The 57,671-nt window shown below is 47.2% G+C and carries 45 protein-coding genes (2 of these 45 running past the window's edge); 34 read left to right on the top strand and 11 right to left on the bottom strand.

Annotated elements, in window-relative coordinates:
- The 4 genes from MHB71_RS24165 to MHB71_RS24150 form a co-directional block, all read left to right on the top strand.
- Positions 1 to 1,169: the 3' portion of a mechanosensitive ion channel domain-containing protein gene (locus MHB71_RS24165; RefSeq protein ID WP_340027913.1), read on the top strand. 85 nt of this gene lie to the left of the window's left edge; only the last 1,169 of its 1,254 coding nucleotides appear in the window; its start codon lies off the left edge, out of view; its stop codon occupies positions 1,167 to 1,169.
- Positions 1,170 to 1,552: 383 nt separating this feature from the next.
- Entirely contained in the window at positions 1,553 to 2,002 is a 450-nt protein-coding gene (locus tag MHB71_RS24160; protein WP_340027912.1) for a hypothetical protein, read from the top strand.
- A 182-nt stretch (positions 2,003 to 2,184) separates the two neighbouring features.
- Positions 2,185 to 3,429 carry a macrolide family glycosyltransferase gene (locus MHB71_RS24155; protein WP_340027911.1) on the top strand — a complete coding sequence of 415 codons (1,245 nt, stop codon included), beginning with the start codon at positions 2,185 to 2,187 and terminating at the stop codon, positions 3,427 to 3,429.
- 165 nt (positions 3,430 to 3,594) lie between these two features.
- The gene (locus MHB71_RS24150; protein ID WP_340027910.1) at positions 3,595 to 4,449 is read left to right on the top strand and encodes an aldo/keto reductase; all 855 of its coding nucleotides are present in this window, start codon (positions 3,595 to 3,597) and stop codon (positions 4,447 to 4,449) included.
- Between the two features lie 117 nt (positions 4,450 to 4,566).
- On the opposite strand, the gene MHB71_RS24145 is transcribed toward MHB71_RS24150, so the two are convergent.
- Positions 4,567 to 7,740: an alpha-mannosidase gene (locus MHB71_RS24145; protein WP_340027909.1), complete on the bottom strand. Its 3,174-nt coding sequence runs from the start codon at positions 7,738 to 7,740 to the stop codon at positions 4,567 to 4,569.
- A 199-nt stretch (positions 7,741 to 7,939) separates the two neighbouring features.
- Between MHB71_RS24145 and MHB71_RS24140 the strand changes: the two genes are divergently transcribed.
- Positions 7,940 to 8,881, top strand: coding sequence for an AraC family transcriptional regulator (locus tag MHB71_RS24140; protein ID WP_076320061.1), 942 nt, complete (start codon positions 7,940 to 7,942; stop codon positions 8,879 to 8,881).
- Positions 8,882 to 9,004: 123 nt separating this feature from the next.
- Here the strand turns inward: MHB71_RS24140 and MHB71_RS24135 are convergent, their stop codons facing one another.
- From MHB71_RS24135 to MHB71_RS24105, 7 genes are all read right to left on the bottom strand, one after another.
- Entirely contained in the window at positions 9,005 to 9,688 is a 684-nt protein-coding gene (locus tag MHB71_RS24135; protein ID WP_076320062.1) for an ABC transporter ATP-binding protein, read from the bottom strand.
- Entirely contained in the window at positions 9,688 to 10,809 is a 1,122-nt protein-coding gene (locus tag MHB71_RS24130; RefSeq protein ID WP_340027908.1) for an ABC transporter permease, read from the bottom strand. Before MHB71_RS24130 ends, MHB71_RS24135 begins: the two co-directional genes overlap by 1 nt.
- A 123-nt stretch (positions 10,810 to 10,932) precedes the next feature.
- Positions 10,933 to 11,499: a TetR/AcrR family transcriptional regulator gene (locus MHB71_RS24125; RefSeq protein WP_100526455.1), complete on the bottom strand. Its 567-nt coding sequence runs from the start codon at positions 11,497 to 11,499 to the stop codon at positions 10,933 to 10,935.
- 306 nt (positions 11,500 to 11,805) lie between these two features.
- Positions 11,806 to 12,807 carry a 4-hydroxythreonine-4-phosphate dehydrogenase PdxA gene (pdxA, locus tag MHB71_RS24120; protein WP_340027907.1) on the bottom strand — a complete coding sequence of 334 codons (1,002 nt, stop codon included), beginning with the start codon at positions 12,805 to 12,807 and terminating at the stop codon, positions 11,806 to 11,808.
- Positions 12,804 to 14,099, bottom strand: a complete 1,296-nt coding sequence (locus tag MHB71_RS24115; RefSeq protein WP_340027906.1) for a four-carbon acid sugar kinase family protein — start codon at positions 14,097 to 14,099, stop codon at positions 12,804 to 12,806. The genes pdxA and MHB71_RS24115 overlap by 4 nt, the downstream gene beginning before the upstream one ends.
- A gap of 95 nt (positions 14,100 to 14,194) precedes the next feature.
- On the bottom strand, positions 14,195 to 15,181 hold the full coding sequence (locus MHB71_RS24110; RefSeq protein WP_036616292.1) for a 2-keto-3-deoxygluconate permease: 987 nt from the start codon (positions 15,179 to 15,181) through the stop codon (positions 14,195 to 14,197).
- Between the two features lie 166 nt (positions 15,182 to 15,347).
- Entirely contained in the window at positions 15,348 to 17,030 is a 1,683-nt protein-coding gene (locus MHB71_RS24105; RefSeq protein ID WP_340027905.1) for a PrpR N-terminal domain-containing protein, read from the bottom strand.
- Positions 17,031 to 17,259: 229 nt separating this feature from the next.
- On the opposite strand from MHB71_RS24105, the gene MHB71_RS24100 reads away from it, so the two are divergent.
- From MHB71_RS24100 to MHB71_RS23985, 24 genes are all read left to right on the top strand, one after another.
- On the top strand, positions 17,260 to 17,478 hold the full coding sequence (locus MHB71_RS24100) for a hypothetical protein (protein WP_100526457.1): 219 nt from the start codon (positions 17,260 to 17,262) through the stop codon (positions 17,476 to 17,478).
- A gap of 305 nt (positions 17,479 to 17,783) precedes the next feature.
- Complete coding sequence (locus MHB71_RS24095; protein ID WP_340027904.1) at positions 17,784 to 18,488, top strand: PspA/IM30 family protein; 705 nt, start codon at positions 17,784 to 17,786, stop codon at positions 18,486 to 18,488.
- A gap of 36 nt (positions 18,489 to 18,524) precedes the next feature.
- Complete coding sequence (locus MHB71_RS24090; protein WP_340027903.1) at positions 18,525 to 19,556, top strand: TFIIB-type zinc ribbon-containing protein; 1,032 nt, start codon at positions 18,525 to 18,527, stop codon at positions 19,554 to 19,556.
- Positions 19,553 to 20,353: a TPM domain-containing protein gene (locus MHB71_RS24085; protein WP_340027902.1), complete on the top strand. Its 801-nt coding sequence runs from the start codon at positions 19,553 to 19,555 to the stop codon at positions 20,351 to 20,353. Before MHB71_RS24090 ends, MHB71_RS24085 begins: the two co-directional genes overlap by 4 nt.
- 46 nt (positions 20,354 to 20,399) lie before the next feature.
- Positions 20,400 to 21,443 (top strand): SPFH domain-containing protein, encoded by a 1,044-nt coding sequence (locus MHB71_RS24080; RefSeq protein WP_340027901.1) that lies wholly within the window; start codon positions 20,400 to 20,402, stop codon positions 21,441 to 21,443.
- A gap of 246 nt (positions 21,444 to 21,689) precedes the next feature.
- Positions 21,690 to 21,920: a DUF896 domain-containing protein gene (locus MHB71_RS24075; protein ID WP_036674708.1), complete on the top strand. Its 231-nt coding sequence runs from the start codon at positions 21,690 to 21,692 to the stop codon at positions 21,918 to 21,920.
- A 132-nt stretch (positions 21,921 to 22,052) separates the two neighbouring features.
- A complete protein-coding gene (locus tag MHB71_RS24070) occupies positions 22,053 to 23,009 on the top strand; it encodes a ring-cleaving dioxygenase (protein WP_340027900.1) in 957 nt (318 codons plus the stop codon).
- A 199-nt stretch (positions 23,010 to 23,208) separates the two neighbouring features.
- Positions 23,209 to 24,297, top strand: coding sequence for a low temperature requirement protein A (locus MHB71_RS24065; RefSeq protein ID WP_340027899.1), 1,089 nt, complete (start codon positions 23,209 to 23,211; stop codon positions 24,295 to 24,297).
- A gap of 456 nt (positions 24,298 to 24,753) precedes the next feature.
- Complete coding sequence (locus MHB71_RS24060; RefSeq protein WP_340027898.1) at positions 24,754 to 27,537, top strand: glycoside hydrolase family 3 C-terminal domain-containing protein; 2,784 nt, start codon at positions 24,754 to 24,756, stop codon at positions 27,535 to 27,537.
- Positions 27,538 to 27,726: 189 nt separating this feature from the next.
- Positions 27,727 to 27,918, top strand: a complete 192-nt coding sequence (locus tag MHB71_RS24055; RefSeq protein ID WP_017691199.1) for a hypothetical protein — start codon at positions 27,727 to 27,729, stop codon at positions 27,916 to 27,918.
- A 444-nt stretch (positions 27,919 to 28,362) separates the two neighbouring features.
- Complete coding sequence (locus MHB71_RS24050) at positions 28,363 to 29,127, top strand: copper homeostasis protein CutC (RefSeq protein ID WP_340027897.1); 765 nt, start codon at positions 28,363 to 28,365, stop codon at positions 29,125 to 29,127.
- A gap of 30 nt (positions 29,128 to 29,157) precedes the next feature.
- Entirely contained in the window at positions 29,158 to 30,618 is a 1,461-nt protein-coding gene (locus MHB71_RS24045) for an alpha-L-fucosidase (protein ID WP_340027896.1), read from the top strand.
- A gap of 1 nt (position 30,619) precedes the next feature.
- Positions 30,620 to 32,401, top strand: a complete 1,782-nt coding sequence (locus tag MHB71_RS24040) for a glycoside hydrolase family 35 protein (protein WP_340027895.1) — start codon at positions 30,620 to 30,622, stop codon at positions 32,399 to 32,401.
- A 267-nt stretch (positions 32,402 to 32,668) separates the two neighbouring features.
- Positions 32,669 to 33,535 (top strand): sugar phosphate isomerase/epimerase family protein, encoded by an 867-nt coding sequence (locus tag MHB71_RS24035; RefSeq protein ID WP_036616325.1) that lies wholly within the window; start codon positions 32,669 to 32,671, stop codon positions 33,533 to 33,535.
- Positions 33,536 to 33,657: 122 nt separating this feature from the next.
- Positions 33,658 to 34,716 carry a Gfo/Idh/MocA family oxidoreductase gene (locus MHB71_RS24030; protein ID WP_340027894.1) on the top strand — a complete coding sequence of 353 codons (1,059 nt, stop codon included), beginning with the start codon at positions 33,658 to 33,660 and terminating at the stop codon, positions 34,714 to 34,716.
- Positions 34,717 to 35,731: 1,015 nt separating this feature from the next.
- Positions 35,732 to 37,144, top strand: coding sequence for an alpha-L-fucosidase (locus MHB71_RS24025; RefSeq protein ID WP_340027893.1), 1,413 nt, complete (start codon positions 35,732 to 35,734; stop codon positions 37,142 to 37,144).
- A gap of 531 nt (positions 37,145 to 37,675) precedes the next feature.
- Complete coding sequence (locus MHB71_RS24020) at positions 37,676 to 38,620, top strand: ABC transporter permease subunit (protein ID WP_143781513.1); 945 nt, start codon at positions 37,676 to 37,678, stop codon at positions 38,618 to 38,620.
- Positions 38,621 to 38,635: 15 nt separating this feature from the next.
- Complete coding sequence (locus MHB71_RS24015; RefSeq protein WP_017691189.1) at positions 38,636 to 39,544, top strand: carbohydrate ABC transporter permease; 909 nt, start codon at positions 38,636 to 38,638, stop codon at positions 39,542 to 39,544.
- Positions 39,545 to 39,673: 129 nt separating this feature from the next.
- The gene (locus MHB71_RS24010) at positions 39,674 to 41,311 is read left to right on the top strand and encodes an ABC transporter substrate-binding protein (protein ID WP_340027892.1); all 1,638 of its coding nucleotides are present in this window, start codon (positions 39,674 to 39,676) and stop codon (positions 41,309 to 41,311) included.
- Between the two features lie 175 nt (positions 41,312 to 41,486).
- Positions 41,487 to 43,706 carry a helix-turn-helix domain-containing protein gene (locus MHB71_RS24005; protein ID WP_340027891.1) on the top strand — a complete coding sequence of 740 codons (2,220 nt, stop codon included), beginning with the start codon at positions 41,487 to 41,489 and terminating at the stop codon, positions 43,704 to 43,706.
- A 45-nt stretch (positions 43,707 to 43,751) separates the two neighbouring features.
- A complete protein-coding gene (locus tag MHB71_RS24000; protein WP_340027890.1) occupies positions 43,752 to 46,064 on the top strand; it encodes a glycoside hydrolase family 3 N-terminal domain-containing protein in 2,313 nt (770 codons plus the stop codon).
- The gene (locus tag MHB71_RS23995; protein ID WP_340027889.1) at positions 46,061 to 49,207 is read left to right on the top strand and encodes an alpha-mannosidase; all 3,147 of its coding nucleotides are present in this window, start codon (positions 46,061 to 46,063) and stop codon (positions 49,205 to 49,207) included. The genes MHB71_RS24000 and MHB71_RS23995 overlap by 4 nt, the downstream gene beginning before the upstream one ends.
- Positions 49,208 to 49,245: 38 nt before the next feature.
- Positions 49,246 to 50,121, top strand: a complete 876-nt coding sequence (locus MHB71_RS23990) for a sugar phosphate isomerase/epimerase family protein (RefSeq protein ID WP_340027888.1) — start codon at positions 49,246 to 49,248, stop codon at positions 50,119 to 50,121.
- A 12-nt stretch (positions 50,122 to 50,133) separates the two neighbouring features.
- Complete coding sequence (locus MHB71_RS23985; protein WP_340027887.1) at positions 50,134 to 51,006, top strand: sugar phosphate isomerase/epimerase; 873 nt, start codon at positions 50,134 to 50,136, stop codon at positions 51,004 to 51,006.
- A 58-nt stretch (positions 51,007 to 51,064) separates the two neighbouring features.
- Here the strand turns inward: MHB71_RS23985 and MHB71_RS23980 are convergent, their stop codons facing one another.
- Positions 51,065 to 51,826 (bottom strand): MerR family transcriptional regulator, encoded by a 762-nt coding sequence (locus MHB71_RS23980; RefSeq protein WP_340027886.1) that lies wholly within the window; start codon positions 51,824 to 51,826, stop codon positions 51,065 to 51,067.
- 15 nt (positions 51,827 to 51,841) lie between these two features.
- Complete coding sequence (locus MHB71_RS23975; protein WP_340027885.1) at positions 51,842 to 52,717, bottom strand: CPBP family glutamic-type intramembrane protease; 876 nt, start codon at positions 52,715 to 52,717, stop codon at positions 51,842 to 51,844.
- Between the two features lie 177 nt (positions 52,718 to 52,894).
- Here MHB71_RS23975 and MHB71_RS23970 point away from each other — a divergent pair, with 177 nt between their 5' ends.
- The 3 genes from MHB71_RS23970 to MHB71_RS23960 all read left to right on the top strand — a co-directional run bounded on the left by MHB71_RS23970 (position 52,895) and on the right by MHB71_RS23960 (position 54,223).
- Positions 52,895 to 53,122 (top strand): hypothetical protein, encoded by a 228-nt coding sequence (locus MHB71_RS23970; RefSeq protein WP_017691180.1) that lies wholly within the window; start codon positions 52,895 to 52,897, stop codon positions 53,120 to 53,122.
- 256 nt (positions 53,123 to 53,378) lie between these two features.
- Positions 53,379 to 53,627, top strand: coding sequence for a hypothetical protein (locus tag MHB71_RS23965; protein WP_340027884.1), 249 nt, complete (start codon positions 53,379 to 53,381; stop codon positions 53,625 to 53,627).
- 167 nt (positions 53,628 to 53,794) lie between these two features.
- Entirely contained in the window at positions 53,795 to 54,223 is a 429-nt protein-coding gene (locus tag MHB71_RS23960; protein ID WP_036616351.1) for a VOC family protein, read from the top strand.
- 116 nt (positions 54,224 to 54,339) lie between these two features.
- Here MHB71_RS23960 and MHB71_RS23955 read toward each other — a convergent pair whose 3' ends face one another.
- On the bottom strand, positions 54,340 to 55,197 hold the full coding sequence (locus MHB71_RS23955) for a hypothetical protein (RefSeq protein ID WP_340027883.1): 858 nt from the start codon (positions 55,195 to 55,197) through the stop codon (positions 54,340 to 54,342).
- Positions 55,198 to 55,417: 220 nt separating this feature from the next.
- Here MHB71_RS23955 and ytxJ point away from each other — a divergent pair, with 220 nt between their 5' ends.
- Positions 55,418 to 55,957, top strand: coding sequence for a bacillithiol system redox-active protein YtxJ (ytxJ, locus tag MHB71_RS23950; RefSeq protein WP_340027882.1), 540 nt, complete (start codon positions 55,418 to 55,420; stop codon positions 55,955 to 55,957).
- A gap of 424 nt (positions 55,958 to 56,381) precedes the next feature.
- Positions 56,382 to 57,671 carry the 5' portion of a potassium-transporting ATPase subunit KdpA gene (kdpA, locus tag MHB71_RS23945; RefSeq protein ID WP_340030223.1) on the top strand. The gene runs 384 nt beyond the window's last position, so 1,290 of the gene's 1,674 nt are visible here — the first part of the coding sequence; the start codon lies at positions 56,382 to 56,384; its stop codon lies off the right edge, out of view.

Genomic DNA, 57,671 nt, shown 5'->3' with positions numbered 1-57,671 from the left:
TTATCGCGCTAATCTCGGTACTGGCGAATGTTATTGCCAAACGAGTGGTACTGAAGACGGTGCATCGTATCGTGAGTAACAATCGTTTCAAGTGGGGCCATATTGTGGTTCAAAAAAATTTATTTCAGAAGCTGTCACATCTCGTACCGGCCATTATCATCTATTATTCTGCTTATATTTTCCCGCCCTATCAGGCCATAATTGAAAAATCAGCAATGACCTATATGATTGTAATCATGATTACGGTTCTGAATGCTTTGCTGAATGTATTCGATGATATCTATCGTACCTATGAGGTGTCGAAGATTCGCCCAATCAAGAGTTACATTCAGGTAGCCAAGATTGTCCTGTTCATTATCGGGGGCATCATCGTCATCTCCAGCCTGATTGGACAGAACCCGCTCATTATCCTTAGTGGACTTGGGGCGTTATCGGCGGTATTAATGCTCGTATTCAAAGACTCAATCCTGGGCCTCGTGGCCGGTGTACAGCTATCGTCGAACGATATGGTGCGTGTTGGTGACTGGATCGAGATGCCAAAGTATAATGCGGACGGTGATGTCATCGACATTACATTGAATACGGTAAAGGTTATGAATTTTGATAAAACCATTACGATGATTCCAAGCTATGCCCTCATTTCGGACTCGTTCCGTAACTGGAGAGGCATGCAGGTGTCCGGCGGCAGAAGAATTAAGCGGAGTATCTACATTGATATCAGCAGTATCCGTTTTTGTACGGAAGAGATGGTGGCTGAATTTGAAAAAATTCACTACCTGACTGATTATGTCACGGCAAAATTGAAGGAAATTCAAGCGTACAATATGGAGCACCAGGTGAATACTGAAAGCAACGTGAACGGCAGACAACTGACAAATGTCGGTGTATTTCGGGAATATATTCATCAATATTTGAGGAACCATCCAAAAATTAATAAAGATATGACGATGATTGTACGACAATTAGCACCGGAAGATCGCGGGCTGCCTCTGGAAATCTATGCATTCAGCAATGATATCAACTGGGGTGTATATGAGAACGTTCAGGCGGATATCTTTGACCATATCTTCGCGGTGGCGTCAACATTTGGACTACGGGCCTTCCAGAATCCAACCGGACATGATATCGTGCAACTGAAAGAGGATAAACAATACTCGCGAGAGTATTAAGAGGATTCATCAAAATAGATGTGACGGCCACCATATTGGTGGTCGTTTTTACGTTTGGATGCCCCTCTAATACGGTCATGGGTGAGAACGCGTCGAGTGTTGGTAAGTTGGCTAATTTTTAAAATCACAGGAACACATTCAAATGTTTTATTTACGAGACTGACGGCACAGTTCTGGAATCGGGTTCAGTGCAAGATAACAAAAAAGAATGTCTGCAAAAACAAGTAGACAATATGTATTTCTTTACATTATAATCTAATTAATTCCATATTTTGAAAGGAGTGATTTGGATCTTTTTCTGATCAGGCGTGTCTATGAACGAGGGAAAAGCATGAAGTCTCTTTGGCGTGCTAACTTTTCAAAAGAAATGGAGGGAGAATGAAATGAAGAAAACATTGTATTCTGCAATTATGATAACGCTTTTATCAGGATCGATTGTGGGTACGGCCTTGGCGGATAATTACGAGTCGAATGACACTTTGAGCAGCGCGTATAAAATCCCAACGCAAACGGTGGCCACTCCCTACGGTCCGGCTTACTGGGGTGGAAGTGCTTGGTCTTATCTATCATCCCCGACAGATGTAGACTACTTTACATTCAGAGGGCATGGCAAATCTGTCGTGCTGGGTTCTCCTTCCGGCTATGATTACGATCTGTACGCCTATGACAGCGCTGGAAATTTGGTTGCTTCTTCTACGAATACGTCAGGAGCGGATACAGTTCTTGTCGAATACAATAATGTATATTTTAAAGTGATAAGCAAAGATGGACGATACAGCGATACCGATGCTTACAGCGTAACCTTTTATAAAAGGGATGTCTGGGTGCCGTGACCAGCTCGTGAGAGTAAAATAACGTTAGGTATCGTAGACTTTAATGCTTCCGTCTCATGAATAGGAACTCTACCGCCTCAATGAGGTAGTAGAGTTTTATTTATTCAAGCCAATGCTCTGGAAGAATGGGTTACCATAGCCCCCACTTGAGTGCATTGGAAAATTTAATGGAGGTGAGTGCCGTGGCACGTGTATTAGTTGTGATGATCCCTGCAGAAGGCCATATCAATCCGTCGCTTGGATTAATCAAGGAACTGGTAGAGAACGGTGATGAAGTGGTCTACTGTTGTACCGAAAAATACCGGACGAAGATTGAAGCGATAGGCGCACAATTTAAAGCCTACTCCTTCAACGAGGCAACCCTGCTCAACAACCCTGGTATGAAGCCATTTGAACTCAAGCATCCTTACCAATTTTTATATATGATATTGGAAAAAGTTATTCAAAGGTTTATTCCAGATGTTCTGAATCTGATCGAACATGAAACCTATGACTATATCATTTTTGACTCCATAATAGGCTGGGGAGGACAAATTCTAGGTGAGAAGTTAGGTATACCAACGGTATGCTCAACCAGCACCTTTGTTTTTGTGGAGCCTCTTGGATCAGACAATCAACTGAATGATGATACGGAGGAGGTCAAGGAGCTATATAACAGCATCGTGGAAGTGTCCCAGCAAATAGCTTCCCAGTTCGATGTGGCTGTACCTTCCCTGGCGGAACTTTTAGGGCATTCAGGACAACTGAAGATTGTCTATACAAGTCGTTATTTTCAACCCATGGGGGACAAGCTGGACGACAGCTTTGTGTTCACTGGCCCATCTATTATCCCCCGCAAGGATGCGCCAGGCTTTGCAAAGGAGTCACTGTATGCTCTTTACAAACAGGCAGTTTATATTTCGATGGGCACCATTTTAAATAAGGATCTTGATTTTTATAAGCTTTGCTTCACGGCCTTTCGTGATTTGCCTGTGCAGTTTATCTTGTCTTCTGGGAAGGATACCGATATAGAGCCTATTGCTGATCTCATTCCTGATAATTTCATCATAAGACCCTATGTCCCTCAACTGGAAGTGTTGCAGTGTGTAGATGCTTTTCTAACACATGCAGGAATGAACAGTACCAGCGAAGCTTTGTATTACAATGTACCATTAATCATGCTTCCGTTAACATCGGATCAGCCGCGTGTAGCAGGCCGGGTACAGGAGTTGGGAGCAGGGGTCATCGTGGACAAAAATAACCTTACACCCGATGTTCTTAGAAACGCAGTCTTAGAAGTGCTCCGTAATGCCTCCTACAAGGAGCATGCTGAGGTTATTGGGAAAACGTTACGCGATGCTGGCGGGTATAAGCAGGCCGCTATGGCTATTAAGAACTTTATAGGCAATCAGTCGTTATCGGCCACGCCCATCTCTTCGTTTGAATGAAAAGGAGACCGTTCTTCATGAGAGCTAGAAGAGGAAGCCGTCACCCGACTAAAATGGAGTGGTGGCTTCCAATTGATTCAAGTGCGTATGGAGGGGTAGATAAACGGAGAGGGGCATTATTTTTACCATATTGTTCGTATACCTTTTGCAAAGGAGAGTCTTCAGATGAATCATCGAATTCCGGAATATACATTGAACGATGGCTTGAAAGTGCCTGCAATTGGATTTGGTACCTATAGTTTAAAAGGTGAAGAAGGCGTTAAATCGATCGCGTCCGCAATGGATGCGGGTTATCGATTAATTGATACGGCGTATAACTATGAGAATGAGGCAACGGTGGGCAGAGCAATCAAACAAAGCTCCATCGCCAGAGAAGAACTACTCATTTCCTCGAAGCTGCCGGGGCGTTATCACGCTCATGATAAAGCACTTGTGGCGATCCAGGAATCCCTGTACAGAGCGGATCTGGATTATTACGACCTGTATCTAATTCACTGGCCCAATCCGAAGAAGGACATGTATGTCGAGGCATGGCAAGCACTGATCGAAGCCAAAAAACGTGGATATATCCGATCCATTGGAGTCAGCAACTTCCTGCCTGAGCACAATGATCGGCTGATTAAGGAAACGGGGATAGCGCCGAGTCTGAATCAGATTGAGCTGCATCCGTTCTTTGACCAAGCCGATCAGCGGGAACAGGATAAAAAGCATGGCATCGTGAACGAATCCTGGAGTCCGATTGGACGTGGCAATGATGCCGTACAGGATATTCTGAAGGATGAGAACATTCTTCGGATTGCGGAAACGCATGGCAAAACGCCAACCCAGATCATTCTGCGCTGGCATGTTCAGCTGGGTTCCATTCCCATTCCGAAAGCCGGCTCCTTGCAGCATCAACAGGAAAATATCGATATATTCGATTTTGAGTTGAGCACAGAAGAGATACAGGTCATCTCTGCATTTAATCGTCCGGATGGACGGTTGTGGGATCAGGACCCAAGCGAGTACGAAGAATTTTAAAGAACGACAAATGAAGGGCTGCTCCCATGTCAGATATGACAGGAGGCAGCCCTTTATTGCTTTATTGTTGAAGCATATTAAGCAATGTTGCAGTTTTTCATGTTGCGTAATTTCTGTTTACTGTTCAGCAGGGATACGGAAGGTCAGAATCTCATACGGTTTGATATCAAAAGAAATTCGACCATTTTCCACGGCGCATTCCGCTTCGTTATTCTCGAGCAAATCACACGCGTACGCCGTAACACCTGCTCCCTCAGGCAATTGCAGGGAAGCACGGCTGCGGCGGCCATGTGCTTCGTAGACTCGGATGATCATATCATCGTTGTTCTCGGCTTTTTTGATAACCTCCAGCACGACATTATCCTGATCGACCGATGCAATTGACCATGTTCCCGGCAACGTACCGGTTTGCGGACTTACTTCACGGGCAACCAGCGGACGGTTGAGATCATAAGCAGCTTGGATGACACGTCCTTCACGGAAGTCGCCCTGATGCGGATAGAGCGCGTAGGTGAATACGTGCTGCTCTTTGTCGGCATTTTCATTCGGGTACGTTGCGCTCTTGATCAGCGACAGTCGCATCACCGAGTTATGAATATCATATCCGTATTTGCAGTCGTTCAGCAGAGCAGCACCGTACCCGTTCTCCGCCAGATCGGCCCACTTCTGCCCGCATACTTCAAACCGGGCTTGATCCCAGCTCGTATTACGGTGGGTAGCACGCTCAACGTTGCCGTACTGGATTTCGTAGACGGCCTTTTCACTCCAGATATCCAGCGGGAAAGCGGCTTTCAGCAGCAAATGCTCCTGCTTCCAATCCACAAACGTACGGAAATCAATCCGGCGCGTGTGCGCATAGAAGATGATCGTCTGCTCAATGACCGAGTCCAGGAACTGTCGCTTCACTTGAAGCACGGAACGCACGGGCCCGCTTTCAACCCACTCCAGCGACTGCAGGTCATTAATCTCCCACATATGCTGTTCATAATAATCGTCAATGTTCCATGCCTCGTATTCCGCAGGTCGATCCTCGAACACTTGCAGCACGTTACCACGCTTGCCAGACTGAAGCAGCTCGCGGCCCTCCAGCTTGTCCCATACGGATGTGAACTCGGCACTTTCATTCAGGTGAATATCGTACCAAGGTGTATGGATATGGCGCCGATCTGCTTCCCACTGTGCAACCGAAACTCCCGCAACAAGCTCGCCTGTCAGATCTGGTGTGATTCGGAAGGATTTATACCCGGATGCAGGCACGTTTTCTGCAAGGAATACAAGTCCACCTTCGGGAGTCCGCTGGCTTGGTACAGGGCGATCTCCATCATAGACGGTTACTTTTCTCGCAAAAGCAGGCAGTTCAACCACATCCGTCCGTACAAATCCGGTCGTGTTGAATACTACAATGGCTTCGCCATCAGATGTAATTTGGCTTGCAATGCCGTTCAGCGCACTGTCTTTCAGCTCATCCGTGACACGCAGCACTTCTTCATATTGCTCCTTGGAATCCACATATACCTGCTCAATGGAGCTGCCCGGGAGAATATCATGGAACTGGTTCAGCATCGTCAGCTTCCATGCATGCTCCAGTGCATCGGTTGGATAGGCCGCCTGTGCATTCGCCTGACGATGAATCATGGCATACAGCTCGGCATCGGCCAGCGCAAATTCACTATGACGGTTGTACCGTTTGTTACGCGCCATGGAAGTATAGGTACCCCGGTGATACTCCAGATACAGCTCACCCGACCAGCGAGGAACGGAAGGAACATCAGCCAGATTTTGCTCCAGCTTCTCGAAAAACTCGCGTACAAAGGTACGTTTCACCGTGGGTACACCCGGCAATCCAATATCAAGTCGTCTGCCATGCTCCAGCATCTCTTCGGTTGGTCCACCGCCGCCATCTCCGAATCCGAAACATTGCAGGACATCTGCATTGATGTTTTTGTTCTGGTATCGTTGCCACGTGCCTTTCACTTGCGAAGCATTAAACCGACCATTATAGGTCGTTTCGAAGCGACGCTGCCTGAAATCAGGGTGTTTGTCATAGTCTGTTGCTGTGATAAAGTGGGTCAGGACCTCTGATCCGTCGATTCCTTTCCAGTACATCGTATCGTTTGGAATCTGGTTTGTATCATTCCAGGCAATTTTGGTTGTCATAAAATAATCAATGCCGCTCTTGCGCATAATCTGCGGCATCGCTGCACTATAACCAAATACATCCGGCAGCCAGAGCACACGGTTCTCCACGCCGAACTCTTCCTTGAAGAAACGTTTGCCGTAGATAATCTGACGGATCATGGATTCACCCGAGATCAAATTACAATCAGCCTCCAGCCACATTGAACCTTCCGCTTCCCAGCGGCCTTCGGCCACCTTTTCCTTAATTTTCTCATATAGGGATGGGTAGTCTGCTTTCAAGTACGCATACAGCTGGGGCTGAGAGGACATGAAGGTATACTCCGGGAACTTGTCCATCAAGTAGAGTACACTCGCAAAGCTACGAATGACCTTCTCCCGAGTCTGATCCAGCGTCCACAGCCATGCCACATCGATATGCGTGTGTCCGATACAGTGCACGGTAGGGATGTGATCACCGGCAGGGCGGATATCACCATAGACATGATCTTGCAGATATCGGCGCGCTTCCAGTACCGACGCATGGAATTCTGCGCTGTTTTCCTGGCGCAAATCCAGCAAATTCACGGCTTTATTCAGATGTTCGACCAACTTCAGGCGCTCCAGATCATCCTCACGCAGCAGATCCGCAGCATCCAGCGCAGCCTTGAGATCGTAATACAAATCGGAGACTTGCTGATGATGCTCGGCGATATATACATTTAGAAAAACATCTGCGGCAGACGTACTGCAATATGCATATAATGCCAACTCAAACTCTTCGCCCTTCACCGCGGATGGAGTCAAGTCAATCTCCGTATGGTTAACATCCAGACCGCAGATTAATTCCCCATTGAGGAATGCCAGAAATTGCGGATTATCGTAATTCCAGATATCATCAGCACCAGTAACGATGGCACAAACGACCTTTTTTCCTTCCATTTGATCCGGGATTTGAATGCGGGTTTTGAAGCAGCTGTGTACGTCTTTGCCACCCCAGCCATCACCCTTACGGAATACGTTCCAGGAGGAAGGGTCCTCATGCACCAGTTCCCAGGAGTGGTAACCACTTTCTTTATGATAAAGCTCAGGGATATATGTCTTTGAGGTAAGTCGAGCACGTTCCAAGTGTTTAACAATGGTATGGATTCGAGTATATAAGGAATTCATTTTCATGTTGGTTTCCCACCTTGGTTTGTAGTAAGTACAGGCTGTAGTCGTTGTTGGGGCGAAAATACTGCAAGCGCTAACATATCAACTCTATCATAACAAAAGAGAAATGGGCGAAACTACGTATTGTATGCTGAAAATAACGTCTTTTTATTGCATTTCATGCTAAAATAAAATCATTAGAATCAGGATAGGGGGCATGTCCATGACACCATCGGTTTTGGCATACGAGCAAGGATATGCGATCCATGTGAACCAGCCTGGAGATTCACTTTTTTATCATCTGGATTATGACGAGCGCTCCCATGAACTGAATATGGAATTTCAGCATTTCCATGATTTCTATGAAATCTGTATTCTTCTGGATCGAACAGCTGCGCACATCATTGAAGGCAGTTTATATGAGATCCAGCCTCTGGATATCGTTCTGCTGCGGCCTTCATTGCTGCATAAAACGCAATATCCGAAGGGTGCCCCGCCGAAACGATTGATGATCACCTTTGCCATGCCACGTAATACACCTGGTCTTGAGAGCGGTTACACAGAGCTGTTTTCGATTTTTAATAAACCGGTCCCGATATTCCGATTTACAGAAGAAAGACGCAAGGAAGTCCTCGCGCCGATCAATGATATTTTTGCTATATCGCAGCAGTCTTCTGTCCTTCAATCGGTTATGATTCATAGCAAGTTCGTGGAGTTTCTCTGTGCTCTTCATCGTTACTCACCAGAGAACGGGTATGTGCGTGAAGAGACTGGATCAACGATGTCCAGGCGCATGTATGCCATTGCCTCTTATATTCACAGCCATTATCAGCAGGATTTATCTTTGGACGAGGTATCCAAGCGTTTTTATGTAAGTGCCCATCACTTGTCTCGCCAATTCAATAAGGTTACCGGCTTCACCTTCACGGAGTATGTGCAGATGACCCGTATTCGGAATGCCCAGCAAATGCTGCTGAATTCGAGTGAGAAAATCACAGATATTGCTGCACAGTGTGGGTTCACAAGCTTTTCCCAGTTCAATCGCATCTTCAACAAACAGAACGGAATGTCACCAAGTGCATATCGCCGAAGCAGACATTCGCAGAGCGAGCGTGAAGTTATGCTTGTGGGTGAGAGACCCGAACCACTTGGGAGCCTAGAGTGAGAGGGACGAGGAGAGTGATGGACAGACCTATAATCTACTTAACATGTTACTCTTTTCTGAATAGAAGCTTTTTATAAAAGAAGGAATAGAGAAGAGAAATGGTATATTGTTTGGTCCATATATTTACGATTCAGCTAGGGACAAACCGCCATCATACATCCGATATACTTTGTCACAATATTCAAGCATACGCTCATCATGGGTAACCATAATGGCCGCCTTTTGGCGTGATTTCACTTCTTGCGCGATTAGACTAACCACTTCATGGGCTCGTTTGGTATCCAAACTGGCGGTTGGTTCATCGGCTAAGATGATGTTGGGATTATTCATTAAAGAACGAGCAATGGCTGTCCGTTGTTTCTCACCACCGGATAACTCTTCGGGGAAACTTTTTAACTTCAAACCCAGCCCCAGTTCTTCCAGCAGCTTGGTGGCAAATGCCTTATCCTCTTTTTTAATCGTCCCCGCCATCCTTTTTACAACTAGCAGTTGATCCAGAACATTTAGATAGGGAACTAGATTTGAAGATTGCATAATAAATCCAACTTCTTGCAGCCTTATATTAGATAACTCTTTCTCCGTAAGCTTCGAAATATGATTTCCGTTTAGTTGAATATCTCCTTCGGAGGCTTTCAGCATGGCCCCAGCAATAGATAAGAATGTACTTTTACCAGAACCAGAAGGTCCAACTACAGCAACAAACTCCCCCGGTTCCACGGATATGGATACATGATCAAGCGCGGTGATCCGATTGTTTCCTTCGGCATAATACATGGTGACTTCCCGCATGTGCAGTCCCTTACTCATTATTCAACCCTCCCGAGCGCCTTAAGCGGATCAATCTTAGTAATTTTGCGAACAGATACCAGTGAACTTAACATAGCAATAACCAGCAAGATAATAGAATAATTGAAGACAAGACTGGTTTCCAGCTTAAATGGCATTCCTTTTGGCATAATTGCTGCTGTCCCATAAGTTAGCAAGATTCCAACAACAATACTAGTCAGCGAAAGTACAAACACTTGCGAGATAATGGCTTTTCCCAAGAAACGGTTACTAGCGCCTATCGCTTTCATAATGCCAAACTGGTTGGTTTTTTGCATCGTAATGACATAGAAGAATACCCCGAGTACAAATGCAGAGATCGCGAGTAGAAATGCAAGCATCATTAGAATCGTACCGTTCTCTTCTTTGTATCCTGGCATTCCTTGTACAGCTGCTGCTCGGGTAACTGTATCTGTGCTGGATAACTCTTTATTTATAGCTTCTGGATCAATATTCTCGCCTTGTAACATGATCGCATTAACCGGTCCGGCAATTCCTTTATCTGAACTTGGAGCCGCGAAGGCAATCTTCCGCCATTCAGCCATTGGGGTAAATACGGATGCAACGTGGTTATACGTCTGATTCTCCACATATCCGATAATTGTCAATGATTCCGTCGTGCCATCCAGTTGAAACGTGTCCCCAAGTTGATAGCCCTCATCTTTCATGGTTGAATTCACCACGACACCCGTAGGGTTCTCGGAAGACAGGCTTTCACCTTCTACAATAGCTGGTTCCAGGAAGCTTCCTGGGTCAATTCCTATAATCGCTATATCTACCTTATCTTCATTCTTGGTGCTATTCTCTTTCAGTGCCGTTGCCATCGTACTTCCCATGGGTGATGCAGCATCCACATTAGGAAGTTGTTCCGCCTTCGCCACCAGTTGATCTGACAGCAGTGACTTGCTCATGGAAGACTGAGCTCCTTCTTCAAAGATGACATAATCAGCCTTCATGGTCTTGAATGTTGATGCGGCTAGCGTAGATAATCCGTTTCCCAGACCGGATAAAATAAATACCAACCAAGCCATTAGTACGAAGATAATGATAATCATCAAAAACTTCATTTTATTATGCATTAACTCCTTCATCGCTAAAAACATGATCTGTTCAACTCCTTCTTTCATTTTTATTGACACATGTGTCAAATTAGAGGTACAGCCACGTGGTTTATATAATTAAACGATATAAATGACACTTGTGTCAAATTAAAGCCAAGAATAAAGTTAGCTCTTGGCTCCTCCGATCCACATTTGGAACAGCAACTTTCCCCAATCAGGCGTAGGGATATTTAGCATATTAGGCGTATTAATTAAGTTAAAAAAAACACCAATAAGTACAGGTAGAGGAATATCTTGTCGCAGGGCTTGATCCTGCTGAGCGCGTTCAAACAAGCGTGATAATTGAATTTTTAGGGTCCTATGTGCTTCCTCAATAAATTCAAGATCTCTCGCTGCCGCAGCAGAATTAGTTGTATTAATTTTACTGGCATCTCCCAGAAGTTGATGGAGCGTAGATTCTTCTGCGTAGATCAGAAGCAGTTGCTCAAGAGCATCCATTGGATCAGTCTCATCAATGGCTAATGAATTCTCTAATACGGTTGCAATTGATCGCTTCATACAAGCAGCGACGATCTCTTCTTTATTCGCGTAATATTGATATATCGTGCTCCGGGCTCCGGACAGATGCTGTGAGAGCAGCTTGAGATGAAAACCGTCATAGCCATGCTCAAGTACTAATTTTTTAGTTGTGTCCAGTAGCTCTGTTTCAGTAAAAGATTGTTTTCGTCCCATTAAATCTCTTCCTTTTTATCATTTTAAGTCGGTGTGAACTTCACGTAATCGATGTGTACTGCAGGTCTACAGGAGTTCTTCACTTTACTTGCTTATTATGATCAGTTTAGCATATGTTTGATGGCCATAATACCAACCAAGACTATTGGTCTGAATAAATGGGTGGACGATATACAAAAAGGCAAACCCTTGAACTTACAGAGGGTTTGCCTTTTTCCTTCTATTTATTGAATACCGAATATATACCGATACGAATACAATTGATCTTACGATCAGACTCACGCATGTACCGAATGAATCTTGATGTTATCCCTGATCCTTCGGCGCCAGCTCAATAGCAGAGCGGATGGCAGCCAGCATACTTTTATCATCGGCAATATTTTTGCCGGCGATATCGAAGGCTGTACCATGGTCAACGGATGTACGGATGATGCCACCTTTCAGGCCAACGGTGATGTTCACACCTTCCTCAATGCCCATCACCTTGATCGGTGCATGACCTTGGTCGTGGTAGCAGGCTACAACGATATCGAAGTCACCGCGACCAGCGCGGAAGAAGAGTGTGTCCGCCGGGAGTGGACCAACGACGTTAATGCCTTCCTGCTGCGCACGATCAATGCCTGGCTGAAGTTTCTCTTCTTCTTCTCCATTACCGAACAAGCCGTTCTCTCCGGCATGAGGATTGATTCCGCATACGGCAACGCGCGGATTCTCAAAGCCTGCTTTTTTCAACGTATCATGAGCAAGCTTCACCACGGTGTAGGTTCTTTCCGGGTTAATACTCGCAATGGCATCGATCAGACCCATGTGTGTTGTCAGGTGAATAACGCGCAGATTAGGCGTGGTCAGCATCATCGAGAAGTCCTGCGTATCCGTCAGGTCAGCCAGAATCTCGGTGTGCCCCGGATACAGGTGCCCCCCTTGATGGAGAGCTTCTTTGTTCAAAGGTGCAGTGCAGATGGAGTGAATCTGCTGTTTTTTGGCAAGATCAATGGCTTTGGCGAGAAACTGGAATGCTGCATCTCCAGCCACGGCAGATACTTTACCGTATTCCAGATCCGCAGGAACGAGGTTCAGATCAATCACATCCACAGTACCGAATTCATACTTGGCTTCAGAAGGCTCTTGAATCGCGTTAACGTTCAGACTTGAACCGATGACAGGCAACACACGCTCCAGAATCTTTGCATCACCGATAACGAGTGGATTGCACTGATCGTACATTTCTTGATGACCCAGTGCTTTCATAATAATCTCCGGTCCAATACCTGCTGCGTCGCCCATCGTAATTCCAATTGTAGGTTTCATACAAGAATACCCCCTTTTAATTTTTGAATCGCATGGATAAAGACATCCGGTTTACCGAATCCGCCTGCTTTGGTAATCACATGCAGATCATCAATCCCTATAAACTTGGAGATCGGCACGCCGATTTCAAGCTCATCCAGCAACTCGAAGCCGCTAATATTCCATTTCAGACAGATTTGTTTAGCTGTATCACCGCCGGTCATGGATACCCCTTTGAACAATCCCTCTTCCAGCAGTCTGGCACAGATCTCACCCATCGCAAGTACAATCTCGTTGCTGACTTCCGTGTGATTGAGACCACGAATTTCGCCCGTTGCTCGTGCCAGTTCGATATCCACCTGTTCAGCGGTGGAGTAGAGGACAACATCTTGTCCTTCCAGCGCTTTGTCTCGAACCTCGTTATAGACACGTTCCATCTCTTCCGCGCGGTCTGCGGTTGCGGATACCGCTTTGAAGGAATGGAAGGAGACTGAAGCTACGCGGGACTTGCGCATCAATCGATGCAGCTGCTCGCGGGAGTTTTTGTTCACGCTGCCAACCACCGTTAGGATTGGACCGGGATTCTCCGGGATATCAAGTGACGCAGCCCTGGATTCCAACTCGTAATGTGCGGGGAGGTAATTGGCAATGCCCGCCGAACCTGCCCAAGTAAAGGTATACTCCAACTCGCGAGTCATCTGCAGAATCAGTTCCAGATGTCTTTCTTCGGTGGAGTCCACCATTACATACGGGATATTCTTTGTTTTCAACTGCTCTAGCTTGGTGCGAATATGATTCTGCCCGGCTTCCAGATCGGCGACGGTGATCTCACCAACTTCGTACTTGGTCTGTTGTTTCAACAAGTCCGGAAGGTAGGATATCGTTACAGGTGTCTTCGGATCATGGGCAATTTCAGTATCTGCCAGCGGAACGCCGTTCAGGTAATGAATTCCTTTCAATATCGTCCGGTTATTTTTTGGATAACCCGGGGCAATCATCATAAAGTCCGGCTTTACGACATCATATACAGCATCAATCTCGATGCCGATATTACCACGCATGGTGGAGTCCATTTTTTTGAAAATCGTCTCAAATCCGTTGTTCGTCAGCAATTCAGCAGCCTGATATACACGGTCATACGCTTCCTGCGAGGATATGGAACGACTATCTGTATCAAAGACGACGGCATCGTAACGTGTAAGAGGGCCTTCATCTATATTAAAAAGAACACTGGTCTTCAAGCCGTGACGGGCAAGCTGCACCCCGCTGTCATTGGCACCGGTCAAATCATCTGCAATAATGGCTAATTTCATGCAGTCATCCCTCCTTGTAAGCACAATTTAATAAAAAGTCCGTTCAGATCATCCATTAAGCACAGATTAAGCAAATTAAATCAGGTGATACCCATTTATGTGGTTGGTCGTTGATTGTATTTCTCGACTCCACCTGATTTCTCTAATCGTTTGGAGAGGAACCCGATGAAGATCGGCAACAGGATGGCTGTTGTTACAACGCTCGCTGCAATTTGCACCGTAGCAATCTCGGCAATTGGGCCAAATGAAGCATTAGCAGCCACGATGGCAGCAGGTGTACCTACGGCATTCCCGGCTGTTGAACCTTCGGAAGCACCAACGATAGGGTTCCAGCCGATGGCTTTAAAGAGCAGGAAACCGATTCCACCCGTTAATAACACGGTTAACACACCCAGTAAAATTCCGCTAAGACCACCTTGAATGATGGAGGAGAAGCTAATGTTCATACCCAGAGCAAATGCAAAGAACGGAACAAGTTTGTCACTGCCTTTATGCAGCCATTCCGCCAGATTGCGGTCCAGATTACCAATAATGACACCAACGATGAGCGGAAGCAATACCGCAACAAAGGCCATAGGGGAAAACATACCGTTTGCAAAACCCATCGCACCAAAGATGGAGAGCGCTACCATGGTTAGGAAAGGACCATCACTGAGAGCCAGGAAAGGGTAGGCTGCTTTGTCATCTTCTTTCCCGTATTGGCCGGCCAGAGCAATGTACAAACCGCCATTAGAGTTAGTCATCGCAGCAATAATGGCAAGCGGGGCCAGACCGAGAAATAACCCATTTGAATCCGCGAACAAAATAGCGATAAAACCAAGGGCTGCACCAATCACCCATTTGAACGTAAGCAAGGTCAAACCTTTGCCGACAGAGGAACCTGCTGTTTTAAACGTAATCTGTGTACCCGCAATGAACAGGAACAGGGCAATCAAAGTACTGGCACTGTTAACAAAAAGTGCTTCCGTGAATCCGCCAATGCGCAGGGCATTTGGGAAGAATGTATTAATGGTTGCACCAAGTAACAGGGGAACGACCATCATACCGCCAGGGATGCGATCTAAAGTTGCTTTAATGTTCATAGTAGTAGCTCCTTATGAAGTAATCGTTTTTATGAAGCGCTTGCAGGGATTATATTATCCCATATCGTTTAATATAGCAACAATAAATTATTGTAAATTTTAAATACGCTGTTAACTGTTTAAAAATGCAACACATAAAAGCGATAAAAAAGACGCAAACTTAAAGTTAATCTTTAAGTTTACGCCATAATGTGGCCCGGTTAATCCCCAGACGCTCTGCGGCCTTTGATTGATTGTTATTTTCCTCCTGAAGCACGAACTGAATAACTTCTTTCTCAATCTCCTTCAGCGTACCGTTCAACTTCATTGGGCTTGAAGAAGGTTGCTGATCCAGCAAGCGGGACAAGGTAGCCGTGTTGATTACATAATCTTGTTCGTTGAGTGCAGCCTGCTTGATCAGATGTTTCAGCTGGTTGACATTCATATGTGTGATCTGATCTTGGATCAGCTGTAGAGCATCTTCTTTGATTCTCACCGCAGTAGTTCCGTATTTGTGGTAGTAATCCGTCAGGAAATGCTGCATCAGTGGAGCCAGATCCTCTGGTCTATCCGCAAGATTTGGCATCATGATTGTATTAAGCTCCAGATCGAGTGACCACTGCGGGTTCAATATCTGTTCCCCGAGTATAAACACCCCAATCTGGTTTTGAAGGCAGCTCTGGATAAAGGCGAGCAACTCCGGATCTTCCATACGTGTTTCCATGTGGTTAATCTCTACATTTCTAACCTTGGCGAGTGGTATCTTGTGCAAATGACCGGGCGGAACTTGCGAGAGATCCATCTGTAATAAGAGTCCGCCACCTGAGTACATCTGATGAATATGTTTGACCAGAAAAGATTTACCGGAATCTGCTTCACCCCGCAGATAGATCGGTTCATGATTCTCGTAGAGTGCCCGAATGTTCTGTAATACCGCCTGCATGGCAGGGGATTCGGCAACGATAGGCTCCATCGATGCGTCCGTAAACGTTGTTATGCCGAATTGTGCAAAGGCATAGGGTTGTCCTTTTTCCAGCATATATACCTTGTAGTTCTTGTTGTCCAGGGTCGTTTCATAGGCGTTAACCGTGAGCTGGTAATCGTCCACCATGAACACATTTTGGATCTGGGATTGATGGAATTCCAGACTGGTATTGGTCAGATATATGTGATTATCGGTCAGCGGATTTTTCCCAAAATCGGTCAGGTTCTCGAATACAACTTCATTCCGTTCATTTAAAATAAGTAAATTGGGATGTTCCCGTGTAACCAGGTCATTCAGGATGATCGATATCGCATGATTTTTGCTCAAATAACGGTAGACCAGCTGTGCATCCTCCATCGCTCTAAGGATGGATTCCTGGCCAGATTGGATTAATAATCCCTCCAGACCATAGGTCTTCGCGGTGTTGACGGTGATCACATCTCCAACAATCTGTCGGTACCCGGAAGCCTTCAACTCCAGGAGCAATCGTGCCACATCTTCCGAGCTATGTATGGTATAGACCTTGAGGGGCAGATCCATCAAATCAATAATCGATTGTGCACCAGAGGTGATGTTGGAGAAGCCAACAATGGCTGTTTGGCCGTTAAACTGGCTTGCCAGTGTAAGTGAACGAATCATATCATAGCCCGATAACTGCACATCAATGACGGGAATGGTCACTGCTTTTTTAATGAGTTGGGCGGTTCCGCCGCGGCTGATGATAATCTCTGCACCATTTTTCTCAGCTTGAGTTGCTAATTCCACACCGTTTGCCAAGTCGCCCACGTCCGTCTGAATGGTTAACTGGGGAAAGCGAGGAATGCACTCTTGTATAATAGGAATCATCGATTCGTAGGGAGCAATAAAGTGAACACGTGTACGCATATTTTTCCTGCCTTTATAGAAAACTTTGATCCCCTTATTATAGCCAACTTGCGAAGGAATGGCACCTATGGGGGAACCAGCCCTGTTGTGTCTGCAAAATGCTTGTGTGATATGCCTTCATAGCTCTCCCGAATGGAATGTGATGAAGTACACTGAATCGAATCGTTATCTATCTCAAAATTAATGCATAATTGCACACGATAAGTATAGAGAAATGAGGAGATTTCATATGGGAGACATTCATAAAGTAGCTGAGCCGGATCACATCATTAAGGATGTTGTCGGGAAGTTCCCGTGCAGGGTGCTGTGGAGTGAGGGCCGCCCATGCTTGGAGTATCAGGGGGAAGAGGATGTGGCGTTAATAACCGAATACGTCCATAAAACGTATAACGTTGAGCTATTGGATGTGTTTTTCACAGCGGTGGAGAGCCTTCCGGTCGAGCCGTAGATCAGGTAGGGATTTGTGGATTGCGGGCAAAGGACTAAAACCCATAATACCGATCCAAATCGGATCGCAGAGGAAAGTGTGCTGTTCATTACGAACTGTGATTGAGGAAGAATGATACTGATAATTATGAGTGATTTTTTTGATTATAAGGCGACACTATAAAGTGCTCGTCTTTTCTTATATTACGTTTTATAGTACGTATTTGGATCGTAGTAACTCCACTTGCCATCGTGAAATGTGAAACGTATGTCGCCGTATTCATGTATTATAGTATACATATGAACTTTTCGGAGGAGGAACAAGTAATGGGAATCTTATCGAGGTTTAGAGACGTGATGAAGGCCAATGTGAACCACATGTTGTCTCGGGCGGAAGACCCGGAGAAGAGTGTGAATGAATATATGCGAAGCCTGAGCAGTGATCTGGGTCAGGTGAAGGCTGAAACGGCAGCGGTGCTGTCGGATGAGAGCCGGGCGAAGCGAGCATTGGATGAGTGCAGCGCCGAGGTCAAGAAATTACAGCGGTATGCGGAAAAATCAGCGGAGTCGGGAGACGAAGACAAGGCACGTGGTTTTCTGGAGAAGAAAGTGAAGCTGGCTGACAAATTGAATGAATTACAAGCCGCCTATGAACGTGCTTCTGCCAAAGCCAAGATGATGAAGCATATGAACGATAAACTGGTTGCAGATCTAGGGCAATTGGAGGGTCGGCATTCAGAACTGAAAGGTCGCATCGCAGATGCAAAGGCGCAGCAACAGGCCAACGAACAGAATGCATCTGCGGGCAGAGCTGATGCTGCATTGAAGGCCATGGAAGATAAGGCGAATCAGGCGCTGAACGAAGCAGAGGCTTTGGCAGAACTTCGTGCTGGGGCACAGGAAGATGATTTGGACGAATTAATTGCCCAGTTGGAGAGGGACATGAACGCAGATGCGGGTAATAATGAGAGTGCGTCGCCAAGTGCGGAGGAAGAACTCGCAGCGATTCAGGAAAAGCTGAAGAATAAGTAATAAGTTAAACCATTTCGTTAACATTGAGGTGAGCAGATGCCGGTTATTGAATATAAATGTCCAAACTGCGGCAGTGGCATGATCTTTGACAGTGTGTCAGGTGCATTATCCTGTCCCAGCTGCGGCCGCCAGGACAACATAGAGCAGATCCCCGATCCTTTGAAAAGACAAGTATTCACCGAAAACGAGGTCAAGGAATACCACTGTAACAGCTGCGGAGCTGACATTGTGACAGAACCGGAGACCAGTGCGACGACATGTAGTTTCTGCGGTGCGGCGGTTGTACTCAGTGATCGGCTGACGGGCAATCTGGCCCCTGCGATGGTGATTCCCTTTTCGATCAACAAGGATCAAGCCAAGCAGGCTTTCAAAAAGTGGTGCAAAAACGGCCTTTTAACGCCAAGTGGCTTCATGTCCGCCGATCGGATTCAGAGCATTACCGGCATGTACGTGCCGTTCTGGTTGTACGAGTTACATAACAAAATCGAAGTGCATGGTCGTGGCACCAAGGTCAGATCCTACACCCAGGGTGACTACCATTACACGGAAACACAGCATTTCGATATATACCGCCGGATTCGGCTGAATTACGTGAATCTGCCCATTGATGCATCGGAGAAAATGAAGGATGAACTGATGGATAAGCTGGAGCCTTTCCCATATAATCAGCTGAAATTGTTCAAGACCCCGTATCTGGCGGGGTACATTGCGGAAAAATACAGTTATACGGACGAGGAACTTTTTCCACGGGTCAAGGATAAAACGAGATCGTACATTGATTCTTATATTGCCTCAACTGTATCCGGATATACCAGCGTGAGCTACACGGACAAACAGATTGATACTACGCTCAAAAACGCGGACTATGTGCTGCTCCCAGTGTGGATGGTCAACTATGACTACAATCGGGCACAGTATACCTTTGCCATGAATGGTCAGACAGGTAAAGTGGTCGGCAAACCACCGATCAGCAAAGCCAAAGTGGCCGGATGGTTCGCAGGGGTATCAGCGGTCTCGTTGTTATCACTGAAGCTGGTTTCCTGGATGATGGGAGGTGGATTCTTATGAGGAAAAGAACCCCTCTGGCCGTGATGGCTACGCTCATTTTACTTATGATAACGCTTATCGCTCCGATGATTCCCATGTCATCGGCATCCGCAGCGGAGAGCAAAAATCTCATCTACGATGAGGCCAACCTGCTGAGTGAGCAGGAGAAAAGTGAATTGAATCTACTTGCTAATCAGTATGGCGCGGAACGGCAGACGGACTTTGTTATTTTGACAACAAATAATGTTGAGAATCAGGATGTTATACTCTTAACTGAAGATTTTTATGATGAGCAGAGGCTAGGATACGATAAAGAACATGGTAATGCTGTCATATTGACGATGGACATGAATAATCGTGAAGTGTATCTGGCTGGATTTTATAAGGCAAAAGAATATCTGAGCGATCAGCGACTAGATTCTATCCGTAACCGGATTACCTCTGAATTGTCCAGTGGGGATTATAAACTCGCATTTGAGAAATATATTGAGCTCTCTTACAAATATATGGGGTATGAACCCGGTGTGAATCCAAACAACATTTTGTTCAACGGCTGGTTTCAATTGGGAGTATCTGTAGTTCTTGGCGGTATTGTTGTTGGTATTATGACCTATCGTTCCGGAGGACGTGTCACGGTCAATCGTGCGACTTATGAGGATTCAAGCAATTCCAGTGTAATTGATCGTCAGGATCGTTATATCCGTACAACCGTAACCAAGCGCAAAATCGAGAAGAACAATAACAACGGTGGCGGAGGCGGCGGTGGAGGTACCTCCCGAGGTGGTCACTCACACAGTGGAAGTAGAGGGTCGTTTTAGTAACTGAGTAATCGGATTACGTTAAATAGAAGGGATGGAAACGAATATGGGATTTTTCAGAAATCAATTTTCGAATGTGGTGGAATGGGAAGAGTTCAGAGATGACATGATATTTTGGAAGTGGAGCAACCGGGAGATTAAGAAGGGGAGTAAACTGATCATCCGTTCCGGTCAGGACGCCATTTTCCTGAATAACGGTAAAGTGGAAGGAATTTTCGAGGACGAAGGATCATTTAATATCGATTCCGAGATCATTCCATTCCTTTCTACATTAAAAGGATTCAAATTTGGATTCAACAGTGGCATGCGGGTCGAAGTCTTGTTTGTAAATACAAAAGAGTTCACCGTGCGCTGGGGCACGCAAAGTCCGGTGTTGATTCCAACACCACAACTCCCGGGCGGGATGCCGATTCGGGCCAACGGTACATTTAATTTTAAAGTAAGTGACTATGTCACCCTGATTGATAAGATTGCAGGCATCAAGCAGAGTTATCTGGTGGAGGATGTCAAAATCCGAATCACTTCCGTGCTGGATCAGCTTCTAATGAAGTGGATTAGCCGCGAAGGTAAGGATATGTTTAACCTGCAGGCCAACGCATCGGATATTGCCAAAGGTATTCAGGAAGATCTGGATATGCAGATGATGGATATCGGCATTGGGATTACCGGTTTCCAGGTGATGAGCTTCAATTATCCAAAAGAGATTCAGGATATGATTACAAAGACCGCTTCGCATGAGATGATTGGTAATCTGCAAAAGTATCAACAGGTCAGCATGACAGACGGCATCTCATCCGGTAAAGTACAGGGCGGCGGCGCAGCTTCGGATATGGCGGGCATGATGATGGGTATGAACATGGCCAATGAAATGATGAAAAACATGAACCAGAACCAAGGCCAGAATCAGAACAACAATGCCAACTCGTCTCAGAATCAAAATAACGACCAGAAACCAGCGGGAAATAACAACGGTGATTCAGGTAACTCTTCATCTACAGAAGGCAACAAGAAGCCAAACTTCTGCCCGAACTGTGGAGCCAAAAATGATGGAGCCAACTTCTGTCCGAATTGTGGTCAAAAGCTGGGCTAATCAAATAAATACATGTAGGGCTAGGTTCGTAGTAAGTGAAATTACTGCGGAGCTAGCCCTTTTTTGTTTGGATTCATACTTAAAGCAACATGGCGTAGAGCAGAGGAACGGGTGCAGTATTTTAATTTTTATAAAAGAGTTGACAACCGATCACAAATCATTTATCTTTAAATTAAGATATTTAATTTAAATATAAATAACAACCCAAACAAATATCTTAAATCCATTACACAAGGAGAGATCAAGATGATTATCCCAACATTGACCAGAATAAATGAACTTTCAAGAAAAGCCAAAGAGGGCGGATTGACGGAGATGGAGAAAGAGGAACAGGTTCGTCTTCGCCAGGAATATCTGCAAACTTTTCGCGGTTCGGTCAACGACATTCTGCTGAATGCAACCATCTATGATCCAAACGGCGATGACGTGACTCCTGATAAATTGAAACAAGAACAGGCCAATCAAAATAACGACTAGAATACAATTCGCTAGATCATATATCTTAATTTAAAGATAATAAAAACTTACTATAAATCAATCAGCTAACTCGAATAACTATAATACCTACTCAAATTAAAACATGCTTACCAAACCAAGGAGGAAATAATCATGACTATTCAAACAGCAGGTATTCACCATATTACAGCTTTCGCAGGAGATCCACAGGCCAACGTTGATTTTTATGCCGGAGTTCTGGGACTTCGTCTGGTGAAAAAAACAATCAACTTCGATGCACCTGATGTATATCATCTGTATTTTGGCGATGAGCACGGAAGCCCAGGTACCATCATTACCTTCTTCCCATCCGCTGGATCACCACGGGGCAAAATTGGCGGAGGTCAGGTCGGCATCACTTCCTATGTCATTCCTCCTGGGTCGATTGGCTTCTGGCAGAATCGGCTGGAACAGTATAACATTGAGGTAACCAAAACAAGTCGCTTCAATGAAGACCTGCTTCAATTCGAAGATGGCGAAGGCCTGCGGCTTGAGCTTGTTGAACGGAAAGAGGGAGCAATCAGCACTTGGGCGCATGAAGGGATTCCGACCGATAAAGCGATTAAAGGCTTCGGTGGTGCTGTCCTGTTCAGTGTTAACCCGCAAAGAACGATGGATGCTCTTGAGAAAATTTTGGGATTTGTCAGAGTGAGTGAAAATGAAGAGTATGCTCGTTTCCGGTCCAGCGGGGATATCGGTAATGTCGTAGATGTTCCAGTGACCCGTATGGCTCTGGGTATGGGCGGCGCAGGAACCGTGCACCATATTGCATGGCGCGCCAAAGACGATGAAGAGCATGCACAGTGGAGTGAAGCTGTACGTGATTACGGGTACCAACCGACTCCAGTGCGGGATCGTCAGTACTTTAACGCAATCTACTTCAGAGAAGCTGGCGGCATTCTGTTTGAAATTGCTACAGATCCTCCGGGCTTTGCCAAAGATGAACCTGCTGATTCGCTTGGACAAAAATTGATGCTGCCAGAGTGGTTTGAGAAATACCGCCCTCAAATTGAGGACAATCTGCAACCGATTGAAGTAAGAACACTCGTACCTGCTACAGCTGCGAATTAATAAGAGTTCTAGAAAAAACCTGAAAAAGCGAAGTGATCGCCTAAAAGCTCTCTGAAAGAAAGCTACATCGGAAGCGCACGCTATCCCCGGATTTTCCCTTAGGAAAAGGGAATCAAAAAAATCTGGGATAACAGCGATTGAAGGGTTACTCGTCATCGAAGTGTATGTGTAAATGAAAAACCTAAAGGAGCAACGAAGGATGATGGAGAAAAAGGTTACCTGGCTGGAGCTGTTTTACGATCTGCTCTTTGTAGCAGCGGTCGCCAAAGCGGGTCATGTCTTGTTGCATGCCGAACATGGAGTAATTACGTTTGAATATTTAATGAAGTTTGTGCTTATTTTTATCCCTGTTTGGTGGGCATGGGTCGGTCAGACCTTATTTATTAACCGCTATGGTCAAGATATCCTGATCCATCGAATATTCCTCATCCTTCAGCTTCTGTCCGTTATGGTCATGACGGCAAGCCTCTCTACCCATTTTGACCAATACTACCTGTCCTTCTTCATTGGATATATCGGCTCACGGGCATTTACGGCGATTCAGTATCTGACGGCTCACAAGTCAAAAGGCGAGCATCAGCAGCAAGCGGCTCGTTACTTGGGTATCTGTTTCCTTATTGGCATATTGATCTCATCAGGTTCATTGTTCTTCGATTCCTGGTTACGCTACGTGATTTTGTATGCGGGGATTGCTGTGGACATCGTACTTCCGTTGATCGGACGCAAAAATCTGGTGAAGGTACCGGTTCAGACCCATCACTTGTTGGAACGTTTCGCGCTCTTTACACTCATCCTGTTGGGTGAATCGGTGGTAAGCATTATTGCAGTGCTGCAAGCCGATCATTGGGATATGAAATCCATTCTGTTTGCCGCCTTTACATCCATCTTTGTCATTGCGATATGGTGGCAATACTTCGACAACGTGGAGAAAAAGGTCAGCAAAGAGATTCAGACTGCCGGGCAAGCGATCATATACGGCCATCTGTTCATCTACATCTCTATGAGTATGATCGCTGCCTCAATTCAGCTGTTATATCAGAATCAGTTAAACTATGTGTTCATGCTGGGGTTTGTATTTGGATCAGCGTTACTGTATTTCTTGTCGACATCACTTGTGTTCCATCGTTACAGACACGCACATCTACGACTCCGGCCACGTCATCTGGCAGTCATGGTGGGGTTACTGGTGGCATTTGTCTTTGTGGATCTGGTCTACCGGGTTCCTGCTTATGTGATCATGGGCGAAGACATGTTATTCTTCTTGGTGTATGCGAAACTTACGACTTAATATGAGTAATATAAAATCAAGAAAAGTCACGGACAACAGGTGTCCGTGGCTTTTTATTATGCCGCTAATCCTGGACATTTTTTAATAATATAAATAAAGCACAAATCTAATTTAATTTCTTCGGTAGAATCTGTTAATATGAGACTATGTACAAGTGAATCTACCAGATCATAGAATATCTTTTTATAAAATGAGTGTACGTTTTGTTATATAAATTGAACTAAACATTTACACGAAACGGAGAGGACAGAAAAAACCTGAAGAAGCGAAAGCGTTCGCCTTTATCCCCGGATTTTCCCCATATAAGGGGGATTCCTAAAATCTGTGGATAACAGCGATCGGAAGGTTATTCTGTCATCGGAGTGTCCAGTGTAAATATTCTTTAGTTCAATTTATATAGTTCATTTTATATATAGCGATTCGTAGGTATGGGGATGACAATCAGGAGGGAAATCATTGAGCACACATCAAATCGGAGTTCCATTGGAAGGGTTTGCAGAGTTTAGTCGTACGGTTGCCGCTGAAGGAGCCGTTTTACTCAGAAATGAAGGCCAAGTGCTTCCACTTCGTGAAAACGAAAACGTTTCAGTTTTTGGACGGATTCAAGTCAATTATTATCGGAGCGGCACGGGTTCAGGCGGTAGTGTTCATGTGGCCTACACAACGAATCTATTGGATGGTCTGCGCAGCAAGAAGAATATAACGGTCAATGAAGAGCTGGCAGCTGTCTATGAGAAGTGGATTGAGGAAAATCCATTTGATGATGGCGGAAAAGTATGGGCGGCCGAGCCATGGAATCAGAAAGAAATGCCTTTGACGGATGAACTTGTTGCACAGGCTAGAAGCAAATCCAGCAAAGCCATTATCGTGATTGGACGTACAGCAGGAGAAGACCAGGATAATGCGGATGCGCCAGGAAGTTACCAACTGACAGAAGATGAGAAAGCGATGTTGGAGCAAGTTACTTCGCAGTTTGAACACACAATCGTTGTGCTGAATGTCTCAAATATCATCGACATGAGTTGGTTAAACGAAACGTATCTACATCCGATCCAAGGCGTAATTTACTCATGGCATGGCGGTATGGAGGGTGGTAATGCGATTGCCGATGTGCTGGCGGGGGACGTTACACCAAGCGGTAAACTGACAGATACGATTGCATATTCCATCGAAGATTACCCTTCGACCAGCAACTACGGCAATGAGTTCAAGAACCTGTATCAGGAAGATATCTATGTAGGTTATCGTTATTTCGAAACGTTTCGACCTGAGCGCGTTCAGTTTGAATTCGGTTACGGCCTGTCTTATACGACGTTTTTGGCCCAACACGAAGAAGCAAAATCAGTGTCCAAAGACGGCGAAACCTACATTGAAGTTCGTGTAAATGTGACCAACTCAGGTACAACATATGCGGGCAAAGAGGTTGTGCAAGTCTATTATGAAGCACCACAAGGCAAATTGGGACAACCGGTGAAGGCTTTGGTGGCTTTTGGTAAAACAGGATTGTTGCAGCCGGGCGAGTCAGAACTTCTGACGATCAGCTTCCCGATCCATGCGATGGCATCTTACGATGATGCAGGTGTTACAGGTTTTGCTTCCGCATATGTTCTGGAAGAAGGCACATACCGACTGCATGTAGGAACCAGTGTGAAACAAGTGCAGCATATCAGCATTGATGGCCAGGATGGATATGTGATTGAATCTCTTCAATTGGTGGAGCAACTGCAAGAAGCGATGGCCCCAACTGAAGATTTCACACGGATGAAACCAGGTTCGCGCAAGGAAGATGGATCTTATGAACTGACTTATGCAGAAGTACCGAAACGTAAGATATCCATGGCAAACCGGATCGAGCAGAATCTCCCGCAAACGCTGGAGCAGACAGGTAACCAGGGCCACAAGCTGAGTGACGTTAAGGCTGGCAAAGTGAGTCTGGAAACCTTCATCGCTCAACTGAGTGATCAGGATCTGGCGGCGATTGTCCGTGGCGAAGGCATGAGCAGTCCGCTCGTTACTTCGGGGACGGCATCTGCATTTGGTGGTGTCAGCGACAGCCTGTTTAACTACGGTATTCCGGTAGCATGTACGGCAGATGGCCCGTCCGGTATTCGTATGGATAGTGGCGAAAAGGCAACACAGGTATCCATTGGTACGTTGCTTGCGGCGACATGGAACAAGGATCTTGTTGAAGAGTTGTATGTGATGGAAGGACAGGAATTGCTAAGAAATCAGGTGGATACCCTGCTCGGACCTGGACTCAATATCCGCCGGAGCCCGCTTAATGGCCGGAACTTTGAGTACTTCTCCGAAGATCCACTGATCTCGGGTGTATTTGCGGCAGCATGTACGAAAGGTATCATGAAGGGTGGTTCCAATGCCACACTGAAACACTTTGCCTGCAACAACCAGGAGAAACACCGCAGTAAAGTAGATGCTGTTGTCTCCGAACGTGCACTGCGTGAAATTTACCTGAAAGGGTTCGAAATCGCTGTAAAAGAAGGCGGAGCAAACTCCATCATGACCTCCTACAACCCGGTTAACGGACACTGGGCGGCATCCAACTACGACCTGAACACCACGATTTTGCGTGGCGAATGGAATTTCGACGGAATTGTAATGACCGACTGGTGGGCGATTATGAATGATGTGACCGAAGGTGGAGAGGCTGATCGCAAATACACCAACTGGATGATTCGTGCGCAGAATGATCTCTACATGGTTGTACCGAACTACGGCGCAGAGATCAATGGCTGGGACGACAACACGATTGAATCCTTGGAAAATGGAACATTGACTCGCGGAGAGCTGCAACGCTCGGCGATCAACATCTGCAAGTTCATCATGAATGCACCGGTGTCCGGCAGAAAACACGAGATCGTGGAGAACGTCGCTTCATTCCAAGCGAATGCCTCCCTATCTGCTGCACAAGCTCAGGATCTGGTTGAGAACGCACAGGTGAAACCTGCAGTAGCTGAACCCGTCTACATGAAAGTGAGCGAGGCCGGCCATTATCGGATTATCGTACAGATCATGTCCCCTGAGCCGGAACTCGCTCAAAGTGCATGTAACCTGCTCCTGAATGACCAGTTGGTGACCACCATTCAAACAAATGGTACGGAAGGCAAATGGATCAGACAGAAACTTGTCAAAGTAGATCTTGAAGCAGGACTGTATGAATTGAAACTGGACTTCACCAAACCAGGTCTCCAGATTGACTGGATCGAATTCAAACAGGTGTAGAAGATAATCGGAAATATCAGGTGATAAGAGCAATCGAAAGGTTGTTCTGTCATCCAAAGCAGAATACGTTGGTATATGACAAAGGACACTGTACGCGGGTGTCCTTTGTTGTAACACAGAATAGCTACTGTTATGATAGTGTTATGAGATTCGTAGTTCTGAACAATGGGGTCAGGGGTGTTGCGAAGAATGAGAAATTATAATTTTTTGAGTCCAATCCTGCTGGTTGTGGTGGCGCTGATTGTAAGAGGCCTGGTGACTAACCTGGGAGTTCTTTTCGGACTATCACAAGAAGTAGCGAGTAATATTGCCATGATAGCCATGATTATTGCTGCACTGATCATGTTTAATCGAATGACGAAGGCTCGGCGTAGAAAATAGAAAAAGCTCGGATAACCAGAAGGTTATCCAAGACACGAAGACATCCTCCGGGTGTCTTTTTTTGTATTGACGTTCTGATCCTAACGTTTTAGACTATTGCTAATAAATAATAACATTAATAATAACGAAAATAACAAAATGATCAGACGAAGTACATGAAATCCGATGCGCTCTCTATTTGCTAGCCCATTCCGGTCCCCAAAGGAGAATCCAATCATGAAGATCATTGCCGACAAACCATATATCGTTCAGGAAGGTCAGCCTTTGCAGATTAAGAAGCTGACCGTCGTCAAATAATGATGAAGAAGGACCGCAGGAGCGCTGATGAAGCGTTCAGTCGGTCCTTTATGTCATGGATCAGGCTGTGTGCAGTTCGAGTGATGTCTATCGATACGGGTTAACGGTTCTAGAATAATCTACGATGAAGTGAAGGGAGCGATCCTTATGGAAAGACAGCCTGTATTGGAAGTCATTGCTGTGGATGCGGCAGATGCCAAAGCAGCTGAGGAGGGAGGGGCTGATCGGATTGAGCTGGTGTCTGCGATGTCTGAAGGAGGACTTACCCCCGGTTATGGCGTCATGGAGCAGGTGGTATCCCAGGTATCCATTCCGGTGTATGTCATGATCCGTCCCCATAGCCGCTCGTTCCGCTATAGCGCAGATGACATCCACGTCATGACCCGGGATGTACGCGTGGCGAGGGAACTTGGAGCCGCTGGCATCGTAATCGGTGCCCTCACCGGAGATGGTGAAGTGGACCTTTTACCCATGCAATTATGTATGGCCGAAGCTCAGGGTTTGGGCGTTACGTTTCATCGTGCAATTGATGTGAGCACAAGCCTGACTGAGGCGCTCAAGGCTATTAACACATTGGGAAACGTGGAGCGTGTTCTTACATCGGGAGGGAAACAGACAGCGCCTGAAGCTATACTGGAACTGAAACAACTTCAGCAACTGGGGCAAACCTTGAACATCGCTGTCATGGCAGGATCGGGGGTCACCATAGAGGGAATTCAAACGCTAGTGAGGCAGACGGGTATCACGGAAATCCATATGGGATCAGGCGTGAGGTACAAAGGCAACTTTAATTATCCCATTGATCCACATTTGGTTGAAGAAGCCAAGCAACAGTTATTGCTTGCATCACAGCCATTCATGGACAGTAGTGCACTGAGTAGTGGTCCAAGCAAGGGTGGTCCAATGATATAGGGATGCGCTAAATAAAAGGAGTGATACGCCATGAATTATGAACTGCAACCAGCCGAATGGATTAAGTCCGCAGCACAGGTCAGCCCATCCGAACGCCAGCTGAGGTGGCAGGAGATGGAGTTCTACGCGTTTATTCATTTTACAGTAAATACATTTACGGATCAGGAGTGGGGCACTGGGGAGGAAGACCCGGCGATATTCAATCCTTCTGAACTGAGCGCGGTGCAATGGGTGCAGGCGTGCAAGGCTGCGGGGATGAAGGGGCTGATTTTGACATGTAAGCATCATGATGGATTTTGTTTGTGGCCCAGTCAGTTTACAGCGCATACGGTGGCGGCTAGTCCGTGGAGGAATGGTACGGGGGATTTGGTTCGGGAAGTCGCTGATGCCTGCCGTGAGGGTGGGTTGAAGTTTGGCGTGTACCTGTCTCCTTGGGATCGTCATGAAGCCACTTATGGAGATTCGGAGAGGTATAACGAGTTTTTCCTCCAACAGTTGCGCGAGCTGCTTACGAATTATGGCGACATCTTCTGTGTATGGTTCGATGGTGCATGTGGTGAGGGTCCGAATGGCAAAAGGCAGGTCTATGACTGGGACGCCTATTATGCGCTTATTCGTGAACTTCAGCCTGAGGCTGTCATCTCGGTATGTGGCCCGGATGTTCGCTGGTGTGGCAATGAGGCAGGGCATACACGGGAATCGGAATGGAGCGTTGTGCCAGCGCATATGCAGGATAATGAGAAGATTCAGGAGCAATCACAACAGGTGGATGATGGTGAGTTTGCCACAAGGATCAATACGCAGGACAGTGATTTGGGAAGCCGAGAGGTCATTCGTTCCCAAGGTGACCAACTGATCTGGTACCCTGCCGAGGTGAATACCTCGATTCGCCCGGGATGGTTCTATCATGCCAGTGAAGATGATCAGGTCAAAACACTGGAAGAACTGCTCGCCGTCTATTACGGCGCAGTGGGGGGCAACGCCACCTTTTTACTCAATCTGCCACCGGATACGCGTGGTCTCATTCACGAAACGGATGTGGAGCGACTACAGGAATTGGGAGATTCGCTGCGTACCATTTTTCAGGAAAATTTCGCCTTGCAGGCGCTGGTAAAAGCATCGGAGACGATGGATGAACAACATGCTGTATCGGAAGTGCTGAGGGAACGACGGGATACGTATTGGTGTCCTCACGAAGGAACGGAGCAGGCTTGGATCGAGCTGGATTTGCAGGAAGAAAGATCATTTGACCGGGTGGTGCTGATGGAACATATCCAGACAGGTCAACGGATTGAGCGTTTTACACTGGAGTTACAGACGGCAGATGGTGGTTGGGAAACGTTCTACACGAGGACGGTGGTGGGGTATAAGCGAATTTGCTGTTTCCCACAGGTCACATCGAGAAAGATGCGATTAAGCATTCATGAATCCAGATGGTATCCTACGTTGTCCGGGTTAGGCATATATCTGAGCGAGCGGGGAGGGTTGTAACATGGCGGTGCTGACGTATAAAGGTTCACAATTTATGTATGATGGTGAGCCCATTCGGATTTTGTCGGGTGCCATCCATTATTTTAGAGTGGTCCCCGAATATTGGGAGGATCGGTTACTCAAGTTGAAAGCCTGCGGTTTCAATACGGTGGAAACGTATGTGCCGTGGAATGTCCATGAGCCGCAGCCGGGTCGGTATTGTTTTGAAGGCATGGCTGATCTGGAACGTTTTATTCGCATTGCGGGAGATGTGGGTCTGCATGTGATTGTTCGTCCAAGTCCTTATATATGTGCCGAGTGGGAGTTTGGCGGATTACCTGCCTGGCTGCTTGCTGATGATGATATCCGTCTTCGTTGTAATGATGCAAAATTTCTGGCGAATGTGGATCGTTACTATGATGTACTTTTGCCCAGACTGAAACCTCTTCTTAGCACCCAAGGCGGGCCGATCATTGCAATGCAGATTGAAAATGAGTACGGCAGCTTTGGGAACGACGCGAGTTACCTGCATTATTTACGTGATGGCATGGTAGAGCGCGGTATGGATGTGTTGTTATTTACCTCGGACGGACCGACAGACCACATGCTGCAAGCGGGATCAGTCCCGGGGCATCTGGCTACAGTTAATTTTGGATCAGGAACGGAAGGAGCGTTCGCCAAGTTGCGTGAATATCAGGCGGATGAACCTTTGATGTGCATGGAGTATTGGAACGGCTGGTTCGATCACTGGGGTGAGTCACATCACACCCGAGAAGCCACAGATGTGGCTGGTGTGTTTGAGGAGATGCTTCGAGCAGGAGCCTCGGTTAACTTTTACATGTTCCACGGTGGAACGAACTTTGGATTTTATAACGGGGCGAACTGTCAGCAGAAGGATCAATACGAACCCACAATTACAAGTTACGACTATGATTCACTGCTCAGTGAATCCGGGGAGCCGACAGCGAAGTTCCATGCGGTGAGGGACCTTATTGCTCAATATAGCGGCGAAGATCTGGGTGAGCTTGTGCTGCCAGAATCGAAGGGGACCATCGCTTATGGGAGAGTGGAGTTGAACCAGCAGGCGTTATTACTAACGCAGTTGGACCGGATATCAGTTTCGGTGCAGCGTGCGAATCCGGAACCGATGGAGAAGCTGGGTCAAGATTATGGCTTTATTTGTTATCAAACCCGAATATCCGGGCCAAGGGAGCGACAGGAACTTGTGGTTCAGGAGGTGCGTGACCGTGCGCTTGTGTTTGTCGATAGGCAATTTCAGGGTGTATTGGAACGCGGAAATCCAGCGTTATCGGTATCCTTTGAAGTGCCGCCAGAGGGCGCAGATCTATTGCTCCTTGTTGAAAATATGGGGCGAATCAACTATGGCCCGTACCTGAAAGATCCGAAGGGCATTACGGAGGGAGTAAGACATGGTTTTCAATTTTTATATGATTGGACGATTCATTGTCTGCCATTAACTGATCTATCGGGTTTGCAATTTAGTGATGTGATTAGCGAAGCAATTAATGAAACAATTAATGAAGTACAGGGACCAGGATTTTATCGAGGAGAGTTTAATATCACGGATGTAAGAGATACTTTTCTGCGACTGGATAACTGGACCAAAGGGGTTGTATTTGTAAACGGATTCAATCTGGGTCGCTACTGGAATAAAGGACCGCAAAAAACGTTATATGTACCAGCCCCGCTCTTCCATGAAGGTGAGAATGAAATCATGGTATTCGAGCTTCATCAGACGGCTGATCAGGCCGTAACGTTTGTGGATACACCGGATTTGGGCTAGAAAAAGGAAAATTGGTGAGCCAAACGATTAATGAGAATTGTCGTGTCCGCCGGAAAAAGGTATACGTTGGGTATGGACATTGACTAGGGCGTGTCTGAAAACTCCGAAGGACGCAGATTTTGCCGAATTTTCGTTCCAAGCAAGGAGATTTTCCGCAGGCGTGCCGGGGCACGTCAAGGGAAAGTGACGCAGCAGGGGGCGAAAAGGCGGTAAAAGATGCACTTCAGTGAGTTTTGAGACACGTCCTAAAGGAGAGGATGAGGAAAAGTGAAAGTTGGACTCAGCACCTACAGTCTGCAACAAGCATTGGATCGCAAAGAATTAACCGTACCAGATGCCATTCGTTGGATCGCCGATCAGGGCGGGGAACATGTGGAGATTGTACCGATGGGATTCAGTCTGATCGATAATCCGGAGTTGATAGATGAGATTAAAGCTGTGGCAAAAGAGGTAGGGATCGACATTTCCAATTATGCCATCGGCGCTAACTTTGCTGTGCAGGAGGACGCCGAAGCGTTGGAGCAAGAGATCCAGAATGTGATGCGACATGTGGATGTGGCTGCTGCGCTCGGCGTGAAGCTGATGCGTCATGACGTGGCTTTCCGCCCTGCACCAGAGGGAACTGTAGCACAGTTCGAGATCGACCTAACGGTACTGGTGAAAGCCTGTCAGCGGATAGCCGATTATGCAGCGGATTTTGGAATCACAACAAGCGTTGAGAACCATGGGTACTATGTGCAGTCGAGTGAGCGAATTCAGCGTTTGTTACACGAAACGGCGCGGAGTAACTTTAAGACCACGCTGGATGTCGGCAATTTCCTCTGTGTGGACGAAGACCCGGTGAGTGCCGTGAAAAATAACATTCCATACGCGTCGATCGTGCACGCCAAAGACTTCTACTGGAGACCTTCCTACCGGAACCCCGGTGAAGGCTGGTTTCAAACCTCGCATGGCAATTACCTGCGCGGTGCCATTGTGGGCCATGGCGATATCGACATGCCTGAGGTATTCCGTGTATTGAAAAAATCCGGGTATGACGGATATATCTCGGTTGAATTTGAAGGCATGGAGGATTGCAAAACCGCCTCACGCATTGCCATGGATAACGTCCGCCGCCTATGGGAAGAGGCATAGGGCTGAGTACTTGTTTTAAATGAAATATGACTTGTTACGTATGGTTCAAAAAGAAAGTTAGTTCAGTCAGGAACGTCTACCCGCTGGACGTCAATTATTTTATTTATGGAGGAATCAGCACTATGTCCAAATTGAAAGTCGCCGTTATCGGTGCCGGATCCATATCCGATTGCCATTTGCAAGCCTACGTCAGTAACCCGGACGTTGAAATATATGCCATCTGTGACCTGAATGCAGAACGTGCCGCAGAAGTCGCGAAGCAATATAATGCACCTCATGTGTTTACCGATTATAAGGAACTGCTCGGACTGCCCGAGATTCATTCCGTCAGCATCTGTACATGGAACGACTCCCATGCGGAGATTAGTATTGCTGCTCTGGACGCAGGCAAAAACGTGTTATGTGAGAAACCACTCTGCCAAACGGTAGAGGATGCGCTCGAAGTAGAGAAGGCGGTTCATCGTAGCGGGAAGCTGCTGCAAGTTGGTTTTGTTCGCCGCTATAGCGACAATGCACAAATTCTGAAGAAGTTTATCGACGAGGGTGAGCTGGGCGAGATCTATTATGCCAAAGCCTCCAGTCTGCGTCGTCTGGGCAATCCGGGTGGTTGGTTCTCGGATATCAACCGTTCCGGAGGTGGTCCGCTGATCGATATCGGGGTGCATGTGATCGACATATGCTGGTATCTGATGGGCAGACCAAAGGTGAAATCCGTCTCAGCTAACGTGTCTAACCGATTGGGGAATCGCTCGAACATTAACAATCTGTCGTTCTACAAAGCAGCAGACTATGATGCGGAGCAGAACACCGTTGAGGATATGGCAAATGCCCTGATTCGTTTTGAGAACGGAGCGAGCCTGCTCGTGGATGTCAGCTTCACGCTCCATGCCAAAGCGGATGAGACTTCGGTCAAACTATATGGCGATAAAGGTGGTGCGGAGCTCGAGCCGGAAATTTCGATCATCGGTGAGAAATTCAACACTATTTTAAACATGACTCCACAGGTGGATTTCAAATCATTCGACTTTATGGGATCGTTCCGCAATGAAATCAACCATTTTATCGATAGTACACAGGGCCGCAAAGAAACACTTAGCCCCATCGAAGACGGCGTCGAAGTGATGAAAATGCTCTGCGCCATCTACGAATCAGCCCGTCAGGGCCGCGAAATCACGCTGTAAAGGTAGGGTTGTATTGCGTTGATACACTACGTTGATACTTTACTACTCCCGTTTCATTGAAAGTTATGAGCACTTCGCTCCTTTTGATGAAAAGCTCCGCTCCGGGCGGGTGTGGATTCGTCCTTCCCGCTCGCCAATGGAGCAGAGTAGGGAGCGAGCGCTAACGAGTCTCAGACATCTTATTTAAGGATTCGGAGCGCTAGCCGAAATCTAAGGAATCTGACACATGCTATATCAGAATAAGCAGCAGTATACAGCGTTTTTATCAGCTAATTTCGGGAAATAACGTGTCTGATGTTCCTTACAATTTAAAAAGAGGAACAAAAGGCTAAATAAGACGCCCTGTGTTCCTTAGAAAATTCTCTACCTATTCACCAGGATAAACGGGCTTGGATTTTAAGACGTTTTAAACGCAGACATCCATCATCGTATATCTTCCCTGAACTGAAGTTGAAGACACATCCTTTAGAGACTTACCGTTTACGCCATAACAAAGGGCGCAGAACCAATTGAAAACATCGAAGCGCACTCTCTCTGATCTTGTATTCCCTATAGAAACGAGGGGAGTAAGGGGTTCCATGGTAATTGAAGATGGCACCGCAATCGCAACGACGGACAGACTAACCCTTTATAGGTTAAGCGCATCGTTTACACCAAAAAGGAGAACGCAAAACCAATCCAAAACAACGGAGTGCACTTTCTCTACCCTTGGATTTCCCTATAGGAAATCGGGGGAAATAAGGGGTTCCATAGTGATTGAAGATGGCACCGCACTCGAAATAACAAAGTTACTACGCCCCTTAATAGTTAAACTAGCGTTTACGCCAAAACGGAGAGTGCAGAACCAATCTGAAGAAGCGAAGCGCTCGCCTTTATCACTGGATTTCCAACAATTATAAAGTGAAATAAGAGAAATCAGGGGATAACAGCGATCGAAAGACGGTACTGCACTCGGAGTGACCAGGCGTAACATGCATGGTTTATCTTTTATCCAATCCAGAGGAGATGAAACAGGATGAGCGAAGCCAAAGAAACCGTACTGGAGCAGGAAGAGCAGATCGTCGAAGCTGGCGTACACAATTTTAGCAAAGAGGATGAATGGATCAAACCGGAAGATCCGCTGCTGAATGAGCGGCTGGAGTGGTTCAAGGATCAGAAGCTGGGGTTGATGATGCACTGGGGACCGTATTCCCAGCTTGGCCTCGTGGAATCTTGGGCGCTGAGCGACGAGGACGGCGATTGGTCTCGCGATGACATCGACTGGACGGATGACATGGAAGACTTCAAGCGGGAATATTTCGATCTGAACAAAACCTTCAATCCGATTCGTTTCCAGCCTGAGGAATGGGCACAAATGGCGGCAGATAACGGGTTCAAATATTTCCTGTTCACCACCAAGCACCATGACGGTTTCTGCATGTGGGATACCAAAACGACGGATTATCGAATTACGGGTAAGGACACTCCTTTTCATACCCATAAGTATGCGGACATCTGTCGAGCACTGTTTGACGCTTTCCGGGCCAAAGGACTCGGCATCTCAGCGTATTTCTCCAAAGCGGACTGGCATACCCCTTATTACTGGGCACCGGGCATGGAGCGTGGACGTCATATGTGGCGCGGCCCTTCGTATGATCCCCATAAGTATCCGTGGCTGTGGGAGAAATTCGTGGAGTTCACACATGAGCAGATCATGGAGCTGCTGACGAATTACGGGCGGATCGAATGTCTGTGGCTGGATGCCGGATGGGTGCGCGAAGGTCGCCATGGTCAGGATATCAGGCTTGGAGAAGTCGTGGAACGGGCGCGTCAGACCACACAACCTTGGCTCCTGTCCGCAGATCGCACCGTCGGTGGACCGTATGAGAATATCGTTACCCCCGAGCAGACCATACCGGAACATCCGATGAACATTCCATGGGAGAGCTGTATTACCGTGGGGAACTCCTTTGCCTTCGGATTCGATGATCAGTATAAAACGGGAAGACAGCTGGCACATATTCTACTTGAAGTTGTGTCCAAGGGCGGTAACCTGGCGCTGAATGTAGGTCCACAACCCGATGGGCGTCTGCCAAAAGGGGCAATTCGAGGCATCAAGGGCCTCGGTGAATGGTTGGGTACTCATGGAGAAGGCATCTATGGAACCCGGATCTGCGGACCATATTTTACGAAAGATTGGGCTTTCACTCAGAAGGAAGAGATCAACACCGTATATGCCTTCCGTTTGTACCTAAACGAGAATGAGACCGTACAACCACAGTTAATCATTCCTTATCTTGAAAAGGTAGAGCGGATCGAACTCGTCGGTAGCGATGACGTACTTTCGTATCAGCAAACGGGAGACGGACTTCTTGTGGATCTGCCCCAATCCGCTACAACCAATGAAGCTCCCATCACACATACGTTCAGATTGGTCACAAGCGCATAGAGGTTGTTCAAAAAGTCCCCAATTGATCACGAAGTAAACCACGAAGCGAACTCGACATCGAATCTTGCGTTCACCTTCGGAGTCCGGTGCTCATGTAGGTTTGCCTACACTCCGCTCCTCCTCCTTCAGGTTCTCGCAACCTTCTCGGTGCTGAATCGTTAACTTTTTGAACTTGTATGTAAAGAATTCCATGTCAATTCCGGGGGAGATATAACCACCTCCGGGATTTTTTTATTCATACATAAGGGACACAATTCCCAATAGAAACGGCTCGCAATCGCTTGTCACACAAGGGTTTGTGGAATAAAGAGAAGTCGGAGAAAATTGCAAATTGATAAAAGTTTATCGGGCGATGTACTATCAAATCAAGAAAGCGCTACCTGATATGAATGTTTACATCATGTTTGTTAAACAAGGAACTAGGAACAGAAAAAAGGATGTTTAAGGGATGTAAATGTAATGTATTATTACACTTGAGGTGTAGAAGGAGTGACGCAAATGAGTCGAGCTACGGAAAGCATACCCGCCAAGATGGAACTCCAACAGAGGAAACATGTGGAGCCCAAGCGGCAGCATCCATTCATCAAAAGCCTCAAGAAACACTGGGAACTCTACCTGCTCGTGTTGCCCCCGGTATTGTATCTGTTGATCTTCAAGTACATCCCTATGGTGGGTGTCCAAATCGCCTTCAAGGACTTCAGTGTAGTCAAAGGAATCTGGGGCAGCCCGTGGGTCGGATTCAAACATTTTGAAGCCTTCTTCCAATCTCCAAACTTCTGGCTGTTAATCAAAAACACGATAGGCATCAGCTTTTATTCCTTAATTGCCGGTTTCCCCATTCCGATCCTTCTGGCGCTGGCGCTGAATGAGATTCGAACGGGTTACTTCAAAAAGACTGTGCAGATGGTCACTTACGCTCCGCATTTTATCTCAACGGTTGTTATGGTATCCATTATCATTCTGATGCTCTCCCCGCATGTCGGCGTGGTAGACAAGCTGTTCACACTGCTCGGCTTCCCGATGACGAACTTCATGGGTATTCCGGAATACTTCAAATCGATCTATGTCTGGTCAGGTGTGTGGCAGGGCATGGGATATTCATCAATTATATATATCGCAGCTCTTGCTGGTGTTGATCCATCTCTCTATGAAGCAGCAAAGATGGACGGCGCATCAAGGCTTCGGAAAATATGGCACATCGACCTCCCATCGCTCATTCCAGTCACCGTTATCATGCTGATTCTGAGTCTGGGCAGCATTATGGGCGTGGGCTTCGAGAAAATATACCTGATGCAGAATCCGCTCAACACAAGCGCTTCGGAGGTCATCTCCACGTATGTGTACAAGGTGGGTCTGATCGGAGCGAATTTCAGCTTCTCCTCGGCAGTAGGGTTCTTCAACTCCATTATCAACCTGATCCTGCTGGTTATCGTCAACGGCATATCGCGCAAAGTATCCCAGAACAGCTTGTGGTAAAGGAGGAGCTTATCCATGTTCAACCTGATTAATCGTAACCGGATCAAGGACCCACTCGGTGACCGCATTTTCATGACATTCAACTATATCTTTCTGTTCGCCATACTGCTAACAGTGTTTTATCCGCTTTTGTATATCATCAGTTCTTCGTTCAGCTCTTCACGAGCCGTTACATCCGGTCAGGTGTGGCTGTTCCCGGTAGACTTTAACATCAAGGCGTACATCTCCATTTTCAAAAGCCAACAGCTTATGCTCGGTTTCTATAACACGATCATCTATACCGTGGTGGGCACGTTCATTAACGTGGTGCTGACCGTCATGCTGGCGTATCCTTTGTCACGAAAATCGTTCTATGGACGAGGTGCCATCATTATTTTCATGATGATCACGATGTTCTTTGATGGTGGTCTGATTCCCACCTACCTCTTGATGAAGGATTTGCACCTGCTCGATACACGTTGGGCGATGTGGCTGCCCGGGGCGCTCGCAGTATTCCAGGTCATCGTGGCAAGAACTTTCTTCCAATCTTCCATTCCGGAAGAACTCGGGGAGGCCGCGGAAATGGACGGTTGCCGGGATATCCGGTATCTGATCAGCGTAGTTCTTCCCTTATCAAAGCCCATTCTGGCGGTCATGACACTTATGTATGCCGTAGGTCACTGGAATGCGTACTTTGATGCATTGATCTACCTGCGTTCCGAGAAATTGTTCCCTCTACAATACGTGCTTCGCAATCTGCTTATCCTGAACGCGGCTGATCCGGCGATGCTCGCCAATACCAGCCAACAGATGCGGGACCAAGGGTTCGAGCAGGTGTTGAAATATGCACTGATCGTTGTGGCGAGTATTCCAATTCTGATCATGTATCCATTTGTACAGAAGCATTTTGTTAAAGGGGTCATGGTTGGTTCCCTCAAAGGTTAATCCTTGTGAGTTAAGCCTGGTTGCCTCTTGAAAGGAGGTGGAAGGAACACGCCGGCTTCCGGGGTCGATTTTATAAACGTGCAGTACAAGTCAATAATTTGCCGTTATGAACAAAAAGGAGGAGTCAGATTGAGAAAATCTTGGATTTCGATGTTGTTTCTGGTCTTTGCTTCGGTGGCTTTGTTGTCCGCATGCAGTTCATCCGAGGAATCGGGTGGAAGTAGCGACGGTAGCGGGGAGAGCGGCGGTCCTGTAACCATGACCCTCTTTGCTCCGCAAGGCAAAGCGTCCATGGAAGAGAATGAATTCACCCAATTTATCGAAGACAAGTTCGACGTTACCCTAAAATGGGATCTGGCCCCAACGGACGCCTTGCAGGATCGCAGACAATTGCTGCTGGCTAGTGGTGATTATCCGGAAGTATTTCTTCACGGCAAGTTCACCACCTCAGATCTTCAAACCTATGGAAAACAGGGCGTGTTCCTTCCGCTACAAGATCTAATTCAGAAGTATGGTCCGAATCTGACCAAGATTATGGAAGAGAAGCCATACTTCAAAGAAGCTATTACGGCACCGGATGGCAACATCTATGCGCTGCCTATCTTCAATGAATGTTACCACTGTACGTATGCACAGAAATACTGGATCAACACGGAGTGGCTTGATAATTTGGGCCTGAAAATGCCAACCACAACGGATGAACTGTATACCGTTCTGAAGGCGTTTAAGACACAAGATCCAAACGGTAACGGGAAAGCGGACGAGATTCCACTCACGGGCGCACCGAACAAGTATGTATGGAATGGCAACATTGATGCCTACCTGATGAATAGCTTTATATACAATGATAACGACAAATACCTGATCGTGAACGATGGCAAGGTGAGTTTTTCCGCCAATCAGGAAGGCTGGAAGAAAGGGCTGGAGTACATGAATAAATTGTATGCAGATGGCCTGATTGATCCGGCTTCCTTTACACAGAACGATCAGGCAATCGGACAACTGGGCAACAAGGAAGGCGATGAAGTGGTCGGCTCCATTACAACGGCGCTGGTCAGTTATCTCGTGAATACTTATGACAAAGACATCACCCGTCACCAACACTGGGAGATCGTTCCTCCATTGAAAGGACCAGATGGAGTGCAGACGACAGGCGCCACGCAAAGCGTCGGTGAGTTTGAATTTGCCATCACGAACAAAGCGACAGAAGCACAGCAGATTGCCGCCATCAAAATTGTGGACTACATGTTCAGTGAAGAAGGTGCGCTGTACGCGGAGTATGGACCAACTGAAGGAAAGGGCTGGAAGAAGGCAGATGCCGATGAGAAAAACATCAATGGTGAGCCTGCCAAATACAGCTACTACAACCTGCCTGAGCGTGATCCAAACGTTGTTGTGAACGAGAGCTGGTCACAGATCGGAGCACATGACTTGTCCAACACGTTCCGTAATCTGTTTGCAGAAGGACAGAATCCTTTAGAAGCAGAGGGTTATGGTACACGTCTGGCTCAAGCTACCAATGTGTATGAACCTTATGGACCCAAAGAAGTATACCCTGCGAACGTATTTATTCGTCCAGAGGATACGGAATCAGCTGCACAACTGACTACGGCCATCAAGGATTATGTACAGACGAATATGGCACAGTTCATTATTGGCAGCAAGAGCATTGAAAAGGAATGGGATTCGTATGTCAAAGGCTTTGATGGTCTCGGACTGAGTAATTACCTTGAGATCTACCAGCGTGCCATTGAGAAGAATCAATAATTGAAGGATTCAATATAGAGGCTGTCCCGTCTGTCACCCGTGACCGGGACGGTCTTCTCCTATGACAACCCCACGTCATCCGATATAATGTACTGAATATTTATGGAAAATTAGCGATCATCACAGATGTTTGTCGTCATTCAGCATGAACAGTAACGGTGGGGGGATCTCGGAGATGAACAACAATTGGTTTAGACGTTTGCTGTTATCGTATCTGCCTGTTTTCTTTATTGTGACGACCATTCTATTCTTTATTTTCTTTCAAGTATTCAATGAACAGAACCGTAGAGAAGCGCTCAAGGCCAATGAATTTCTGGCCTCACAGGTTACTCAATATCTGGACAACTCCCTACGTTCCATCGACTTCAAGGTACTGCGTGAGATTTTGACCAACCCTAACTTGAAGAATTATTTCTCGGTATCTGGCAGCGATGATGTGTATGCCGGCATTCAGGCGGTCCAGGTGGTTGATGAATTGAAAATAGAGTATCCGCTGATTGATTCGATTTATCTCGTTCGATACGGGGATGGCACGGTCTTCAGTAACGGGAAGGCTGTTCCGATTGAAGAGTTCCCGGATGCAGACTTTATTGCAGATAGCCGGTCAAGGGATGAACAGAAGTGGGCAGGGGCACGAGCGTTCCGAGCTTTTCCTTCGCAAGCGACGGAGCAGGTGATTACGATTGTGCGAAGTGTAGGAAACGGCAAAGGACTTGTGGTGACAAACGTGGATCTGAGTACCCTGAGAAAATCCATCATGCAGATGTATGATCCGGAATTTACGTTTGTGAACATCTTCAACCGTTCGGGCGGCAATCTGTGGGATAGCAGCATGCCAGGAGGGGTTGCAGCTTCTACTAAAACCACGACGGGAGAAGTTTTCTCTGAATTTACGTCGAGTTATAGCGGTTGGAAGGTGCAGACAGGTCTCAATAATGGAAAAATCGTCAAATGGGCTCTGCAATTTTATAATATCTGGTTTGCCTTTGCTGTAGTGGTTGTGTTGATCGGGGTGGTGTGGGTGATCTACGTGACCCGCAGAAATTATAAGCCGATTCAGCAGATTGTCACTTTAATTCAGACCGTCTCTTCGCAGAAGCAATCGGGGCTGGGCTATGGCAAGGAGAATGAGTTCCGATTCATCCATACAACGCTGGAACGCATGATTGATCAGACGAGGCAATATCAGGAGGAGCATGAAGAGAATCTGATTTTACAGAAAAAAATGTTCTTTCAGGAGTTGCTGGAGGGTACACGAGACTTTACGAGCACGGAGCTGACAGCGGAGATGAAGAAGTTCAAACTGCCTGAGCTGGAGCATCGTTGGGCCGTCATGGTAGTTGAAATGGATCGGTATGATGCATTTGTGACGGAGTATCATGATCAGGACCAATCCCTCCTGAAATTTGTGTTATCCAGTATTCTGCAGGAGAGTGCGCGTCATGAAGGAACGGAAGTATGGGCTGAATGGATCTCCGATCAACGTCTGTACGCCATCCTCTGGATTCCGGAAATGGAACAGGCCGAGGATACTGAGCATCGATTGCTAGCGGGTTATCTGGACAGAATTGATCAGTATCTGAACTTCACCGTGACCATTGGTGTTGGTCGGGTTGCTGTTGATATTCGGGGGTTGAGAGCTTCATTGAAAGAAGCTGTGCACGCGCTGGAGTACAAGGCTGTACTGGGCATAAATCGCATCATTCCGTGTAGTGATGTGCCGAATTCGACCAATGATGTGTATGAGTTCCTGAAGACCATCTCCCTGCTGGTACAGGCGATGCGCTTGTCGGACGATGTTTGGGAAAAGCATTTTGAGAGACTGTTTGAACAAATCAGTGAGTCCGTTCTGTCCCGTCAGGAGATTATGAATACGATCCAATTGTTATTTCAACATTACAATCGGGAATTCGCCGAACTTCCACGAGAGTATCAGGAGTCATGGGCCGCTATATTCACCCCACTTCTTCCAAGGCTGGAGGGCTGGGAGACGTTAGACGATCTGCGTGAGCTGTGCTGGGAAGGGTTCAGAGAACTGGCGTTGCAGATGCAGACGCTGCATTGTTCCCGAAAACACAGATCACATATTCTGGAGATTCGCAAATACATCGAAGAGCATTACAACAATCCTGATCTGTCACTGAACTACCTTAGTGATCTATTCGATATTAATCCGAAGTATCTGAGTAAGCTTTTCAAGGATGAGATTGGGGAGAAGTTTGTGGATCTGCTCATTAGTCATCGCATTGAAAAAGCCAAGCTGCTCATGCAGGAGACGGATAAGGCTATTCAGGAGATCAGTGAGGAAGTGGGTTACACGAACTATAATTCCTTCAACCGGGCCTTCAAGAACGTGGTGGGTGTGGCACCAAGTGACTATCGCAAAGCCATGTGAGTGCATGCGCCTAACTAATTCCGAACGCATAAGGAGAATGTGCATATGGACTATAAAGATGCTTCGCTTCCCATTCAGGAACGGGTTCAGGATCTGATCGGACGGATGACAACGGCAGAGAAGATTGGACAACTCATTCAGCCGATGGGATGGAAGACGTATGATAAAGCAGCTGATGGTACAGTACAGGTGACGGAAGAGTTCAAAGCGTACATGGAACAGGGGGGTGTCGGTTCTCTGTACGGTGTGCTTCGGGCCGATCCATGGACCGAAGTGACACTGGAAACGGGGCTTACCCCACGGCAGGGAGCCGTTGCCACAAATGTCATTCAGCAGTATGCCATGGAGTATTCTCGGCTAGGCATTCCCATTTTGTTTGGGGAAGAGTGTTCCCACGGGCATATGGCGATCGGGGCAACAGTTTTTCCGGTACCGTTAATGGTGGGAAGTACGTGGAATATGGAACTGTACCGCAAGATGTGTGAAGCCATCGCTGTGGAGACCCGGAGCCAAGGGGGAGCGGCAACGTATTCCCCGGTGCTTGATGTCGTACGTGACCCGAGATGGGGACGGACGGAGGAATGTTTTGCCGAAGATCCATACTTGATTGGTGAATTTGCAGTAGAAGCCATGAAGGGACTACAGGGTGAAGGCCTCGATTCCAACCAGACGATTGTCGCTACACTTAAGCATTTTGCGGCTTATGGCAGTTCGGAGGGTGGGCGTAATGCAGCACCTGTGCATATGGGATTACGTGAATTGCATGAAATAGACCTGTTGCCGTTCAAAAAGGCAGTGGAAGCCGGGGCTTGCTCCGTGATGACCGCTTATAACGAGATTGATGGGGTACCGTGCACGTCCAGTACGTATCTGCTGAATGACCTTCTGCGCGAGCAGTGGGGTTTTGATGGGTTTGTGATTACTGATTTTGGCGCCATTCAGATGTTGGTCCATGGACATAACACTGCTGAGAACGGGGAGCAGGCCGTGGCACAGTCCCTTCAGGCAGGTGTAGACATGGAAATGTCCGGGTACATGTACCGCAAACATCTTGGTCAGGCGCTTGAGCAGGGATTGATTCAACAGGAGGATCTGGACTTGGCTGTGTGGCGAGTGCTGGAGATGAAATTCAGACTTGGTCTGTTTGAACAACCTTTCGTAGATCCTGACTTTGCAGAACAGGTCATCGGATGTGAAGACCATACACAGCTGGCGAGGGAAATTGCACAAGAGGGAATTGTTTTACTGAAAAATGAAGGGGCTACCCTGCCACTCTCCAAAACAGGCACGAAGCTGGCCGTCATTGGTCCGAACGCGAACCATATCTATAACCAACTTGGGGACTATACCTCGCCACAACCGAGAGAGCAGATCGTCACCGTACTGGATGGCATTACGCGCAAGCTTGGCGCGGATTCGGGTCAGGTGCTGTACGCGCCTGGCTGCCGGATTAAAGGCGACTCCAGAGAGGGCTTTGCGCAAGCGCTGGCTTGTGCGGAACAGGCAGATGCCATCGTGATGGTGATGGGCGGGTCCAGCGCCCGCGATTTTGGTGAAGGTACGATCGACTTGCGGACAGGTGCGTCTGTGGTGACCGATGATCCATGGAACGACATGGAGTGTGGCGAGGGCATTGACCGGGCTTCCCTGAATCTCATGGGTGTTCAATTGGAACTGGTGCAGGAGGTACATAAGCTGGGGAAACCCGTTATCGTTGTGTATATTAACGGCCGCCCCATTGCTGAACCTTGGATTGATGAGCATGTCCATGCGATTGTGGAAGCGTGGTACCCCGGACAGGAAGGTGGTAACGCGATTGCAGATATTTTGTTTGGCGATGTTAATCCATCGGGTCGTCTTACGGTTTCCATTCCCAAGCATGTTGGGCAACTTCCGGTCTATTATCATGCCAAACGCACTCGTGGCAAGCGGTATCTGGAGATGGATCTGGCGCCGCAGTATCCGTTTGGATATGGACTGAGCTACACCGAATTCAAATACGAGAATGTAAGAGTTATACCGGATGTGATCGGCCCGGATGATGAAGCGCAGGTGATGGCTGAAGTCACGAATACCGGAGCGGTATCGGGAAGCGAGGTTGTGCAGTTGTACATCACGGATGTGTCGGCTTCGGTTACTCGGGCTGAAATGTCACTGAAAGGTTTTCGTAAAATCCATCTGGAGCCAGGACAGACCCAGACCGTTACATTCCCTGTGCAAAAAGAACACCTCGCACTGATCGACTCCCGTCTCCAGTCTGTCGTAGAACCGGGTGAATTCAGGCTCATGGTTGGCCGCAATTCTATGGATTGGACCGCCTGCAGTCTGCACATTCAGAAGGTGGGGGTGGAGGTATGATTCGAATTCAGCGATTCATCGAAGATCTGAAGCACCGACAATGGCTGGATACGATCGAGCTTCCAGCGTGGGAGATGCAGAGGGCCAGATACATTCGGCCAGGGGAATACGAGTACGAACAGGCAGAAGTAAATGAAGATGAGCAGGCAGACAAGGCTATGCAAAGATTGAATCCGCTGAACAGCGTACATGGAACGACGTATTTTCTGAGCAAACGTGTGGAGATTCCGGCGGAATGGCAGGATCAGGCTGTTGGGCTGATCTTCGAGGCCGGAGGAGAAGGGCTGCTGAAGGTGAATGGCATGCCTTATCATGGACTGGACCGGAACCACGGGTTCGTACCCTTACCGAGAAGTCGGGTAGGGGATACGCCGCAGTTAGAGATTGAACTCTACGATCCGATTCCTGAGCCGCATGATCCACTCAACCGACAAGCTGTCATTCAGCCGCCTATTCAGGGCATTCGGGCAGCATTGGTGCATGTTAATCAGCCACTGCAGAGCCTGATGTACAGCGTGACGGTACTCGCCGAGTCGCTCCGGGCATATAACGAGAAGGAGCCCAAGCGGATGGCACTTGTTCAGGCTATTTATCAGGTGATGGATAACATGTACAATGACCCGGAACGCTGGAGTGATGCAGCCTGGATACAGAACTTCGAATATGCATTAGCACAGTCGGTACAGCAGGAAGACCCGGAGGAATATCGAAGTGGCTTCATGCACCTGATTGGACAATCCCACATTGATATAGCCTGGCTGTGGCCTGTACGTGAGACGGTTCGCAAGTCCAGTCGCACATTTTCGACCATGTGCACCTTGATGGATACGTACCCGGATTTTGTGTATTCCCAGAGCCAACCGCAGTTGTATGCTTTCGTGAAGGATCATTACCCGGAGCTGTACGAGCGAGTTAAAGCCCGTATTGCTGAAGGCCGCTGGGAGCTAGTCGGAGGCATGTGGGTCGAGCCGGATCTGAATATTCCGAGTGGCGAGTCGTTAGTTCGGCAGATTCTGTATGGACAGAACTTCTATCAGGCGGAGTTTGGCAAACGCTCCAACATCGAGTGGCTGCCGGATACCTTTGGCTACTGTGCTTCCTTGCCGCAGATGCTGAAACTCGCGGATATTCCTTATTTTATGACCACCAAGCTGAATTGGAATGATACCAATGCGTTTCCGTATGACCTCTTCGACTGGGTAGGCATTGATGGTACTTCGGTGCTTGCGTATCTGAACCATGGGGTGAATGAGCATACGCGTCCCAAAGATGTGGATGAACATTGGCAATCATTTAAACAAAAGGATGTGCACCCTGAGCAAATGTTGCTTTACGGACATGGCGATGGTGGTGGTGGAGTGACGAATGAGATGGTGGAGTTTGCGGAGCGATCCCATTTGATGGTTGGACAGCCAATCAGCAAATTCAGCACAGCAGGGGCTTTTTTTGAAGACATATCATTAAATAATCCGACGTTGCCGAAATGGCACGGGGACTTGTATCTGGAACTGCATCGCGGAACGTATACAACTCATGCGAGGAACAAACGTAGCAACCGTAAGGCAGAGGTATTATATCGGGAAGCGGAAATCTGGGGGCAATTTGCCGGGGCTTACGGCGCGCACACGAAGAATGATCTGGATGAAGGCTGGAAGTTGATTATGCTCAACCAATTCCATGACATTATTCCGGGAACGTCGATTCCAGAAGTTTACGTAACGTCCACCCAGGAGTACACGAAAGTATTTGCACTGGGTACATCCGCACTGCGGGAAACGCTGGATACCCTTGCGGAGAACATTGCAACAGATGAAGTCGATGGTCTCCCCTATATTATATTCAACAGCCTCGGCTGGAAACGCGGAGAAAATATCACCATTACAGGGGATGCTCACCTCGCCAGGATGGCAGCATTTGATCGTCAAGGTAACCGTTTGACCTGTGATCTCGAACAAAAGGAAGACAAGTATACGCTACTCGTGCATGTTCCATCGATTCCTGCTTTTGGGTATACAACCATATGGCTGCGCGAAGCATCGGATGTTATCCTTCCAGTAAGGGAAGAAAAATCCTTCCCTTCCACGTGGGAAACCGAATTTTACACGCTTGAGTTTAATGACTTGGGAGAGATCACTCGATGGTATGACAAAACGGTAGGACGTGACTGGCTGAAGCCTGGTGATCGGGCGAATGAGTGGCAGTTTTTCCACGACAAACCGACGTACTGGGATGCATGGGATATCGATCCACGATTTGAATCTCAGCGAGCTGGTGAGGTGCAGTTGATCTCCAGAGAGATTGTACAGCGCGGGGCTACGCGAGATGTACTACGTTTGGTCTGGAAGCTGAATAAATCGGAGATCAGCCAGGATATCATTTTGCATCGTTACCAGCGGCGTGTTGATTTCCATACAAAAGTGAACTGGAAGGAGAGCCATAAGCTGCTCAAGGTGGCCTTTCCAGTGGATCTGGTGGCAGCCAAAGCAGCCTATGAAATCCCGTTTGGAGCGTTGGAGCGTCCAACCCATAACAACACCAGTTGGGAGCAGGCGCAGTTCGAGGTCTGCGGACATCGCTGGGCGGATATCTCGGAGGGCAACAGCGGTGTGAGTTTGCTGAATGATTGCAAGTACGGATACGACATCAAGGATCGGACGATCCGCCTGTCTCTGCTTCGTGCTCCGAAATGGCCGGATGAACATGCCGATCAGGGCGATCATGAATTCACGTATTCGATCCTGCCACACCAGGGCGATTGGCGACAAGCTGCCGTCGTTCGCCGGGCGATGGAGCTGAATCATCCGGTCGAAGTTGTGGCAGCGAGTCAGTCTTCCGGTCACTTGCCAGCTGAACATGCTTGGGTTCAGTTCCACAGTGAACATGTTATTCTGGATGCAATCAAGCCAGCGGAAGACGGTTCGGGAACAGTACTACGTTTCTACGAATCATCCGGAGGTCGGGAAACGGTGCAGGTTCAGTGGGCTGAAAAGGAAATCAAAGCGTCCATCATTAATCTTCTGGAGGATGAGATCCATCCGTTGGCTTGTTCAAACGGCACAATTGAACTGACATTCAAACCGTATGAGATCAAGTCGGTGAAACTTGTTGATATCAGTAATGAGTCGAACCTTACATTTACATGAGAACGTAGAGTTACTCACTCAATCACAGGAGGTATGACATGAAATTAACGAATAAGATCGGTGTCATCGTGGATAGCTTTGGCGTAGGTGTACGGGAAGGGTTGAACAAAGCCAAAGACGTAGGTGCAGAAGGTGTGCAGATCTACGCCGTCAAGGGAGAGATGGACCCTGAAAATTTGTCACCTGCGGCGCGCAAAGAGTTGAAGAGTTACATCGATTCTCTGGGTCTTGAAATTTCAGCACTGGTTGGTGATTTGGGTGGGCATGGGTTTCAGGTCAAGGAAGATAATCCGTGGAAAGTGGAGAAGTCGAAGCAGATCGTGGATCTGGCCCTCGATCTGGGTACCAACATCGTCACCACACATATCGGCATTGTTCCACATGACCCTTCATCAGAAGTTTATGCCACGCTGCATGCTGCTTGTGAGGAACTGGGCCAATACGCCAAAAGTGTTGGCGCATACTTTGCCATTGAGACAGGACCGGAAACGGCTGCTGACTTGAAAGGATTCCTGGATACGCTGTCGACCAACGGAGTATCGGTGAATTTTGACCCGGCGAACATGGTGATGGTGACCGGAGATGATCCGGCGCGGGGCGTTCATCTGCTCAAGGATTACATCGTACATACCCATGTGAAGGATGGTGTGCGGCTGAAGGAAGTTGACCCACGAGACGTATACGGAGCGGTCGGTTATGCCCCTATGGATCACGATAAGATTGCCGAAATGGTCTCTTCCGGGACTTTCTTCCGTGAGGTGCCGCTGGGCGAGGGTGGCGTTGATTTTGACGGATACTTTGCAGCGCTTCAGGAGATTGGTTACACCGGTTATCTGACGATTGAACGCGAGGTTGGTCATCAGCCGGAGCAGGACATTCGCAAGGCGGTTCAATTTATCCAACAATATCGATAGGGAGCTGAGTAGATGAAAGTGGGCCTGAGCACGTATAGTTTGTTGAACGATTTGAATTCGGGTGAGATGACGGTGCTGGATGTGATCGACTGGATTGCGGCGAACGGCGGCGAGCATATGGAAATGGTTCCTTACGGTTATACCGTGGAGGATAATCATGATCTGGCGGATGCGATTCGGGAGCGGGCTGCTACTAAGGGTATTGAACTGTCCAACTACTCGATGCCAGCGAACTTCGTGCAGGAGACGGAAGAGGCCTTTGAAGAAGAGATGGCTCGGGTCAAAAGACATGTGGATGTCGTACACCGAATGGGTGTAAAACATCTGCGGCATGACGTCACGGCGTTTACCCTGCCAAAGGAGAAGATGACCATCGCCTGGTTCGAGCAAAATCTGCCGCTGATGGTGCGGGGAAGCCAGATCATTGCGGACTATGCCGCGCAGTTTGGCATCACGACAACCATTGAAAATCACGGTTTCAGCGTGCAGGCGAGTGATCGGGTGCAGCGTGTTCTTCATGCTGTAGATCGTCCGAACTTCAAAACAACACTCGATATTGGAAACTTCATGTGTGTGGATGAGAATCCGATCATTGGTGTCATGAAAAATCTGCCGTACGCTTCTCTGGTCCACTTCAAAGATTTTTACTTCCGTCCTTATGATGAGCATCCGGGTGAGGGTGAATGGTTCACGACAGCCTATGGTAACTTCCTGCGAGGGGCCATCGTTGGACAAGGTGACATTCCAATCCGAAAAATTGTAAAGTTGATCAAAGACTCCGGCTATGATGGTAACATTACGGTGGAGTTCGAAGGCATGGAGGAATGCAAATCCGCATCCAAAATCGCCATGGACAACCTGCGCCGCTTCTGGGAAGAGGCGTAACGAAGCATGATGAAACATAATAAGGGAATGGATCAAGGGCCACTTTTCGAAGTGGCTCTTATTGTTGATCATCAGGATTCTGGACTGTCCATCGGTCCAGGATCATTTCGATGTAACGCATGGTATCCGTTGTCATACCATATACACGAGCTGACCGATCATCCCCTGGGGTGATATAATCCCAATATTTTTCTGCCAATTCTGCATTTCCTTGAAAAGCCCTTTCAGCATAATCAGAGATTCGAATGGCCAGTAACCGTGAGGCTTCGGAATCCGGAGGTTCCATTTTGCATGTATGAACATCTTTAAGAATATCGGCCCATTCCATGGATATTGAATCGTTCTGATTATTCAGAGGTAACGATTCCATTTCTTCAGGTGTAAAAACATCTTGACGGAACTTGCCCGGAGGTTGATCCAGTTCACGGATGAAACCCAGCATCTCATCCAGACTGATTTTACCGGAGGCTCTGATGGCATATATAGTTGAAAAAAGAAGATGCTCGACCTTGCTTAATCTCTCCTGCTGTTCCTTAACGACGGCCAGTTGTTGTTCCAACGTATTATTCCATAAAGTGAGATTACTTTTTGGTTCAGAGCGAGTAGCATCCTGATCGAGGAATTCTCCAATCTCATTCAATTTAAAATGCATTTTCTTCAGAATGGTAATCTGCTGAAGCCGTAAAATATCCTTTTCACCATATAAGCGATACTGATTGTTCTCATTACGGGCCGGTCGCAGTAAACCCAGCTTTTCATAATAATGAAGTGTTCGGATGGATACTCCGGTATGTTTGGATAGTTGTCCAACGGTATACAACAGCAGATCCCTCCCTCATGATTTATGTATTCTCCACCAGCGCCATGCATTGAGCACCGCCAGAATGATCCCACCGACGAAGATTATCATCATATACAAAATAAATATTTCGGCCAACCCATTATCTTGCGCGGTATAGCTTAACAATGCCGGTCTATCACCTGGCATAACAACGAATCGGGCTACTTCCAGGTAAGCGACATGAAATCCGATGGAGGCCCATAGAGAACCGGTCAAACTGCGCAGAAGCTGTAACGTAATTCCATAGGTCAAGAGTAGGATCATATAATCCAAGGTTATCCGGTTTCCGGCATCCATACCGACGAGCTCTTGCAATAGGCTGACACTCATCGGAACCAGCAGAAAGAGTATGATTTGAGTTACATAAGCGAAAAACACAGGAAGTCGCAGTCTGGAGCGTAATCCATCATAGACCATGCCTCGCATGGATAGTTCCTCTGGCAAAGCTTCGTACAAGAAAGCAATACAACTATTAAGTGCAACAGCAAGCAAGAACTCGGCTGAGAAGTGCCACTCCGTAATCGTAATCCAGTTGTTCATACTGGCTATCGCTAACCCGATGAAGGCCAGAGAAGTGGCAAATAATGCGCCAAAGAGCAAGTGAATTATGCTTTTTCCTGTCAGAGGAAGAAGAGCGGACTTCATATGGAAGTGTCTTCGAATGACGAATAGTACGGGCAAGACGATACTAATAATGACAACAGCTTGGGTGAGATGAACCATCCATTCAACAGCACCAATAGTGCTGACAAACTCCCCTGCGAGTGTAGCAAAAAACAGACCCAATGTCATCGTCAACCAACTCATTTCAATAATGGCTATTCCACTGCTACGTCGTGTCTTGGTTACATGTTCAGTTGACATACTCATGCTAATCCCCTCCTGAAGTCAGTATAAACCCTCGAGTTAACGTCAGGGTCAAGCAGGAAATATGCCTATCAGAATATGGTTCTGCGCAAGGATTAAGTTACGAGTAGCACAAGTGTGGTATACTGGATATATTCAGCCTGATAATAACTGGCTATGGATAGGAGATGTCACTGATCTATGCAGGTATTCGAGGACTGGAATCAGAAAGTAAAGAGGACGTTTAATGCTACGAACCCAGAGGTAGTATTGACGGTATCGGAAGCTGGAAGTTTGCTTGGTTTGACCAAAGACCAGATGAAACTGTACGTGGACAAGAACAAACTAACGAAGGTCCCGATCATGAGAAGTGTTCACCGATACCTCTTATTGAAAAGTGAAATAGATAACATCGTTCAAGCTCGATAACTTCATAGGATTGAACACAACCATTTTACCGATAGGATTCGGGAGAGTGGTCTTTTTTTTATCAGAAAGGGGACAGAACGTGCTGAATAAAGTGTCAAATTGGTTCTATCAGCGGGTGAATTGGAAATGGGTTGCAGCTGCGGTTGTTGTTTTTGCCTGTTTCATTGCATTTATTCAGGCATGATTCACATTTGACCTCATATGGCCCTTGGCCTATCTGTTCCTCTTGGTTGTTCTGTTATCGATACTCTATCGCGTGCTTCCGGTAAAAAGTCGCTGGCATTGGGTGAATCTGATTCCGGTCTTCGGTTGGGCTATGGACATGCTTGAAAATATAGGTGCGTCCCTGATCATGTATCGTTATCCTGAACGTACGCCTGTGCTTGCCGAACTCACTCCGCTATTTACCCTGTTGAAATGGTGTCTGATCTATGCCAGTTTTGCAGCACTGGTTCCGGGTGTTCTGATCACTGCTCTCTATTATATACGCAAGCGTAAGAAGTAGTGGAGCGAGGGATGGATTAAGAATATGTTGGTAACCCTAATCGTGTAAAGGTCCGCAGTGATGAGTGCAGAAATATACGCTTGTCAAAGGACAACCTGTTCATATATACTCATGTCGCAAGTGGCGTGAATCGTATAATTACAAGAGCCCAAGGAGATGAAGAACGCATGTCGATCAGCTTGAATGTGTATCTGGTTACAGACGGTAATGGACGTGAAGCGGTAGATTTTTATCAAAAGGCATTTGGAGCCGAAGTGCTCGCGCTTCAAACATTTGGCGACGGTCCATCTGACCCGAATCACCCCATCCCGCCAGAAGCGAAAGACCGTATTATGCATGCTTCTTTGCAGATTGGTAGCTCAGTATTAATGTTGTCTGATACGTTTCCAGGTATGCCGTACACTGTAGGTAATCATGTTACGGTTACTGTGAACACGGATACGACGGATGAAGCCAAAGCGATTTTCAACCAGTTGCAAGACGGTGGCGAAGTGAAAATGCCGATACAAGAAACGTTCTGGAGTCCAGCCTACGGTTCGGTTGTCGATAAGTTTGGCGTACAGTTTCAGATCAGTGCTACGCCGGGACAAGCTTAAGAGTGTACTCTTCACTAATATAAACTTCAAATGGCAAAAACCTCCGCGGTCTGCTTTGAGCAGTTGTGGAGGTTTTTTGCTTTTTTTTGTAATGACTCGTGATTAATCTTCCTTGATTAGTCTTCCTTCTGAATCTTGGAAGGATTGTTGATTTTATAGGGAACCGGGTTACGTGTCAGCTTCTTCTTGATAATTTTCGCTTCAAACGTGATAACATCTCCCACTTCCAGTTCCTGTTTCTTAACGGTGGCACTGTGGCTTGACCAGGCTTCCCCAACATCAATGACGTCTGGCTCCGTAATGGTAACTGCTTCATAGATGATGACTTCATCGTCATTGTCAGAGAAGTGATTCGGTACGGTGGTGAACTCTTTGACAACGGCACTCATCTTCACTTTGCCTTCGGGCAGATCAATCTTGACGCTCTTAGCTTTGCTCGCTGTTTTGGCTTTAGGTTTGGCTTCACTGGCTGCCCCAGACTGAGGTCCAACATACTCTTCTACTAGCCCATCCGGATCACCCTTCATCCCCGAGGAGAATTCATCTGTGTCCGTGTCGTCCGAATCATCCAGATCCGGCGGAATTTCATCCAGGTTAACCAGGGCATCTGGAATTTGCGTAAGTTCAGCAGGGGTAACTGGTACGACTGTATCCGAAGTTGTCGATTCTGTGCTGCGATCTGATCCGGCATTACTTATGCTTCTGGCACTGTAACTGGACGCTTGCATTTCCTTCAGATAAGACGGGTGAATACAATGCTTTTGTCCATTATCCAGTTGAATAACGGCTGCCATGTGATCGACATATCCAATGATGGTGCACGGCATGTTTAATCCGTTTCCTTTATAATAGAACGTTTTGAGTTTGGTCGCTTTACCAGAAAGCAGACCCCACTCCTGACATTTCTCAATCAGTTCATCTTCGTTATCCAGCGCAATAAAATCCTGCGGTTCAATCATAAATGCGTATGTCATATGGAATTTCCGCCCTTCCAATCCATTCTTCATGTTCATCGTTTCCAAATTACAACCAGTGTATCACAAATGAGCATTTTGCATAAATCGAAACGCTGAAATCTGTACTCGGAGATGAAGATTATCAACGCCTGCTAACAGAGGCCTATGCTATAATTTGATCAGAATGTAAGGTGGGAAGGTTGCCTTGATATACATATTTCAGGAAGGGAAGATCTATATGAAGAAAAAAGTAAATCATCAAGCTGTATGGCTTGCTATAGGTGTTGCCATGGGAGTCAGCATTGGTACGGCTACGAAGCAACTTGGACTCGGAATTGCTTTTGGCTTGGCGCTTGGCATTGTGATTGGTTCGGTGGTTAGCAAACGTGCGGGGTCAGACTCGGAACATATGCTCAGCGAGCATGTCCGGGAATTGCACAAACCAGATGACTGGGAAGACGCGCTGCATTGCTCGCAGGATCATCCGGTGCTTATCCTGAAACACAGCACGACTTGTCCAACCAGTGCGAGAGCGTACAGAGAGTTTATGGCGTTTGTAGGCACCCATGCATCAGATCCCAAACAACCTATGGACTACCGCATCGTCAAAGTGATTGAAAATCGCTCGTTGTCCCGTCACATTGCGGAAGAGACAGAGGTTCACCATGAGTCACCACAGGTACTTCTGCTCGATCAGGGAAAAGTCGTCCATCATACCTCTCATGGCAAAATCACAAAAAAGAGATTATTGCAGTGGGCACAGAATCCATTTGGATAAATAGTAAACCTTATAGACCCGTTCTTTTCAGCCCATTGCTGAGGAGAGCGGGTCTTTTTTACGTTTTTTTTACACCCATGGAGGCATTTCTTTACCCCTTTTTTACAGCGTTTCATATTACGATTTTACATGTAGCAGGTGCAGAGAACGGTAGAGAGAGGGAGGAAGGGCGCATGGTGAATGATGCCACGATGATTGGATTGGTTGTGCTGCTGTTTGCGGTGTTTTGGGGATTCGTGAAATTCTGCGAGAAGGCTTGAGGGTAGAGAGGGGGATGCCAAATGATTGTCATCGGCATGATTGTACTCGCACTGGTGATATATCTCGGTTATGTGCTGGTGAAGCCGGAGAAATTCTGATGCTGACAATGTGCGTAATGCACGAACAAGTGAACGTCGAATAGGGAGGAAATGCGGATATGGGTATCGGTGTAGTGCAAGTAGCGGTGACGCTGCTTATCATCCTGCTGCTGGTGAAACCGGTGGGAAAATATATAGTGAACGTGTTTGATGGACAGCGAACGGGGTTGGATCGGATTTTTGGTGGACCGGAGCGACTGCTCTATCGAGTAATGGGAGTACGCGAGAACGAATCCATGGGGTGGAAAAAGTACCTAACGGCTGTTCTCCTCTCCAACTTTGTAATGTTGGTGTTGATGTTTCTGGTGCTGCGGTTGCAAAAGTATTTACCGCTCAATCCGGATGGCATCGGCAATATGCCAGCGGCGCAGGCATTTAATACGGCGGTATCCTTCATGACCAACACGAACTGGCAGTCGTATACGGGCGAGAACGCCTTGTCGTATCTGTCACAGATGCTGGCCGTGACGTTTCCGATGTTTACGTCGGCAGCAACGGGATTTGCAGTGGCTATTGCGTTCATTCGCGGGCTGATAGGCCGCCGGGATGAACTGGGGAACTTTTACGTCGACCTTGTACGGTCGATTACGAGAATTTTTTTACCGCTGAGCTTCATCGTGGCCTTGTTCCTCGTGTTCCAGGGGGTGCCTCAGACACTCGCGGGAGCGGTGAACGCAACCACGCTGGAAGGCGCGCAGCAGACGATCTCACGTGGAATGGTCGCCTCACTGGAGTCGATCAAACACATCGGAACGAATGGTGGCGGCTGGTTTGGAACCAATGCTGCACATCCATTCGAGAATCCGACGGCCCTGAGCAATCTGGTGCATATCGTCTGTATGATGCTGTTACCCACTGCACTGGTATACGCCTTCGGCTTGATGGTCAATAACCGGAAGCAGGGTTGGGCATTATTCGCAGCGATGAGTTTTCTTTTCCTTGTGATGTTGACCACAGTCTTTGTCTCCGAATATCACGGTGTACCCGCGTTGGATGCAGCAGGCCTTCAGGGCAATATGGAGGGGAAAGAGGTCAGGTTCGGCATACCGGAATCGGCCTTATTCACAGCGGTCACGACGGCGGCTACAACAGGTTCGGTCAACAATATGCACGAGTCGCTCACTCCGCTTGGAGGTCTGGTGTCACTGGCTCAGATGATGCTCAATAACGTGTTTGGGGGCAAAGGGGTAGGGCTGATCAACGGACTGTTGTATGTGATTCTTGCTGTGTTTATCTGTGGATTGATGGTGGGACGAACACCTGAGTTCCTGGGCAAAAAAATCGAGGGCAAAGAGGTAAAGCTCGCATCCATCGCCTTGCTCATTCATCCTTTGATTATTCTTGCGCCAACGGCA

The organism is Paenibacillus sp. FSL H7-0940 (assembly GCF_037979415.1).
Classification (GTDB): domain Bacteria; phylum Bacillota; class Bacilli; order Paenibacillales; family Paenibacillaceae; genus Paenibacillus; species Paenibacillus amylolyticus.
The sequence above is the reverse complement of the archived record's forward strand: the minus strand, read 5'-3'. Positions and strand labels throughout refer to the sequence as shown.

Excerpts from the sequence above, each read along its gene's own strand:
- MHB71_RS24160 (WP_340027912.1), top strand. The coding sequence starts at position 1,553 with ATGAAGAAAACATTGTATTCTGCAATTATGATAACGCTTTTATCAGGA.
- MHB71_RS24150 (WP_340027910.1), top strand. The coding sequence starts at position 3,595 with ATGAATCATCGAATTCCGGAATATACATTGAACGATGGCTTGAAAGTG.
- MHB71_RS24145 (WP_340027909.1), bottom strand. The coding sequence starts at position 7,740 with ATGAAAATGAATTCCTTATATACTCGAATCCATACCATTGTTAAACAC.
- MHB71_RS24140 (WP_076320061.1), top strand. The coding sequence starts at position 7,940 with ATGACACCATCGGTTTTGGCATACGAGCAAGGATATGCGATCCATGTG.
- MHB71_RS24135 (WP_076320062.1), bottom strand. The coding sequence starts at position 9,688 with ATGAGTAAGGGACTGCACATGCGGGAAGTCACCATGTATTATGCCGAA.
- MHB71_RS24130 (WP_340027908.1), bottom strand. The coding sequence starts at position 10,809 with ATGTTTTTAGCGATGAAGGAGTTAATGCATAATAAAATGAAGTTTTTG.
- MHB71_RS24125 (WP_100526455.1), bottom strand. The coding sequence starts at position 11,499 with ATGGGACGAAAACAATCTTTTACTGAAACAGAGCTACTGGACACAACT.
- pdxA (WP_340027907.1), bottom strand. The coding sequence starts at position 12,807 with ATGAAACCTACAATTGGAATTACGATGGGCGACGCAGCAGGTATTGGA.
- MHB71_RS24115 (WP_340027906.1), bottom strand. The coding sequence starts at position 14,099 with ATGAAATTAGCCATTATTGCAGATGATTTGACCGGTGCCAATGACAGC.
- MHB71_RS24110 (WP_036616292.1), bottom strand. The coding sequence starts at position 15,181 with ATGAACATTAAAGCAACTTTAGATCGCATCCCTGGCGGTATGATGGTC.
- MHB71_RS24105 (WP_340027905.1), bottom strand. The coding sequence starts at position 17,030 with ATGCGTACACGTGTTCACTTTATTGCTCCCTACGAATCGATGATTCCT.
- MHB71_RS24100 (WP_100526457.1), top strand. The coding sequence starts at position 17,260 with ATGGGAGACATTCATAAAGTAGCTGAGCCGGATCACATCATTAAGGAT.
- MHB71_RS24095 (WP_340027904.1), top strand. The coding sequence starts at position 17,784 with ATGGGAATCTTATCGAGGTTTAGAGACGTGATGAAGGCCAATGTGAAC.
- MHB71_RS24090 (WP_340027903.1), top strand. The coding sequence starts at position 18,525 with ATGCCGGTTATTGAATATAAATGTCCAAACTGCGGCAGTGGCATGATC.
- MHB71_RS24085 (WP_340027902.1), top strand. The coding sequence starts at position 19,553 with ATGAGGAAAAGAACCCCTCTGGCCGTGATGGCTACGCTCATTTTACTT.
- MHB71_RS24080 (WP_340027901.1), top strand. The coding sequence starts at position 20,400 with ATGGGATTTTTCAGAAATCAATTTTCGAATGTGGTGGAATGGGAAGAG.
- MHB71_RS24075 (WP_036674708.1), top strand. The coding sequence starts at position 21,690 with ATGATTATCCCAACATTGACCAGAATAAATGAACTTTCAAGAAAAGCC.
- MHB71_RS24070 (WP_340027900.1), top strand. The coding sequence starts at position 22,053 with ATGACTATTCAAACAGCAGGTATTCACCATATTACAGCTTTCGCAGGA.
- MHB71_RS24065 (WP_340027899.1), top strand. The coding sequence starts at position 23,209 with ATGATGGAGAAAAAGGTTACCTGGCTGGAGCTGTTTTACGATCTGCTC.
- MHB71_RS24055 (WP_017691199.1), top strand. The coding sequence starts at position 27,727 with ATGAGAAATTATAATTTTTTGAGTCCAATCCTGCTGGTTGTGGTGGCG.
- MHB71_RS24050 (WP_340027897.1), top strand. The coding sequence starts at position 28,363 with ATGGAAAGACAGCCTGTATTGGAAGTCATTGCTGTGGATGCGGCAGAT.
- MHB71_RS24045 (WP_340027896.1), top strand. The coding sequence starts at position 29,158 with ATGAATTATGAACTGCAACCAGCCGAATGGATTAAGTCCGCAGCACAG.
- MHB71_RS24040 (WP_340027895.1), top strand. The coding sequence starts at position 30,620 with ATGGCGGTGCTGACGTATAAAGGTTCACAATTTATGTATGATGGTGAG.
- MHB71_RS24030 (WP_340027894.1), top strand. The coding sequence starts at position 33,658 with ATGTCCAAATTGAAAGTCGCCGTTATCGGTGCCGGATCCATATCCGAT.
- MHB71_RS24025 (WP_340027893.1), top strand. The coding sequence starts at position 35,732 with ATGAGCGAAGCCAAAGAAACCGTACTGGAGCAGGAAGAGCAGATCGTC.
- MHB71_RS24020 (WP_143781513.1), top strand. The coding sequence starts at position 37,676 with ATGGAACTCCAACAGAGGAAACATGTGGAGCCCAAGCGGCAGCATCCA.
- MHB71_RS24015 (WP_017691189.1), top strand. The coding sequence starts at position 38,636 with ATGTTCAACCTGATTAATCGTAACCGGATCAAGGACCCACTCGGTGAC.
- MHB71_RS24005 (WP_340027891.1), top strand. The coding sequence starts at position 41,487 with ATGAACAACAATTGGTTTAGACGTTTGCTGTTATCGTATCTGCCTGTT.
- MHB71_RS24000 (WP_340027890.1), top strand. The coding sequence starts at position 43,752 with ATGGACTATAAAGATGCTTCGCTTCCCATTCAGGAACGGGTTCAGGAT.
- MHB71_RS23995 (WP_340027889.1), top strand. The coding sequence starts at position 46,061 with ATGATTCGAATTCAGCGATTCATCGAAGATCTGAAGCACCGACAATGG.
- MHB71_RS23990 (WP_340027888.1), top strand. The coding sequence starts at position 49,246 with ATGAAATTAACGAATAAGATCGGTGTCATCGTGGATAGCTTTGGCGTA.
- MHB71_RS23985 (WP_340027887.1), top strand. The coding sequence starts at position 50,134 with ATGAAAGTGGGCCTGAGCACGTATAGTTTGTTGAACGATTTGAATTCG.
- MHB71_RS23975 (WP_340027885.1), bottom strand. The coding sequence starts at position 52,717 with ATGAGTATGTCAACTGAACATGTAACCAAGACACGACGTAGCAGTGGA.
- MHB71_RS23970 (WP_017691180.1), top strand. The coding sequence starts at position 52,895 with ATGCAGGTATTCGAGGACTGGAATCAGAAAGTAAAGAGGACGTTTAAT.
- MHB71_RS23960 (WP_036616351.1), top strand. The coding sequence starts at position 53,795 with ATGTCGATCAGCTTGAATGTGTATCTGGTTACAGACGGTAATGGACGT.
- MHB71_RS23955 (WP_340027883.1), bottom strand. The coding sequence starts at position 55,197 with ATGACATACGCATTTATGATTGAACCGCAGGATTTTATTGCGCTGGAT.
- ytxJ (WP_340027882.1), top strand. The coding sequence starts at position 55,418 with ATGAAGAAAAAAGTAAATCATCAAGCTGTATGGCTTGCTATAGGTGTT.